General features: G+C 72.4%; 54 protein-coding genes and 1 pseudogene (2 of these 55 running past the window's edge). 28 read left to right on the top strand and 27 right to left on the bottom strand.

Annotation, left to right across the window (positions count from 1 at the left end; genetic code table 11):
* The 3 genes from D6270_RS21550 to D6270_RS21540 form a co-directional block, all read right to left on the bottom strand.
* On the bottom strand, nt 1-883 hold the 5' portion of the coding sequence (locus D6270_RS21550) for an N-acetylneuraminate synthase family protein (protein ID WP_109163979.1). Its footprint begins 50 nt before the window's first position; the window shows 883 of its 933 coding nt (coding positions 1-883); the start codon lies at nt 881-883; its stop codon lies beyond the left edge, outside the window.
* A gap of 12 nt (nt 884-895) precedes the next feature.
* Entirely contained in the window at nt 896-2,134 is a 1,239-nt protein-coding gene (locus tag D6270_RS21545) for an acylneuraminate cytidylyltransferase (RefSeq protein ID WP_109163980.1), read from the bottom strand.
* A 68-nt stretch (nt 2,135-2,202) separates the two neighbouring features.
* A complete protein-coding gene (locus tag D6270_RS21540) occupies nt 2,203-3,591 on the bottom strand; it encodes a DUF6716 putative glycosyltransferase (protein ID WP_109163981.1) in 1,389 nt (462 codons plus the stop codon).
* 300 nt (nt 3,592-3,891) lie between these two features.
* On the opposite strand from D6270_RS21540, the gene D6270_RS21535 reads away from it, so the two are divergent.
* Both D6270_RS21535 and D6270_RS21530 read left to right on the top strand, forming a co-directional pair.
* Nucleotides 3,892-4,875: a glycosyltransferase family 2 protein gene (locus D6270_RS21535; protein WP_109167323.1), complete on the top strand. Its 984-nt coding sequence runs from the start codon at nt 3,892-3,894 to the stop codon at nt 4,873-4,875.
* On the top strand, nt 4,872-6,257 hold the full coding sequence (locus D6270_RS21530) for a polysialyltransferase family glycosyltransferase (RefSeq protein WP_109163982.1): 1,386 nt from the start codon (nt 4,872-4,874) through the stop codon (nt 6,255-6,257). Before D6270_RS21535 ends, D6270_RS21530 begins: the two co-directional genes overlap by 4 nt.
* 65 nt (nt 6,258-6,322) lie before the next feature.
* On the opposite strand, the gene D6270_RS21525 is transcribed toward D6270_RS21530, so the two are convergent.
* The gene (locus tag D6270_RS21525; protein WP_109163983.1) at nt 6,323-8,650 is read right to left on the bottom strand and encodes a glycosyltransferase; all 2,328 of its coding nucleotides are present in this window, start codon (nt 8,648-8,650) and stop codon (nt 6,323-6,325) included.
* Complete coding sequence (locus D6270_RS21520; protein ID WP_109163984.1) at nt 8,647-10,206, bottom strand: glycosyltransferase family 29 protein; 1,560 nt, start codon at nt 10,204-10,206, stop codon at nt 8,647-8,649. Before D6270_RS21520 ends, D6270_RS21525 begins: the two co-directional genes overlap by 4 nt.
* Nucleotides 10,207-10,452: 246 nt before the next feature.
* On the opposite strand from D6270_RS21520, the gene D6270_RS21515 reads away from it, so the two are divergent.
* Together D6270_RS21515 and D6270_RS21510 are read left to right on the top strand one after the other, a co-directional pair.
* Nucleotides 10,453-11,640: an acyltransferase family protein gene (locus D6270_RS21515; protein WP_225976922.1), complete on the top strand. Its 1,188-nt coding sequence runs from the start codon at nt 10,453-10,455 to the stop codon at nt 11,638-11,640.
* A gap of 57 nt (nt 11,641-11,697) precedes the next feature.
* Nucleotides 11,698-12,129 (top strand): laminin G domain-containing protein, encoded by a 432-nt coding sequence (locus D6270_RS21510; RefSeq protein WP_109163985.1) that lies wholly within the window; start codon nt 11,698-11,700, stop codon nt 12,127-12,129.
* Nucleotides 12,130-12,177: 48 nt separating this feature from the next.
* On the opposite strand, the gene D6270_RS21505 is transcribed toward D6270_RS21510, so the two are convergent.
* A complete protein-coding gene (locus tag D6270_RS21505; RefSeq protein WP_109163986.1) occupies nt 12,178-12,825 on the bottom strand; it encodes a TetR/AcrR family transcriptional regulator C-terminal domain-containing protein in 648 nt (215 codons plus the stop codon).
* A 38-nt stretch (nt 12,826-12,863) separates the two neighbouring features.
* Between D6270_RS21505 and D6270_RS21500 the strand changes: the two genes are divergently transcribed.
* On the top strand, nt 12,864-14,321 hold the full coding sequence (locus D6270_RS21500; protein WP_109163987.1) for an FAD-dependent monooxygenase: 1,458 nt from the start codon (nt 12,864-12,866) through the stop codon (nt 14,319-14,321).
* Between the two features lie 48 nt (nt 14,322-14,369).
* On the opposite strand, the gene leuE is transcribed toward D6270_RS21500, so the two are convergent.
* The gene (gene leuE / locus D6270_RS21495) at nt 14,370-15,035 is read right to left on the bottom strand and encodes a leucine efflux protein LeuE (RefSeq protein ID WP_109163988.1); all 666 of its coding nucleotides are present in this window, start codon (nt 15,033-15,035) and stop codon (nt 14,370-14,372) included.
* 201 nt (nt 15,036-15,236) lie between these two features.
* Between leuE and D6270_RS21490 the strand changes: the two genes are divergently transcribed.
* Entirely contained in the window at nt 15,237-16,211 is a 975-nt protein-coding gene (locus D6270_RS21490) for a L,D-transpeptidase family protein (RefSeq protein ID WP_204117075.1), read from the top strand.
* Nucleotides 16,212-16,413: 202 nt separating this feature from the next.
* On the opposite strand, the gene D6270_RS21485 is transcribed toward D6270_RS21490, so the two are convergent.
* Together D6270_RS21485 and D6270_RS21480 are read right to left on the bottom strand one after the other, a co-directional pair.
* Entirely contained in the window at nt 16,414-17,532 is a 1,119-nt protein-coding gene (locus D6270_RS21485) for a hypothetical protein (RefSeq protein WP_109163989.1), read from the bottom strand.
* Nucleotides 17,532-18,311, bottom strand: a complete 780-nt coding sequence (locus D6270_RS21480; RefSeq protein WP_109163990.1) for an RNA polymerase sigma factor — start codon at nt 18,309-18,311, stop codon at nt 17,532-17,534. The genes D6270_RS21485 and D6270_RS21480 overlap by 1 nt, the downstream gene beginning before the upstream one ends.
* 423 nt (nt 18,312-18,734) lie before the next feature.
* On the opposite strand from D6270_RS21480, the pseudogene D6270_RS21475 reads away from it, so the two are divergent.
* From D6270_RS21475 to D6270_RS21460, 4 genes and pseudogenes are all read left to right on the top strand, one after another.
* A pseudogene (locus tag D6270_RS21475) lies at nt 18,735-19,787 on the top strand (UDP-N-acetylglucosamine--N-acetylmuramyl-(pentapeptide) pyrophosphoryl-undecaprenol N-acetylglucosamine transferase).
* A 331-nt stretch (nt 19,788-20,118) separates the two neighbouring features.
* The gene (locus D6270_RS21470) at nt 20,119-20,619 is read left to right on the top strand and encodes a TetR/AcrR family transcriptional regulator (RefSeq protein WP_109163991.1); all 501 of its coding nucleotides are present in this window, start codon (nt 20,119-20,121) and stop codon (nt 20,617-20,619) included.
* A gap of 13 nt (nt 20,620-20,632) precedes the next feature.
* Complete coding sequence (locus D6270_RS21465; protein ID WP_109163992.1) at nt 20,633-20,983, top strand: hypothetical protein; 351 nt, start codon at nt 20,633-20,635, stop codon at nt 20,981-20,983.
* Between the two features lie 13 nt (nt 20,984-20,996).
* Complete coding sequence (locus D6270_RS21460) at nt 20,997-22,025, top strand: alpha/beta hydrolase family protein (protein ID WP_109163993.1); 1,029 nt, start codon at nt 20,997-20,999, stop codon at nt 22,023-22,025.
* Between the two features lie 135 nt (nt 22,026-22,160).
* Here the strand turns inward: D6270_RS21460 and D6270_RS21455 are convergent, their stop codons facing one another.
* On the bottom strand, nt 22,161-22,568 hold the full coding sequence (locus tag D6270_RS21455) for a GPI anchored serine-threonine rich family protein (RefSeq protein ID WP_151414710.1): 408 nt from the start codon (nt 22,566-22,568) through the stop codon (nt 22,161-22,163).
* 180 nt (nt 22,569-22,748) lie between these two features.
* Nucleotides 22,749-22,946 carry an antitoxin gene (locus tag D6270_RS21450; RefSeq protein WP_109163995.1) on the bottom strand — a complete coding sequence of 66 codons (198 nt, stop codon included), beginning with the start codon at nt 22,944-22,946 and terminating at the stop codon, nt 22,749-22,751.
* Nucleotides 22,947-23,100: 154 nt separating this feature from the next.
* On the opposite strand from D6270_RS21450, the gene D6270_RS21445 reads away from it, so the two are divergent.
* Together D6270_RS21445 and D6270_RS21440 are read left to right on the top strand one after the other, a co-directional pair.
* Complete coding sequence (locus D6270_RS21445) at nt 23,101-23,823, top strand: HNH endonuclease family protein (protein WP_109167326.1); 723 nt, start codon at nt 23,101-23,103, stop codon at nt 23,821-23,823.
* Between the two features lie 13 nt (nt 23,824-23,836).
* Nucleotides 23,837-24,124: a hypothetical protein gene (locus D6270_RS21440; RefSeq protein ID WP_109163996.1), complete on the top strand. Its 288-nt coding sequence runs from the start codon at nt 23,837-23,839 to the stop codon at nt 24,122-24,124.
* A gap of 3 nt (nt 24,125-24,127) precedes the next feature.
* Here the strand turns inward: D6270_RS21440 and D6270_RS21435 are convergent, their stop codons facing one another.
* The 3 genes from D6270_RS21435 to D6270_RS21425 form a co-directional block, all read right to left on the bottom strand.
* Entirely contained in the window at nt 24,128-24,709 is a 582-nt protein-coding gene (locus D6270_RS21435) for a hypothetical protein (RefSeq protein WP_109163997.1), read from the bottom strand.
* Between the two features lie 60 nt (nt 24,710-24,769).
* Nucleotides 24,770-25,213, bottom strand: coding sequence for a DUF4328 domain-containing protein (locus tag D6270_RS21430; RefSeq protein ID WP_109163998.1), 444 nt, complete (start codon nt 25,211-25,213; stop codon nt 24,770-24,772).
* A gap of 128 nt (nt 25,214-25,341) precedes the next feature.
* On the bottom strand, nt 25,342-26,952 hold the full coding sequence (locus tag D6270_RS21425; protein ID WP_109163999.1) for a beta-N-acetylhexosaminidase: 1,611 nt from the start codon (nt 26,950-26,952) through the stop codon (nt 25,342-25,344).
* Between the two features lie 484 nt (nt 26,953-27,436).
* On the opposite strand from D6270_RS21425, the gene D6270_RS21420 reads away from it, so the two are divergent.
* The 10 genes from D6270_RS21420 to D6270_RS21375 all read left to right on the top strand — a co-directional run bounded on the left by D6270_RS21420 (nt 27,437) and on the right by D6270_RS21375 (nt 35,109).
* The gene (locus tag D6270_RS21420; RefSeq protein WP_225976921.1) at nt 27,437-27,961 is read left to right on the top strand and encodes a 2-oxo-4-hydroxy-4-carboxy-5-ureidoimidazoline decarboxylase; all 525 of its coding nucleotides are present in this window, start codon (nt 27,437-27,439) and stop codon (nt 27,959-27,961) included.
* A 227-nt stretch (nt 27,962-28,188) separates the two neighbouring features.
* A complete protein-coding gene (sdhC, locus tag D6270_RS21415; RefSeq protein WP_073740310.1) occupies nt 28,189-28,569 on the top strand; it encodes a succinate dehydrogenase, cytochrome b556 subunit in 381 nt (126 codons plus the stop codon).
* 5 nt (nt 28,570-28,574) lie between these two features.
* Nucleotides 28,575-29,057 (top strand): succinate dehydrogenase hydrophobic membrane anchor subunit, encoded by a 483-nt coding sequence (locus D6270_RS21410; RefSeq protein ID WP_109164000.1) that lies wholly within the window; start codon nt 28,575-28,577, stop codon nt 29,055-29,057.
* 29 nt (nt 29,058-29,086) lie between these two features.
* On the top strand, nt 29,087-30,841 hold the full coding sequence (gene sdhA, locus D6270_RS21405; RefSeq protein ID WP_109164001.1) for a succinate dehydrogenase flavoprotein subunit: 1,755 nt from the start codon (nt 29,087-29,089) through the stop codon (nt 30,839-30,841).
* The gene (locus tag D6270_RS21400) at nt 30,841-31,608 is read left to right on the top strand and encodes a succinate dehydrogenase iron-sulfur subunit (RefSeq protein WP_065490419.1); all 768 of its coding nucleotides are present in this window, start codon (nt 30,841-30,843) and stop codon (nt 31,606-31,608) included. The genes sdhA and D6270_RS21400 overlap by 1 nt, the downstream gene beginning before the upstream one ends.
* A 135-nt stretch (nt 31,609-31,743) precedes the next feature.
* Nucleotides 31,744-32,346 (top strand): hypothetical protein, encoded by a 603-nt coding sequence (locus tag D6270_RS21395; protein ID WP_109164002.1) that lies wholly within the window; start codon nt 31,744-31,746, stop codon nt 32,344-32,346.
* A gap of 16 nt (nt 32,347-32,362) precedes the next feature.
* A complete protein-coding gene (locus D6270_RS21390) occupies nt 32,363-33,196 on the top strand; it encodes a hypothetical protein (protein ID WP_109164003.1) in 834 nt (277 codons plus the stop codon).
* Between the two features lie 95 nt (nt 33,197-33,291).
* Nucleotides 33,292-33,732, top strand: a complete 441-nt coding sequence (locus D6270_RS21385; RefSeq protein WP_109164004.1) for a hypothetical protein — start codon at nt 33,292-33,294, stop codon at nt 33,730-33,732.
* Complete coding sequence (locus tag D6270_RS21380) at nt 33,729-34,166, top strand: thiol-disulfide oxidoreductase DCC family protein (protein WP_109167328.1); 438 nt, start codon at nt 33,729-33,731, stop codon at nt 34,164-34,166. Before D6270_RS21385 ends, D6270_RS21380 begins: the two co-directional genes overlap by 4 nt.
* A 172-nt stretch (nt 34,167-34,338) precedes the next feature.
* The gene (locus D6270_RS21375; protein WP_109164005.1) at nt 34,339-35,109 is read left to right on the top strand and encodes a TetR/AcrR family transcriptional regulator; all 771 of its coding nucleotides are present in this window, start codon (nt 34,339-34,341) and stop codon (nt 35,107-35,109) included.
* A gap of 28 nt (nt 35,110-35,137) precedes the next feature.
* On the opposite strand, the gene D6270_RS21370 is transcribed toward D6270_RS21375, so the two are convergent.
* From D6270_RS21370 to D6270_RS33290, 3 genes are all read right to left on the bottom strand, one after another.
* Nucleotides 35,138-36,691: an ABC transporter substrate-binding protein gene (locus D6270_RS21370; RefSeq protein ID WP_109164006.1), complete on the bottom strand. Its 1,554-nt coding sequence runs from the start codon at nt 36,689-36,691 to the stop codon at nt 35,138-35,140.
* A 320-nt stretch (nt 36,692-37,011) separates the two neighbouring features.
* Nucleotides 37,012-38,418, bottom strand: coding sequence for a metallophosphoesterase (locus tag D6270_RS21365; protein ID WP_109164007.1), 1,407 nt, complete (start codon nt 38,416-38,418; stop codon nt 37,012-37,014).
* Nucleotides 38,419-38,451: 33 nt separating this feature from the next.
* Nucleotides 38,452-38,697 (bottom strand): SCO4848 family membrane protein, encoded by a 246-nt coding sequence (locus D6270_RS33290; protein WP_015610857.1) that lies wholly within the window; start codon nt 38,695-38,697, stop codon nt 38,452-38,454.
* Nucleotides 38,698-38,830: 133 nt separating this feature from the next.
* Between D6270_RS33290 and D6270_RS21360 the strand changes: the two genes are divergently transcribed.
* The gene (locus D6270_RS21360) at nt 38,831-40,282 is read left to right on the top strand and encodes a D-alanyl-D-alanine carboxypeptidase family protein (protein ID WP_264081518.1); all 1,452 of its coding nucleotides are present in this window, start codon (nt 38,831-38,833) and stop codon (nt 40,280-40,282) included.
* Here D6270_RS21360 and D6270_RS21355 read toward each other — a convergent pair.
* Nucleotides 40,279-41,223, bottom strand: a complete 945-nt coding sequence (locus D6270_RS21355; protein ID WP_109164009.1) for a YihY/virulence factor BrkB family protein — start codon at nt 41,221-41,223, stop codon at nt 40,279-40,281. The two genes, D6270_RS21360 and D6270_RS21355, sit on opposite strands and share 4 nt — an antisense overlap.
* A 186-nt stretch (nt 41,224-41,409) precedes the next feature.
* On the opposite strand from D6270_RS21355, the gene D6270_RS21350 reads away from it, so the two are divergent.
* Together D6270_RS21350 and D6270_RS21345 are read left to right on the top strand one after the other, a co-directional pair.
* The gene (locus D6270_RS21350; protein WP_109164010.1) at nt 41,410-42,795 is read left to right on the top strand and encodes an FAD-binding oxidoreductase; all 1,386 of its coding nucleotides are present in this window, start codon (nt 41,410-41,412) and stop codon (nt 42,793-42,795) included.
* 48 nt (nt 42,796-42,843) lie between these two features.
* Nucleotides 42,844-43,599 (top strand): decaprenylphospho-beta-D-erythro-pentofuranosid-2-ulose 2-reductase, encoded by a 756-nt coding sequence (locus D6270_RS21345; protein ID WP_109164011.1) that lies wholly within the window; start codon nt 42,844-42,846, stop codon nt 43,597-43,599.
* Nucleotides 43,600-43,639: 40 nt separating this feature from the next.
* Here the strand turns inward: D6270_RS21345 and D6270_RS21340 are convergent, their stop codons facing one another.
* On the bottom strand, nt 43,640-44,230 hold the full coding sequence (locus D6270_RS21340; RefSeq protein WP_109167329.1) for a 2'-5' RNA ligase family protein: 591 nt from the start codon (nt 44,228-44,230) through the stop codon (nt 43,640-43,642).
* 102 nt (nt 44,231-44,332) lie between these two features.
* Nucleotides 44,333-45,325 (bottom strand): tryptophan--tRNA ligase, encoded by a 993-nt coding sequence (trpS, locus tag D6270_RS21335; protein WP_109167330.1) that lies wholly within the window; start codon nt 45,323-45,325, stop codon nt 44,333-44,335.
* 435 nt (nt 45,326-45,760) lie between these two features.
* On the opposite strand from trpS, the gene rocD reads away from it, so the two are divergent.
* Complete coding sequence (gene rocD, locus D6270_RS21330; protein WP_109164012.1) at nt 45,761-46,966, top strand: ornithine--oxo-acid transaminase; 1,206 nt, start codon at nt 45,761-45,763, stop codon at nt 46,964-46,966.
* 19 nt (nt 46,967-46,985) lie between these two features.
* On the opposite strand, the gene D6270_RS21325 is transcribed toward rocD, so the two are convergent.
* Complete coding sequence (locus D6270_RS21325) at nt 46,986-48,173, bottom strand: glutathionylspermidine synthase family protein (RefSeq protein ID WP_109164013.1); 1,188 nt, start codon at nt 48,171-48,173, stop codon at nt 46,986-46,988.
* 5 nt (nt 48,174-48,178) lie between these two features.
* The gene (locus D6270_RS21320; protein WP_109164014.1) at nt 48,179-48,481 is read right to left on the bottom strand and encodes a hypothetical protein; all 303 of its coding nucleotides are present in this window, start codon (nt 48,479-48,481) and stop codon (nt 48,179-48,181) included.
* A gap of 129 nt (nt 48,482-48,610) precedes the next feature.
* On the opposite strand from D6270_RS21320, the gene D6270_RS21315 reads away from it, so the two are divergent.
* Nucleotides 48,611-49,450: a DMT family protein gene (locus tag D6270_RS21315; RefSeq protein WP_109167331.1), complete on the top strand. Its 840-nt coding sequence runs from the start codon at nt 48,611-48,613 to the stop codon at nt 49,448-49,450.
* Nucleotides 49,451-49,574: 124 nt separating this feature from the next.
* Here the strand turns inward: D6270_RS21315 and D6270_RS21310 are convergent, their stop codons facing one another.
* Nucleotides 49,575-50,975, bottom strand: a complete 1,401-nt coding sequence (locus D6270_RS21310) for a MocR-like pyridoxine biosynthesis transcription factor PdxR (RefSeq protein ID WP_109164015.1) — start codon at nt 50,973-50,975, stop codon at nt 49,575-49,577.
* A 47-nt stretch (nt 50,976-51,022) separates the two neighbouring features.
* On the opposite strand from D6270_RS21310, the gene D6270_RS21305 reads away from it, so the two are divergent.
* On the top strand, nt 51,023-51,547 hold the full coding sequence (locus tag D6270_RS21305; RefSeq protein ID WP_109164016.1) for a carboxymuconolactone decarboxylase family protein: 525 nt from the start codon (nt 51,023-51,025) through the stop codon (nt 51,545-51,547).
* Between the two features lie 51 nt (nt 51,548-51,598).
* On the opposite strand, the gene D6270_RS21300 is transcribed toward D6270_RS21305, so the two are convergent.
* The 4 genes from D6270_RS21300 to D6270_RS21285 all read right to left on the bottom strand — a co-directional run.
* Complete coding sequence (locus tag D6270_RS21300) at nt 51,599-52,612, bottom strand: serine/threonine kinase C-terminal domain-containing protein (RefSeq protein ID WP_109164017.1); 1,014 nt, start codon at nt 52,610-52,612, stop codon at nt 51,599-51,601.
* A 3-nt stretch (nt 52,613-52,615) separates the two neighbouring features.
* The gene (locus D6270_RS21295) at nt 52,616-53,056 is read right to left on the bottom strand and encodes a hypothetical protein (protein WP_225976919.1); all 441 of its coding nucleotides are present in this window, start codon (nt 53,054-53,056) and stop codon (nt 52,616-52,618) included.
* Nucleotides 53,053-54,954 carry an AbeC-like domain-containing protein gene (locus tag D6270_RS21290; RefSeq protein WP_109164018.1) on the bottom strand — a complete coding sequence of 634 codons (1,902 nt, stop codon included), beginning with the start codon at nt 54,952-54,954 and terminating at the stop codon, nt 53,053-53,055. The genes D6270_RS21295 and D6270_RS21290 overlap by 4 nt, the downstream gene beginning before the upstream one ends.
* 278 nt (nt 54,955-55,232) lie before the next feature.
* Nucleotides 55,233-55,368 carry the 3' portion of a malate dehydrogenase gene (locus D6270_RS21285; RefSeq protein ID WP_109164019.1) on the bottom strand. It continues 854 nt past the right edge of the window, so 136 of the gene's 990 nt are visible here — the last part of the coding sequence; the start codon falls outside the window, past its right edge — the gene reads right to left on this strand; it ends in the stop codon at nt 55,233-55,235.

Below are 55,368 nucleotides of genomic sequence, written 5' to 3'. Positions count from 1 at the left end.
CGCCCGCGACGCGGCGGAGCTTCTTCATCGGGCCGAGCTCGGACTCGTACACCTTCTTGACGCCGTCACCGAGGGAGGCCTCGATGGTGCGGATGTCGCGGACCAGACGGGTCAGCCCCTGCGGCTCGACGGAGGCGGCCTGGTCGGAGCCCCACATGGCGCGGTCGAGGGTGATGTGGCGCTCCACGAAGGTGGCGCCGAGGGCGACGGCGGCCAGCGTGGTCTGCAGGCCGGTCTCGTGGCCGCTGTAGCCGATCGGGACGTTGGGGTACTCCTGCTGGAGGGTGTTGATGACCCGCAGGTTGAGCTCCTCGGCCTTCGCCGGGTACGTCGAGGTGGCGTGGCAGAGCAGGATGTTGTCCGACCCCAGGACCTCCACCGCGTGGCGGATCTGCTTCGGGGTGGACATGCCGGTCGAGAGGATCACCGTGCGGCCGGTGGCGCGCAGGGCACGGAGCAGCTCGTCGTCGGTGAGCGAGGCGGAGGCCACCTTGTGGGCCGGGACGTCGAACTTCTCCAGGAAGGCGACGGCCTCGGTGTCCCACGGGGAGGCGAACCAGTCGATGCCGCGCTCGGCGCAGTGCTCGGAGATGGCCTGGTACTCCTCCTCGCCGAACTCGACGCGGTGGCGGTAGTCGATGTACGTCATCCGGCCCCAGGGGGTGTCGCGCTCGATGTCCCACTGGTCGCGCGGGGTGCAGATCTCCGGGGTGCGCTTCTGGAACTTGACCGCGTCGCAGCCGGCTTCGGCGGCCGCGTCGATGAGGGCGAGGGCGTTGCCGAGGTCGCCGTTGTGGTTGATGCCGATCTCGCCGGTGATGTAGACGGGGTTGCCGGGTCCGGCGGTACGGGTGCCGAACGTGCGCAGGCGGGAGGTGCTCATGGTGGTGCTTCCTTACTTGGTGGGGACGGTGGGGGCAGGGGTGGTGGTCGTGGTGAGGGTGGGGCCCAGCAGCCAGGCCGCGATCTCGCGGATGGCGCCGTAGCCGCCGGGGGTGGTCGTGACGGCGCGCGCCGCGGCGCGTACCGAGTCGTGGGCGCTGCCGACCGCCACGGGCCAGCCCGCGAGCGCGAAGCAGCCCAGGTCGTTGACGTCGTTGCCGACGTAGAGCACGCGGTCCGGCGCGATGTTCTGCTCGTCGCACCACTGCTTGAGCGCCTCGTCCTTGCGGTCGATGCCGTGCAGGACGGGGACGCGCAGCTTGCGGGCGCGGGCGGCGACGACCGGGTTCTGTTCGGTGGAGAGGATCAGCAGGGGCACGCCCGCCTTGCGCAGGGCGGCGATGCCGAGCCCGTCGCCCCGGTGGACGGAGACGGTCTCGCGGCCGTCGGAGTCGACCATGACCCGGTCGTCGGTCTGGGTGCCGTCGAAGTCCAGGACGACCGCGTCCACGTCCGCGAGGGAGGGCAGCGGCGAGGGGTCCAGGAGCGGGGCGAGCGCGCGGGCGCGGGCCAGGTCGTGCGGGTCGTCGATCTCCAGCACCCGGGCCGGGTCGGTGGGCACGAGGGCGGTGTGGCCGAAGAAGCGGTGGCGGTGGGTACGGAAGCCCGCCGCGTCCATCGCGTAGGCGGCGCCGGTCTCCAGGTGGTCCTGGGGGCGGTCCTGGCGGCGGGGGCGTACGGACTTGTCGTGGTTGACGCCGTACGTGCCCTCCTCGACCGCGGCCCCGTCGCGCCAGAGGAACCCGTGGAACGGGGCGACGGTCACCGCCGTGTCGGCACCCTCGTGGACGACCGCCCGGGCCACCCCGTCGATGTCCTCGCGGGAGACGAACGGGCTGGTGCACTGGACGAGGAGGACCACGTCGACGATGCGGGCGCGCTCGGCCTCGTAGACGTCCAGGGCGTGCAGCACGGCGGCCTCGCTGGTGGCGGTGTCGCCCGCGATGGCGGCGGGGCGCTCCACGCAGTGCAGCCGGTGGGCGGCGCCGAGGTGGGCGGCGGCGGTGCGGGCGGCCTCGGCGATGGTCCCGTCGTCGGTGGTGACGACGACGTCGGTGACCTCGGGGGCGCCGAGTGCCGCACGGACCGCGCGGGCCACCAGCGGGATGCCGCCGACCTCGGCGAGGTTCTTGGCGGGGACGCCCTTGGATCCGCCGCGGGCGGGGATCACGGCGAGCACGGTCGGGGGCATGGTGGCTCCTGGTGGGGTGGTCGCGTCCGGCCCGGTGGGCGCGGTGTCTCGGGGGCTGCCGGGTGTGGTCACAGCTCTCCCATCCGGCGGATCACCGGGGCGACGCGCTGGACGCCGTGCCGGTAGGCGCCGCGCGCCGCGTTGCGTACGGTCTCCCGCACCGCGCCCCGCACCCGGCCGGTCTCCTGCGGCGCCGCGGCACCGGGCAGCGGCGTGCCGTCGGGGGCCAGGTGGTGGCGGGCGAGGATGCCGGGGAGGTAGCCGGGGGCGGTGGCCGGGGTGTAGTAGGGCGCCAGGGGCGGGAGTTGGCCCTCCGCCAGCAGGGCGGTGACCTTGGCCCGGGCGGTGTCGTAGGCGGCGGAGTACGAGCCGTCGGCGGCGACGCCCTGGCCGGCCAGCCACTCAGCGTCGGGGCGCGGGCGGAACCCGCCGTCCAGCCGGTCCCAGGAGGTGAGCAGCCCGGAGCCGACGAAGTGGTGGTTGCCGAGGGGTTCGCGTACGCCGAGGTCGGTGAGGATCGCGGTCGGGACGCGGCGGTGCAGGGACTCCAGGGCGGCGGTCGAGGAGACGGTGACCAAGAGGTCGGCGCGGTCCAGCACCTCGCCCATGTGCCCGTACACCAGGCGGAAGTTGGGCGGCAGCCCGCCGGGCACCTTCTGCGCGAGCTTCTGGTACGGGAGTTCCTCGATGTGCGTGGTGTGCTCGCCGGGCTTGGAGCGCAGCTTGAGCAGCACCTCGCGGCGCGGGTGGAGCCGGGCGTGCTCCACGAGCCGGCGGAGGAGGTACGCACGGTCGGCGCGGGAGGCCGGTACGGAGGGCTGGGCGGCGAACACGACGGTGTCGCGGCCCTCTTCGGGGGTGTACGGGGCTCCGCCGAGGAAGGGCAGCGCGGCCTCGGTGACGGCCGAGGCGTCGGCGCCCACTCCCTCGTACACCGCGCGGAACCGCTCCGCGTCATGGGCCGAGTTGGCGAGGACGACGTCGGCGCCGTGGCGCAGCAGGAGGCCGTCGGCCAGCTTCTCGTAGACGACACCGACGTATCCGGTGACGACGACGGGCCGGCGGGTGAGGTTCAGTGCGGCCAGTCCGTGCAGCATCGCCTGGACGCCGCCGCCGACGAGGGCGAGGACGACGACGTCGTACCCCTCGTCGCGCACGGTGTGCAGGAACTCGACCGCGGTGACCTCACGGACCTGGTCCGCGTCGATCCCGACCTCGCCGACCTCCGCGAGCTGGCGGGGTGTCGGGGTGGCCCGGCCGCGCAGCAGCAGCCCGCTGACCTCGACGGGGCGCGCGCCCCGTCCGCCTCCGTCGGCCTCGGCGGTCAGGCGGCGCGCGGTGAGCGCGCCCCATTTCCACCGGGTGTCGGAGTCGGCGAGGACGGCGACCCGCAGCGCCGGGCGGGGCTCGGCGGGGGTCGGGGCCGGATCGGCCGCATTGCTGGTACGTGGGGGCACGTCCTAGAAGTTAGGAAGGCATTCCGATCCGCGGCCCAACGCGACGGCAACAGATGGTTAACAGCGAGCCGACTATTGGCGATAGGGCGGCCCGGAACCGCGAAAAGGAATTCCGCCGGGGGCGGTTCACCTCTATTCCACTCACCCTTCACCTGCCGTGGGGCGGAGAGGAATCCCCCCTGCTCCGATCGGGCCCCCGGGGCGCCCGGAGAGCCGGTTCACCGCCTCGACCGCCGCCGTTCACCTTCCCTACCCATCGGGGACAAGATCCGTGCCGTGATCTGCCCTAACGTCATGCGCGTGGTTAAGCTCTCCGTCATCGTGCCGTTCTTCAACGTGCAGACATATGCGCCAGACACCCTCAGGAGTCTTCGGGCCAATATCCGTGAGGACTTCGAGTTCATCCTTGTCGACGACTGCTCGACCGACGGGACGGCGGACGTCCTGCGCCGTGCCCAGGCCGAGATCCCGGGGGCGGTCGTGCACAGACATGAGCGGAACGGGGGGCTGGCGACGGCCCGGAACACCGGGCTGGACGTGGCGCGCGGGCAGTACATCGCCTTCCTGGACGGCGACGACTGGGTCGCCCCCGGCCACTTCGCCGAGGTGCTCGCCCGGACCGAGGCCCTGGGCTGCGACTTCGTCCGTACCGACCATGTCCAGGTCGAGCGCGCCAACCGTACGGTCCACCGCGTCCCGCACGGCCGGCGCGACACCGTGACCGACCCGCGCACCGCCATCCTGCCCGCCGACCGGACCACCTCGGTGGACTACCCGTACGCCTGGGCCGGCCTCTACCACCGCAGGCTGCTGGACCGGGGGCTGCTGCACTTCACCGACGGGCTGCGCACGGCGGAGGACCGGCCGTGGATCTGGCGGCTGCACCGCAGCGCCGAGTCCTTCGCGGTGCTCGGCACGCTGGGCATCTTCTACCGGCGGGGCGTGGCCTCCTCGCTGACCCAGATCGGCGACGTCCGCCAACTCGACTTCATCCGCTCCTTCGACCAGGTCATAGGCGAGACGGCCGAGGACCCCGAGGCGGACGCGCTGCTGCCCAAGGCGGTACGCACGTACTGCGCCATCATCTTCCATCACATGAACTCGATCGCGAGGTTCGAACCGGCGGTGGCCCGCATGCTGAAGGTACGGAGTTCGCAGGCGCTCGGCCGGCTGCCGCAGCCCGTGCTGGACGAGGTCCTCGACTCGATGGACGTGGAGCGCGCCACGGTCCTGCGCCGGCTGCGCCGCAGGCCCGCCACCGCGAAGGAGGTGGCGACGGCATGAGCACCTTCCCCGCCCGCCGCACCACCCAGCTCTTCGCCGCCTCCACCCTCTACGGCGCGGCCACCCTGGCCGCCGCCCTGGACACCGGCTGTTTCGGCCCGGCCGACCGCCGGGTGCTGGTGGTCTGCAACAACGCGGCCGTCCCGGAGACGGCCCCGGCCCTCGACGCGATGCCCGGCTTCGAGCTGCTGCGCGGCCGGTTCGACGACGTCATCTCCTGGAACGAGACCATCGCCCCCTTCCACCCGAGCGGCTGGTCCCCGCGCCCGGACGACGTACCCCTGTGGGAGCGGCATCTGCGGCTGGCCTGGGAGCTGGGCGACGACGACGTCGAGCTGGCCGTCGAGTCGATCCAGGTCAACCCGGCGATGGCGATCACCGGGATCTTCACCGGCGCCCCGATCGATGTGTACGCCGACGGGCTGATGAGCTACGGGCCCACCCGCAGCAAACTCGATCCGCTGACCGGGACGCGGATCCGGCGGCTGCTGCACCTGGATCTGGTGCCCGGGCTGAAGCCGCTGCTGCTGACCGAGTTCGGGGTGGAGCCGCTGGTCGTGGAGACCGAGGGCTTCCTGAAGGTGCTCGGTGAACTGGCTTCAGCACCGGCCGAGTTGCCGTCCGTCGAGGCTCCGGCCCTGCTGCTGGGGCAGTACCTGTCCGCGCTGGGGCTGATCACCGCCGCGGAGGAGGAGGAGCTGCACCTGCGGATGATGCGGGGTGCGGTCGCCCTCGGCCACACCCGGCTGGTGTTCAAGCCGCATCCGACGGCTCCGGCCCAGTGGTCGCGGTCGATGGAGGCGGAGGCGGAGCGGCTCGGGGCCGAGCTGACCGTGCTGGACACCGGGATACTCCGGGCTCCCGTGCTCGCCGAGGTCATCTACGAGCGGATGCGGCCGGCCCTGGTGGTGGGCTGCTTCTCGACGGCGCTGCTCACCGCGTCGGCGTTCTACGGGCTGCCGGTCGCCCGGGTCGGCACGGAGCTGCTGCTGGACCGGCTCACCCCGTACGAGAACAGCAACCGGGTGCCGGTCACCCTGGTCGACGCCCTGCTGCCGGAGCTGGACGACCGGGCCGCGGTGGCGGAGCGGCGGCCCTCGGACGGTGCCGAGCGGGAGGTCGCCGCGCTGGTGGAGGCGGTCGGGTTCGCGATGCAGCCGAAGATCAACCCGGGGCTGCGGCCGGCGGCCCAGCGGTATCTCTCCACCCGTCTCACGCCGGTGACCTGGCGGTACTTCAAGCGGCGCCGGCTGACCTCGCTGGGGCTGCCGGGCGGGGTGCCCGCGCAGTTCTCGTTCCTGCCGCGCAACGCGGCGGTGCGCAGGGCGGTGCGGCGGGCCCGGTCGCTGCGGCGGGCGGTGGGGCGGCAGAAGCGCCCCTGAGGGGGTACGGCGGTGGGGCGGGTCCGGTTCTCGGACCCGCCCCACCGCCGTACCGCCGTGTCGGACTACCGGCCCACGATCACCCGGAGGTCGGCGGCGTTGGCCTCGGTGACCTTCCACAGCTCCTGCTGGCGGCCGTGCACATCGGCGACGGTCGCCGCGTGGTCGGCCAGCAGCTCGGTCGCCCGTTCCGTGAGGCGGGCGCCCAGGTGGCGGTCGTGGACGGAGATGCCCCACTCGGGCCGCTCGATGTCGGCCAGGAAATAGGCCATCTTGGGGTGCGAGATCAGGCTGATGATCGGCGTACCGCAGCCGAACGGGATCATGCCCGCGTGCCCTCGCGCGCCGATGACCAGCTTCGTCCGGGCGTAGACGTCACGGATGGCGTCGTTGCCGAAGTCGTACATCGGGATGACCGGCAGCGAGATGCCGTGCTCGCGCCGCAGGTCGAACGCGATCCGCTCGTCGTCCAGCGAGTGGGCCACACACCGCACCTCGGCCTGTTCGCCCAGCGCGGTGACCGCGGTGGCCATCTCGCCGAGGAAATGCCCGTAGTCGTGACCGAAGCGCAGACCGGCCCGGTCGTAGGCGGCGTTGACCAGGATGGTGTTCTCGCGCTCGGCCGGGTCCCGCCAGCCGTCGACCAGCCGGCGGGTGACCGTGGTCGGGCAGGGCTGGAAGCGGACCTTGTCCTGGAGCTCCGGCGGCAGCAGGTCGCGGACCTTCTCGATCGATCCGTGGTTGCGCAGCCCGAAGAAGGCGGAGGTCTCCACCAGCTTGCGCAGGCTGGACAGGAACCGCTTGCGGCCGTGCCCGTAGGCCTGGCCGTCGAAGGCGTTGAAGCCGACCGCGTAGACCATGACGGGTACGTCGATCCGGCCGAGCAGCTCGTCGGGGACGTTCCACTGCCAGCCGCTGTTGCCGTTCGGCGCGGTGTCGGGGATGAAGAGCCCGCCGCCGCCGATGACCAGGCCCCGCCGGGCGTTGACCCGCTCCAGAGCCGCCTCGTCGAAGAGCCGGTGGGCGTGGACCGAGTGCCAGCGGTCGGGCCCGGTGTCCTGGCCGAAGGCCAGCCGTACGCTCTCGGGGAGCAGCTTGTCGCCCGCGTTTCCCTGGCGCTCCATGTAGAAGGCGACATGGGCCAGTTGGCCGGAGGCGGGTCCCTCGGCGGGCCGGGTGAGGCCGGTGGTGCGCAGGTGCATCAGCCGGTTCGCCCGGTGGGTGGGGTCGACGCCGAGCCCCTGGAGCGCGAGGCGGGAGGCGCCCTCGTCGTCGCCGTGGATCCAGGCGATCTGGGCGAGCCGCCCGTAGGCGGTGGCGGCCCGGTTGGGGGCGGCCGCGGCCAGCTGGAGCTGGGTGCGGGCCTCCTCGTACCGGGACACGCTCATCAGGGCGTGGCCGAGCACCTCGTGCGGCCAGGACTCCTCGACCGGGATGCGCAGCGGGCCGAGCAGGTCGACCGCCTCCTGGTACTCGCCGGCCAGGATGTGCGCGGCGGCCACCTTGCGGGCGCTCTCCACGTCGCCGGTGCGCCGCACGTGCGGGGTGCCGTAGTGGACCAGCAGGTCGTGGTGTCTGGTGCCGCCCGCCGCGAGGTAGGCGGCGTGGAACTCGGCGTCGGGCAGGTCGTACTCGTGCCAGCGGGCCTCGGCCTCGCCGTAGCCCGCCTCGCCGCCCTGCCAGGGCTTGTGCCGCCCGGTGAAGTGCAGGATCGCCGTGCCCTCGGGGACCGGGAGGTCGCCGGAGAGGCGCCGCTTGACGAAGTTGTAGCGGGCGTCGAGGTGGACGAAGTCGCCGTCCAGCACGGCGTTCAGGATGCCCTGGTCGTGCTTGTCCAGCTCGTACGAGCCGGCCCGGCCGACCCGGTCCAGCTCGGCGCAGAAGGTGTCGGTCAGATACTCGCGCTGGATGACCAGCAGCCCGCTGTTCAGCTTGTGCCGGCCGTAGAAGAACTGCGGGACGGCGGCCAGGCCCTCGCGCAGCCGCAGCAGCTCACTCAGGTCGTCCAGGACGACCATGTCGGTGTCCAGGGTGATCACGGTGTCGTAGTCGCGGACCCGGAACACATCGAGGATGAAGTAGGCCTTGCGCACCAGGTAGTTGTCCTGGTCGCCCTTGGCGTACGCGTCGTAGTGGCCGGCGTCCACCCGGCGGAAGTCGGTGCGCGGGTGCAGGGCGCGGATCTTCGCCACGGAGTCGGGGCGCAGGCCGTCGTGCAGGACGAGGAAGTCCTCGCAGACGTTCGGGTTGGACAGGGCGAGGCTGCGCAGCAGGGTGAGGAAGCCGGGCAGGTAGTTCTCGTCCACGAAGCTGGCGAAGGCGATGCGGCGCTTCCCGGTCAGCGCGTTCGCGGGCGCCACGGGGGCCGCGGTGGAGGTGGTGGGCATCGTCATCGCAGTCGGATCCTCGTGTCGGTGACGCTCCGGGCCCGTTCCATGACCCACGCCTTCTCGCTGGTGTACTCGTGCACGGACGTGATGGGCATCCGCATGGCGGCGGGCAGCCGGTAGGCGCCGCTCTCGTAGAAGTCGAAGCCGATCAGGTCGAGGCGGGGGCTCACGTCCAGGAAGTCCAGCAGCCAGAGCATGTTGAAGCCGCTGGTGGGGATCGAGGGCCACACGTCCCGGCCCAGGCGGCCGATGTCGCGCACCGGCCAGCGCAGCGACTCGTCCCCCAGGTAGGTCTGCGCGCCCGGCACCAGCCGGTTGCGCAGCGAGTGCTTCCAGTCGCCGGAGATGCCGCCGAAGATCAGCCGGGTGTCGACCTGCTGGTCCCAGTTGAAGCCGTGCTTGTGGATGCTGACGTGGATGTCGGTACGCCGGCCGGTGGCGGCCGGGTCGATCCGGTACGAGTTGAAGCGGACGACCAGGTCGTAGTCGTCGATCTCCTTGCCGAGCGAACTGTCGCCCACCCGCTGGGAGTTGGCGATCAGGCAGAGGGACTTCCCGGCGATCCGGTTGCGGAACTCGCCCAGGGTGAGCCACTGCACGCCGCCGAAGGTGGGGTCGTCGACCGGGCCGCGCATCCGGGCCCTGCGCTGCTCCGCGTAGAGCGTGGTGAGGGCGGTGAGTTCGGCGAGCGCGGCGGGGTCGCCGGGGCCTGCCGTGGGCGCGCTCCCGCCGCCCGCGACACCGGCCTCCTCGCGGAGGAGGCCGAGGTAGTGCGTGACCGTCTGCTGGATCTCGTGCACCGGGGCGTCGGCTCCGATCTGGCCGAGCAGCGCGCCGAGCAGCAGCGGCCGGGCCTCGTCCAGGGCGCCCCGGGCGTGCAGCTCCAGGCCCCGCGCCCAGGAGTCGGTGACCGACCGGCCGGCGTACTCCCGGGCCTCGGGACAGCCGTCGGCGAGCCGCTGCACCAGCGCCGCCTGGAGCCGGGCGCCCTCGCGGAGCCCGGCCACCTTGGAGGCCACCCCGAAGCCGTCCTCCTCGGTGAATTCGAGGTAGCGCTCGAACGCGGCGACGGCGGCGCTCTCGGCGCCCATGGCCTCCAGCACACGGGCGCGTAGCCGCCAGCCGGCCCGGGAGCGCTTGCGCTGGGTGAGCACGGTGTCGGCGACCATCAGGGCGAGCTTCGTCTCGTCCTCGTAACCGCAGTCCAGGGCCTTGTTGCCGACGGCGAGCAGCGGGTCGATGAGCGCCTCGCCGAGCGGCAGGGCGGAGCCGGACGAGGCCTTGGCCGGGCGTCGCAGCAGCGGCAGCGGCAGCGGGCTCATGCCCGATGTGGCCGGGGCGGTCGCGGCACGGGTGGCGAGGAGATTGCGGAGCGCCTCGGCCAGGGCGATGCGCCGCCGGTCCAGACTCGCGACGAGTTTGGTGCTGTGCGCGGCACAGGCGCTCAGGCAGGTCTCCAGATCCACGGCGTCGACCCGGTCGGCTGCCACCGTCTCTCCGGAGGCCGTCGGGGCCTCCGCGTCGCGTTGCCGTGGCCAGCGGGTGCGGGCTTTCGTCATGGCGCTCCAAGCGTCTGGTGCCCGTGGGAGGAGGGGGCTTCGGTTCGCGCGGGGTCCGGGCCTCCTGCCGGGGTGACCCGGCGTGAGGTTCCGCGCAGCGATTCGGTTGCGCGTCACCGTAGGAAACCTGGACGACCGAAGGATGAACTTCCCCTGTCAGGCCGGGAAACGGCGCACTTCCCGGGCGTTCCGGGCCCTTCGGCCGCTCTACGCTGGCGCGGCGCGACGGCCGAGGAGGGGGCGGGTTTGACCACCACACCGCAGGATGTGACCAGCACACCGCAGGATCTGACCAGCACACCGCGAGGGCCGGCGGCGCGGTCCGCACCGCCCGAGGGCGGTCTCCAGGGGCGGGCGCCCGCGTCGGCCGCCCGGCCGAAGGTGCGGCTGCGCGCCCTGGACGGGCTGCGGCTTCTGGCCGCGCTGATGGTGGCCGGGTACCACTACGGGGGCCGGGGCGGCGAGATCACCACGGCCTGGGGCAGCTCGCCCGCCACCCAGTTCCCCACCGCCCACACCTGGCTGGCGTACGGCTGTCTCGGGGTACAGGTCTTCTTCGTGATCAGCGGGTTCGTGATCTGCATGAGCGGCTGGGGGCGCACCCCGTCGGCGTTCTTCGCCTCGCGCGCCTCCCGGCTGATGCCGGCGTACTGGGCGGCGGTCGTCCTGGTCACCGTGGTGTTCGCGCTGCCGATGGTCGCCTACGAGGCGGTCTCCCCCAGTGACGCGCTGCTGAACCTGACGCTGTTGCAGCAGCCGTTGGGGGCCGACCGGGTGCTGGGGGTGTGCTGGACACTGTGGGCCGAGGTCCGGTTCTACGCGCTGTTCGCCCTGTGCGTGGTGCTGCCGGGGGTGAACCGGCGCCGGGTGGTGCTGTTCTGCGCCGGGTGGACGCTGGCGGCGGCGCTCGCGCAGGCTTCGGGCGAGCCGTTCCTCGATGTGCTGCTGATGCCGCAGTACGCCCCGTACTTCATCGGCGGCATGGGCCTCTACCTGGTGCACCGGGACCGCCGTGACGCGCTGGCCTGGGGCATCGTCGCGGTCAGCTGGCTGCTGGGCCAGCACTACGCGGTGGCGGAGCTGTGGCGGCCGGACGGCCCGGACGCGTTCTCCTACCGTTCGTCGGCGGTCATCATCCTGATCGTGACGGCCGGTTTCGCCGCCGTCGCGGCCGTCGCGCTGGGCGCCCTGAACCGGATCGACCGGCCGTGGCTGACGGTCGCCGGGGCGCTCACGTACGCGTTCTACCTGGTCCACGAGCACCTGGGCTGGGTGGTGGTGGGCGGCCTGCACCGGGGGCTCGGAGTGCCGTCGTGGGCGACGTTCGCGCTGACCCTGGCGGTGATGCTGGGGCTGGCGTGGCTGCTGCACCGGTACGTGGAACGCCGCTTCACGCCGCTGCTGCGGAAAGCCCTGGCGGGGAGGAGCCGCTGACGGGCCGGCGCGCCGGCCCTCCGCACTCCCGCGCACACCACCCGACGGAGGATCACCATGCCCCTGTTCGGACACCGGTCGCGCTCCCGGCGCACCGGAGCCCGGCCGGGTACGGCCGCCCTCACCCTGCCGCCGGCCGCCACGGCCCTCGGCTCCGCCGCGACCGGGGCGCGGCCCATCATCTGGCGTTACGGCATGGGCTCGGGCGTCAGGCAGTTCTGGCTGCGGGCGGAGTCGGCCAGTGGCACTCCGCGCGCCGCGATCGACACGGGCGGCGCCTTCGCCGGCGTACGGACCACCTCGGCGTACAACGACGGGCAGTGGCACCACGCGGTCGTCAAGCGGCAGGCGGGCCGGCTCCTGCTCTCCGTGGACGTCGGGCCGGAGTTCAGCGCCCCGGCTCCGGCGGGCGACACCACCCCGGCACTCGACGTCGCCCAGGAGCAGGAGCGGGTGCGGGTGCGGCCGGGCTTCTCCAGCATCCGGTAGGCCGGAGGGAGGGAGTCCCGGGGGGCCTGCGGTTCGGGGACCGCCCCCTCACCCCACCCCGTACCGCGCCTCGATGCCCGCGACGATCAGCAGCAGTCCGTCCTCGAAGCGCTCGTCGTAACCGTTGAAGATCTCGCTCCCGGCCGCCGCCGCGAGCGGGAACCCGGCCATGCGCGCGGCCCGTTCACCGACCTCGAACCCGTCGCGCCGCTCGCCGGGCATGGGCAGGACGCCCTGCTCCTCGGTGACGAACCCCATCGTGTACGAGAACGCGGTGGTGCCCGCGCGGACCGCCTGGCGCAGGGTGAAGCCCGCGCCGGTCATGGTCCGCAGATGCGCTTCGAGGCCGGGGGCGTGGTCGGTGCCGGTGAAGCGGGCGCCGCTGTAGACCTTCGCGCCGTCGCGGTAGCGCAGCAGCGCGGTGCGCAGGGCGGTGTTGTACGCGACGAGCTGGGCCTGCCAGGTGGTGACGGCGGCCGGGTCGGGGAGGTCGTCGGCCAGCATCCGGCGGTACATCAGCGTGGCCATCTCGTCCAGGAGGGCCTGCTTGTCCTTGAAGTGCCAGTAGAGGGCGGGCGCCTTGACGCCCAGCTCCCCGGCGATGGCCCGCAGGCTCAGCCCGTCGAGCCCCACCTCGTTCAGCAGCCGCAGGGCGGTGTCGGCCACCCGTGCCCGGTCGATCTTCGTCGTACCCACCTTGACAAGTTAACAGCGTTAAGCACAGACTCCGAATCATGGAACTTAACAGCGTTAAGGAAAGGGCCGGAGGCCCCGGCCCGCTCCCCTCCCGGGTCGAGGTGCTGATCGTCGGCGCCGGCCCCAGCGGCCTCGCGCTCGCCGTCGACCTGGCCCGCCGGGGCGTCCCCGCCCTGGTCGTGGAGCGGGCCGCCGCCCTCTTCCCCGGCTCCCGGGGCAAGGGCGTCCAGCCCCGCACCCGCGAGGTGTTCGACGACCTCGGGGTGGGCGAGGCGGTGCGCTCGTACGGCGGGACCGCGCCGGTCGGGATGGTGTGGGCGGACGGCACACGGCAGGGCCCCTACGACATGTTCCGCCGGGCGGCGCCCACCGAGGCGGAGCCGTACGGGGAGCCCTGGCTGCTCCCCCAGTGGCGGACCCAGGAGATCCTGCTCGCCCGGCTGCGCGAACTCGGCGGCGACGTCGCCTTCTCCACCGCCCTGACCTCGCTGACCCAGGACGCCGACGGTGTCACCGCCGAGCTGACGACCGGGTCGGTCCGGGCGTCGTGGCTGGTGGCGGCGGACGGCGGGCGCTCCACCGTGCGGCGGGCGCTCGGGGTCGGCATGACGGGCGGGAGCGTGGACCCGGCGCCGATGCTGGTCGCCGACGTGCGGATCGCCGCGAGCGCCCTCGACCGGGACAACTGGCACATCTTCACCGGCGACGTGGGCCACACCACCCTGTGCCCGCTGCCGGGCACGGCGGACTTCCAGCTGGTCGCCCAGTTCCAGCAGGGCGCGCCCGACCTCGCGCCGGAGGCCGTACGCGCCCTGGTCGCCGACCGCACCCACCTGGCCGCCGGGGACGTCACCGAGGTCCGGTGGTCCTCCGACTTCCGCCCGCGCGCGGCCCTCGCCGACCGCTTCCGGGCGGGCCGGGTACTGCTCATGGGGGACGCGGCGCACATCCACTCCCCGGCGGGCGGCCAGGGCCTCAACACCAGCGTCCAGGACGCGTACAACCTCGGCTGGAAGCTCGGCCAGGTGCTGCTGCACGGTGCGCCCGAGGCCCTGATCGACAGTTACGAGCAGGAGCGCCGCCCGGTCGCCGAGGCGATGCTGGGCCTGTCCACCCGCATCCACCAGGGCCGCCAGGAGCGCGGCCGGGACACCCAGCAACTGGGGCTCGGCTACCGGGGCGGCCCCCTCTCCGCCGGCCGGGCGGGCGCACTGGAGGCGGGTGACCGGGCGCCGGACGGGCCGGCCGGTGCGCGTGGGCGGCTGTTCGACGTGTTCCGGGGCCCGCACTTCACGCTGCTGGCGCTGGGCACGGACGCGGCGCTCCCCTCGGCGGCGGACGCGTCGGTGCGTACGTACCGGGGTACGGCTCAGGAGTCGTACGGGAGCGGGCTGTTCCTGGTCCGGCCGGACGGCTACATCGGCTGGGCCGGACAGGAGCCGTCCGGGCTCACCGCGTACGGCGGACGCGTGGGCCTTGGCCTCACATCGGCCTGAGGGCCACCACAGGGGGCCCGGCACGAGTGAGGACGCGGGCCGGGACGGCTATACGCTGCTGAGCGAGAGCTTCGCCGCGAACCCGAGGAACAGCACGCCCGCCGCCGAAGTCGCCCCCGCCGAGAGCCTCTTGCGGCGGCGGAAGGCGGCCGCCAGGCGGGTGCCGCCGAAGATCAGGGTCGAGAGGTAGAGGAAGCTGGCGAGCTGGAGCAGCGTCCCCAGCACCAGGAACGACAGAGCCGGGTAGGCGTAGGCGGGGTCGACGAACTGCACGAAGAACGAGATCAGGAACAGGATGGCCTTCGGGTTGACCAGGCTCACCACCAGCGCCCGCCGGTAGGGGTTCTCCGCCGTCGCCCCGGCCCCGGACTCCTCGGCCGCCTCCGCCAGTTCGGCGGTACGCCGGTGCCGTTCGCGCCACAGGGAGACCGCGGCCCGCAGCATGCCGATCGCCAGCCAGGTCAGATAGCCGGCGCCCGCGTACTTGACGATCGCGAAGAGCAGGGGCGTGGTGCGGAGCAGCGAGGCCGCGCCGAGGGCGGCCAGCGTCATCAGGACGGCGTCCCCGGTCCATACGCCCGCGGCGGCTTTGTAGCCGGTGCGTACGCCGCGCCGGGCGGCGACGGAGAGCACGTACAGAGAGTTCGGGCCCGGCAGCAGAACGATCAGCAGCAGGCCCGCGAGGTAGGTCGGAAGGTCGGTGACACCCAGCATGGACGGAGTTTCGCACATCTGTCCGTCTCCTCGTCCAGCTGTCTCGCCGTGACCTTTCGGCCGTCCTGCCGTGACCTGAGGGCACTAGCGTCGTGCGCAGGATTCGACCATGGGGCAGGACGGGCATCCCGTCAGGGAACACCGGTGACGCACCGGATCGAACGGACGGAGGGCCGGAGACGGCCCGGGGGGACGGCGGGGATGGCGGACAGCGACATGGGCTCGGCGAGCGGTGCGTACGGGAAGGGGGGCGGCAAACGCTCCGGGCGGGCGGCCGCCGTGACCGCCGCCGGGGTGCTCGCGACGGCCCTCCTGGCAACGGGGTGCGGGCCGCAGGACCCGGAGGCGGACGCGCTGCGGCAGCCGTCGGCCCGGGCCACCACCGCACCGCCCGCGCCCTCCCCCACCGACGACGGCAAGGGCACGGCCGAACCGGCCGCCACCACCCCGCCCGCAAGCCCGTCGACCCCGCCTCCGCCCACCGAACCGGCGACCACGCCCTCCTCCGCCGCCCCCGGCCCGAGCACCGCCCCCACACCACCGCCCCAGATCCTGATGCGGACCGGGTCCGAAGGCGCCCAGGTGCGGGAGTTGCAGGCCCGGCTGCGGCAGATCGGGCACTTCGGACGCAACCCCACCGGCTACTACGGCACGGTCACCGCCGACGCCGTCCGCTCCTTCCAGGCCAAGCGGGATACGGAGGCCACCGGCTCCACCGACGCGGTCACCTGGCGGAAGCTGCTGGCCATGACCCGTACACCCACGGCCGACGAGCTGGACCCGCCGACCGAGCGGCCGGTGGCCGCGCCGGACAAGCGGTGTCTGACCGGCCGCGTCCTCTGCATCAGCAAGAAGAGCCGGACCCTGGCGTGGATGATCGACGGCCGGGTCGTCTCCGCGATGGACGTGCGCTTCGGCTCGGAGTACACGCCCACCCGGGAGGGCGAGTTCCCGGTGTACTGGAAGTCCCGGGACCATGTCTCGACGCTGTACGACACCCCGATGCCGTACGCCCTGTTCTTCAGCGGCGGCCAGGCCGTGCACTACTCGGCCGACTTCGCGGCCAACGGCTACGGCGGCGCCTCGCACGGCTGTGTGAACGTCCGGGACAAGAAGAAGGTCGCGGCCCTGTTCGACCAGGTGAAGAACGGCGACAAGGTCGTCATCTACTGGTGAGGGCTCCGCGGGGCTGAGAGGGCGCGGGCGGGACCGGGGGAACGTGTCCCGCCCGCGCCGATGCGCTGAGCCGAAGGTACGGGGGGAACCCCGGCTCGTCGCGCGGCCGATGACCAGTCGGCTCACTCTGTACTGCGCCCGGCGCCCGAAAAACGTCACACTTGTTGGCGGCGCACCTCAAGGCGGAGGGAGAAGGTGCGGGTCAGCGGGCGAATACGGCGGCCGGTGCGGTCAGGGCAGGGGTCGCCGGGCGCAGCGGAACGGCCTCCGCCCGTATGCCGGCATCGGCCCTGCGGTCGCTCTCCGCGACGGACGGGGCGGGCTCGAAGGAGACGGGCGGCAGCGAGCCGCCGTCACCGTCACCAGGTCCGTCATGGCCCCCGCCGCCGGGGCCTCCGGAACCGGGGCCTCCGGAGCCGCCGCCCCCGAGGAGCCGGTCGCAGAAGCGCTCCAGGTTCTCCTCGCCCTTGGCCAACTCGATCAGCTGGCGCCGGCTCCGCTCGTCGAGGGTGCCGGCGCGGAACGCCTTGCAGGCCTTGACGGACTTCGCGTACCAGGCACCGCCCTCGTCCGTGCCGCCGGAACCGCCGGGGTGGTCGTCACGGCCGCCCGCCGGGTCCTCGGAGGCGTCCGGGCGGCCCGACCCGTCCGGACGGGTCCCCCCGCCCCTTCGGTCGCCGTCCGGCTCCGGGACGGTTCCGCCGGGCGTCGCTCCCGTGGGCTCCCGCGTCGCGGGGGGCTGCCGGCTCTCGGGCGAGGAGAGCGGTTCGGGGTCCTCGGGCGGGGTTGGTTCGGCCGGGGCGGACGGGTCGTCGGCGGGCAGCCGGGAGACCAGCGGTTCGGGGGTCGCCGCCGATACGGAGGAGGCGGGCGCGGGTGAGTCCGGACCGCCGAAGGGGCCCGCGAGCATCCCCGTACCGGCCGCGACCGCCACCCCGCCGAGCGCGCAGCCCGCGAGCGAGACGGCCAGGCCGAAGCGGACCGGGCGGCTCCAGCGCGGGCGGCGGGGCGGGACGGCGGGGGCGGCGCCGATGCGGACGGAGTGCAGCGTTCCGGGCTGCCCGGGGAGTGCGGCGCCCGCGTCACGCCCGGCGAGCCGGTCGCCGCCGGTGCGGGTGGCCTGCCGGAACGCGGTGAGCACGGCGTCCTCGCCGGGGAGTTCACCGGCCGGGGCGCGGCGGGTGGCGCGGGCCGCGCCGAGTGCTTCGGCGAGCCGGAAGGCGTCGTCGCGGGCCTGGTCGCCGAGGGGTACGACCGGCTCGCCGCGGAGCAGTCTCTCCGCCGCGTCCTTGTCGAGCCACTCGTCCTGCTCGTCGGCCATCACATGTCCCTCTGCGTCCACGGTCGCGAATGCGTCACACCGGGAGTGACCCCGGCCGGCGCCGCCGGACCGCCCCTACCTGGCCGCTGAGCGGGTACGGCACCGAGCTCCGCGCCGCCGACCGCGCCCTGAGCTGCGTCGCTCCCGGACCCCTGGCCCGGTGCCAGGTCGGGCCCTTCGGAGCCGCCGCCGGGGGCGGGCGCACCGGCGGGGCGGGGCACGTCGGGGTGCTCGGCGCCGAGGAGTTCGGCGAGGCGCTTGAGGCCGCGGTGGGCGGCGGTCCGTACGGCGCCGGGGCGCTTGCCGAGAGTCCGGGCGGCGCTCTTGGCGTCCAGGCCGACGACGACGCGCAGCACGACGGCCTCGGCCTGGTCCTGCGGGAGTTGGGCTATGAGGGACAGGGTGCGGTCGGTGTCCAGCGCCTCCATGGCGTCACCGGCGGTGTCGGACTCGGCGGGCCGGCCGGTCAGCTCGGTCTCGTCGCCGCCGATGGCGGGACGGCGGCTGCGCATCCGCAGATGGTCCAGCGCCCGGTTGCGGGCGATGCGGGCCGCCCAGCCACGGAAGCGGTCGGCGTCACCGCTGAACCGGTCGAGGTCGCGCGCTATCTGCAGCCAGGCCTCGGACGCCACGTCCTCGGCGTCCGGCTCGCCCACCAGCGTCCGTATGTAGCCCAACAGCCGTGGCTGCACTGCGCGGTACACAGCACGGAAGGCGTCCTCGTCCCCGTCCTGTGCCGCGAGCACCGCGGCGGTCAGCTCCGCGTCGTCCCCCAGCACTCCCTCAACCCGCCCTGCTGTCCTCAATCGCAGCTGGTCACACTGCTGCGCCACTCTGCGCGACTCAGCACGCTACGTGGTCGGCAGGGGTCGCGTCCATGACTTGTACAACTCGCAACAATTCGCGGTCCGCGGTGCGGTGTGACAGAAAACGCGGGCGCGGCGCTGAGATGAGTACGGGGTCGTGCTGCGACCCCGTGGAAGACGGCCGGGGCCTCTCCTGTGGGGGGTGGCGGCCCCGGTCGTCGCTCCAACACGTGCTCGCTCGACCAGGCGCTTTGTGGATCAGCCAGCCTGTCCATGACCAACGGCGTGACCAACGCGTCAGAAAATCCCTCCGGGTGCACACGTTCTTGAACGCTGGATACCTCAGTGCCCAGGGTGAACACCGCGCCTCAGCGGACGTCTGTCTTCCGCCTGATCGTGACAGGAGGCGGCACCGGCGGCCACACCCTCGACGTCCTGTGGATCGGCACGGCGGAGGGCCTGGAGGCCCGGGTCACGAGCGCAGAAGGCATTCCGTTCACGACCGTGGCCACGGGCAGGATCCGGCGTCACGCGAACCCGCTGAAGATGGTGTCGCCCGCCAACGTCCGGGACATGGCGCGCGTGCCGCTCGGGGTCGCCCAACCACGCAGCCCTGTCTCCGCCTTCCGGCCGGACGTCGTGCTCGCCACGGGCGGTTACGTAGCCGTGCCGGGCGGGCTCGCCGCCAAGATGTGCCGGGTCCCGCTGGTCCTGCACGAGCAGACCCCCCACCTCTGCCCCGCCAACCGGAAGCTCGCCGGTTCGGCCGCGCGGATCGCCGTGTCCTCGGAGTCCCCCTGCCGCTCCTGCCGGAGAGCGTGCGCCCGGCGGCGGTGGTCACCGGCAACCCCGTACGGCCGGAGGTCCTGACCCGCCACCCGGACAAGGCCGTGACGGCACTGGGTCTGCACGCGTTCGACCGGCGTCTTCCCACGGTGTACGTCACCGGCGGGGCGCAGGGATCGCAGCAGATCAACGACGAGGTCGGCGGCGAACTGCCGTGGCTGCCGGAGCGCGCCAACGTGGTGCACCAGTGCAGTCCGGCCCATGTCGCGGCACCGTCCGCCCGCGCCGCGGGACTTCCCGCCGGCCTCGCCGCCCGCCACCACCTCACCCCGTTCGTCGGGGCGGAGCTGCCGGACGTGCCGGCTGGCCGATCTGGTGGTCTCCCGGCACCCTGGCCGAGCTGACCGCCCTGGGCGCCGTCTTCATGCCGCCCGCCACGGCGGCCGGAAGCGAACAGGCTTACAACGCCCGCCACTTGGAGGTGGCCGGGGCGGCGGTCGCACTGCTCGGCGAAGTCACCGGCGGACAGCTGCGTGAGGCGGTCGGGCCGCTCCTCGACGATCCGGAGCACCGGGAGGCGATGACCTCCGCCGCAGGGCGCACGGCAGTCCGGACGGGGCGGAAAGGCTCGTGGACGTGATCCTGTCCGCAGCGTCCCGGTGACGGCTTGGCCAGCAGGGGGCTACGTGATCCGTCCACCGGCAGGGAGTGCGGTGCCGACGTCCATCAGCACAGCGCACTCAGGGAACGCAGCGTCGTCCTGACCCATCGGGTCGGCCAGGCACCTGACACAGGTGCGGCACCGTGTGGCCGAGGTCGGCGTCGTACCCCACCGCGCTCAAGGCATGGCTGTAGCCGCGCCACGCATGCCGCCGGGAGCCCTCGGTGGCGTCGAAAAGGCCGAACCACCACCACGGCCCGGCCAGAAGCAGGCTCACGATTAAGGAACGGTCGTTCTTGACCGATCGTTCCTCAACTGCGTACCGTACGGGTCATGGGCAGGCCGAGAGCATTCGACGAGGACGAGGCGGTACGAGCCGCCGCGGGCCTGTTCGGCGGGCGCGCGTATGACGGCGTGTCCGTCGACGACCTCGTCACCCACCTGGGCGTGCACCGCAACAGCCTCTACAAGACGTTCGGCAGCAAGCGCGGCCTCTACCTGGCCGCCCTGCGCCGCCACATCGCCGATGACGTACGCCCCTTGCTCGAAGCCCTCGCCGAAGCGCCGGATGCCGCCACCGCGCTGCGGCTGGTCACGTCGGCCGACCTCGGCCTGCTTCTCCTGGCGGCGGTCGAGCGCTCACCGGCCGACGAGGAGGTCGCCTTCGAGGTGACGTCCGCCCTGGACTCCGTCGACCGGGCGATCGCCGACGCGCTCGGCCTTCCCCCCGACCTGGCCACCGCCCTCACCTCCGCCGCGCTGGGCATCCTCCTGCGCGGCAACCCCGACAAGGTCGCCACCGCTCTGACCCAGCACCTCGGCCCCCTCACCTGAATAGGGACCTGACATGGCATTGATACGGATCGCCGGCGACAACCTGGTCGTCGTGATGGAGGGTCTCGACAAGCTCTGGGCCTTCAAGAGCCGTCTCACCATCCCCCTGGCCAACGTCCGGGGCGCGACCGTCGACCCCGGTATCGCCACCGACTTCAAGGGAATCCGCGCGCCGGGCTCCCACATACCCGGCGTGATCATCGCGGGCACCTTCCACCACGACGGCGACAAGGTCTTCTGGGACGTCAAGGACGCGTCGAAAGCCATCGTGGTCGAACTCGCCGACGAGGAGTACACCCGCCTGGTCCTCCAGGTCGACGACCCCCGTGCGGCCGTGGCCCTGGTCGAGAACGCCCTCGTCTGAAGGAGGTACGCCCATGATCCGCCACTTGGCAACGACTCTGCTGGCACTGGCCGTCGGGACCGCCACCCCGGCCGGAGCGACGCCGGCACGCGTTCCCGCCGCCGATCGCGAGATCGTCTTCACGGCTGACGGGACGACCGTGTACGGCACCCTGCGCGTCCCCGAGCATCGCAGGGGGCAGCACCTGCGCGCGGCGCTGCTGCTCCCCGGCAGCGGCCCCACCGACCGCGACGGCAACCAGCCGCCCAGGTCGGCCCCCGACACCCTGGCCAAGTTGGCAGAGGCGCTCGAAGCGGACGGCGTCGCCTCGCTCCGGTTCGACAAGTACGGAACCGGCCGCACCGGGCTCGGCGCCTACCAGGACCGCCCGGAAGAACTCGACTACCCGGCCTTCGTCCGCCAGGCCCAGGCCGCCTACAGGGTGTTGCGCGATCAGCCGGAGACCGATCCGCGTGCCCTGCTGGTCGTCGGGCACAGCGAGGGCGCGATGACGGGACTGCTGCTGGGCGGCACCGTCCGCCCGCGCCCGACCGGCCTGGCGCTTCTGCAACCGCAGGCGATCCGTCTGCTGGACCTGGTCGCGCTCCAGCTCAAGGCCCAGGTAGCCGAAGCGGTCCGGCAGGGTCAGCTCACGCCGGAGGAGCAACGCACCATCGACGCGGCCATCGACGCGGCCGTCACCTCGCTGCGCGCACAGCGACCGGTCGACACCACCGGTCTGCCACCCGCGGTCGCCCAGCTCTTCGAGGCGTTCCAGGGGCCCAACGCCCGGTTCGTGGCCAGTGACGACGCCGTCCACCCACCGGACACCGCGGCCGCGCTCGCGCCGGGAACCAAGGTGCTGCTGACGTGCGGCACGAACGACCCTCAGGTCCCCTGTTCCACGACGGACGCCCTGACGACCGCCCTGCGCCAGGCGCATGCCGGGAGGCCGGGCCGCGTGAAGCTGCCCGGAGTGGACCATCTGCTGCACAGTGCCGGTCACCCGGACACGCTCGCGCCCCCCGTACTCGATGCCCTGCGACGGTTCACCCGACGCTGAGGCCCGAGGACGGGCAGGCCGGGGAGCCGTTTGCGGGGCCATGGGGATGGATGCCGCGCCCGTGTTGCCCAGCGTGTCCGCCGTGACGGCCAGTTGGTCGGCGGGGCGGGGCGGAAGTAAGGGTGTGGGGGCCGGTCAGGCGGCCGTGACGTGGAACGGCCGGCTGTAGGCGTCCAGCAGTCCCTGGCTGGTGACCAGGAGGAGGTAGTCGCCCGCCGGGGTGCCGGCGGGGACCGTGACACGTACCGACGTCCCATGGGCGGGCAGCCCGGTCGCGAGGACGGCGCGGGTGGTGGTGGAGGCGCCTTCGCGCTGTACGAGGTGGATGTCGACCGGGTCGACGGGGCCGGTGAGGTGCCAGCGGACCAGGTGCTCCTGCCCCGCCCGCCACACCTCCCCCTCGCCGGGGACCTCCACGATCAGGCTGTCGGCGCCGAGCTGGACGGCGGCCGGCGCTCTGCTGAGCAGGGAGTTGACGCGCCCGGCGACGCGGCGTACCACGCCGCGGGCGCCCTCACCTGCTCCGGGGGTGGGGGTGGTCACTGGAGGTGCTCCCGGTCTCGGAGGGGAAGGTGGTGCCCGCCGAGCCCGCGGGAGGGAGCACCCGGCGCCCGGAACAGACCCGGACGCCCCTTTCCTGGCCATCCTAGGGACAGCCTCCGCCACCCGCGCCCTGACCGCCCGCCACCTGGAGGAGCCCGGGGCGGCGGAGACGCCCCGGGCTCAGTCCTTGTTCTCGCCGAGGCCCTGGACGTACTCCTGGGCCTTGTCGACGGCGGTGTCGATCTTGTCGCTGTGCTTGCCGTCGGTCTTGTCGTCGATGAAGTCGCCGACCTTCTCCAGCCCGTCGGAAATCTTGTCCCCGTGGGCCTCGGCGAGGTCTTCGGCCTTTTCCTTGAGGCCCTTCAAGGCGTCGAACATCAGGGATTCTTCTCCTCCACTCGAAACTGCCTGGCGGAGCGGATTGTCCCACGGTGGGCCCGGCACACGAGAGTGCGCCGGGAGACGGGGTGAGGGCCGATAAGCTGCGCGGACCGAGGGATTCAGCGGCGAACTGCGTGGGGTGGGCCAGGTCATGACGAGTCGGCAGAACTGGTGGCGGCGGGGGCTGGCGATCGGCGCCGTCCTCCTGGTGGCCGGATGTGCGGCGATCGAGGACGCGACGACGCCCGAGCCGGGGGACGGGAAGCCGTCCGCATCGGCCCCCGCCGGGGCGGGCGGCGGTGCGGCGGCCGACGACTCGACCCTGCCGGGCATACCCACCACGGGGCAGGCCGAGGAGGAGCTGGCCGGGCTGAAGGTGGCCCCGCACGGTTCGATGTCCGGCTACAGCCGGGCGAAGTTCCCCCACTGGGCCGCGCAGGGCGAGTCCTGCGACACCCGGGAGACCGTGCTGGAGCGCGACGGCACCGATGTGGAACGGGACAAGGAGTGCCGGGCGGTCGCCGGGAAGTGGACCAGCGTCTACGACGACGAGGCCTTCACCGAGGCCCGCGACCTGGACATCGACCACATGGTCCCGCTCGCCAACGCCTGGCGCTCCGGGGCCCGGGCGTGGACGCAGGAGAAGCGCAAGGAGTTCGCCAACGACCTGACCCGCCCCCAGCTGCTGGCGGTGTCGGCGTCGTCGAACCGTTCCAAGGGCGACCAGGGGCCGGACGAGTGGCAGCCGCCGTCCAAGACGTACTGGTGCACCTACTCCCGTGCTTGGGTGTCGGTGAAGGCGTCGTACGAGCTCTCGGTCACGGAGGCCGAGAAGGGCATGCTGACAGAGATGCTGGACACCTGTACCCCATGAACGGAAGCACCTCATGAGCGGATCCGACCCGGCACAGCCGCAGCAGTGCGTGGACGACGTCAAGGCGGGCCCCGGCGGGGCGATGACCGACGAGGTGGGCGTCGTCACCGGTGAGCTGACGGTGTCCACCACGCTGCGGCCCGACGGTCGCGCCGAGGTCGCCGTCCAGTACACCGGCGCCGAGGAGTGGTACGTCCTCACCGGCAGCCCCGTCCCGCTGCCGCCGGCCGGACTGGAGTCCCTGCACCACGAGATCCTCGACCGGATCGGCCGGGGAGGCGGAGCGCAGGCCGGGGGCTGACCGTCAGCCCCTGATGCGGGCCCGCCGCGACATCACCGCGCGCAGGACCCGGCGGCCCTCCGTGGAGAGGTCCAGGGCCTCACGCACCCCGGCTCCGCCGCCCGTCGTGCCGCTGGTCTCCGCCAGGATCTCCAGGACGCGGACCTGGCGCTCCAACTCCCCCGCCACCAGCGGGCCCACGCCGCCCGGCTCGCCCGCGCGCGCCGCCTTCAGCAGGTCGGCCGCGTCCTGCGGAGGCTCCCCGTCCGGGGTGTCGAACCAGCCGTGGACCTCCAGCGCCACCAGCGAGCAGGCGTCCGCCCACTCCCGCAGCGGGGCGGGGGCGAAGTCGGAGGGGGCGGCCCCCAGCATCGCGCGCACCCGTGCGGCCGGTCCGTCGGTGACGGGTTCGTGGTCCATCTCCGTACGGACGGCCGCGAGGCGGATGGCCCATTCCCGCCCGTCCGCACAGCTCGCCCAGAGCGGACGCAGAGGTTCGGGCCCGTCCGGTCCGGCCAGCAGCGGCAGGCAGCGGTCCAGGCAGGCCACAGCGCTGGCGGCGAGCGCTCGCTCGTCGGCGCGTTCGATCAGTTCCAGCAGACTCATCGACGTCTCCCTCGGTCTACCGCGTACTGCGCCGAATGGCTGAAAATCGTCACTACGGCGTCAGCTACGGCATCCCGGAGCGGCGTCGGCCGGTCCCGGCCGCACGGCGGCGGGCTGCGGTGCGCGGAGTGCGGCGCGCTCCACCTGCATCCAGGTCAGGGCACGGACGAAGAGGAGGGCGGGCACCGCGGCGACGATCTCCAGCACGTCGGCGGACGCCACCGGTGCGAGGCCCTGCGCGGTCTGTCCCGGCGTCTCGGAGCTCCCCGTCATCCGCGCGGTGAACTGGCCGAAGACGGTCGACGCGAGCCACAGGCCCCACCGGACGTCGAGCAGCACCTCCGACACCGCGCCCCGGCCGCCCTCGCGGCCGGTGGGGGCGCTGCCCCTGCAGATCCCGTCGGCCACCCGGCCGTCGGGCAGCGGGGGCCGGGTGCCCGGGCAGAAGGTGCGGAGGCCGTCGTCGGTGACGGCCGTTCTGATACGGCAGCGGGTGCAGAGCATGAGGCGTTCCCCGCGGGGCGTGGCCGGTGGCCTCTCACGTCCCTCCCCAGGAGCGCGGTCGGCGGACCGTAGCCCGCGGACGGCGCCGATGTCCACGGGCTACGGTCCGCCGGCCGGCCCGGGTGCGGTCAGCCCGCGCTGCCCGTCCGGCCCGCCAGCTCCTGGAACTGTGCCCAGGTCAGCTCGGGCTTCCGCGGGTCCCACAGCTTCTGCGAGGTCGCCACGAGCGGCATCCGGATGCCGTCCGCGACCTGCTGGGTGGTCTGGGCGTTCGGCAGGTCGCCCCAGACGGCGAACCGGCCGCCGAGAATCTGCGGCGAGTAGCGCTCCGCCACCGGCTCGGTGCCGCGCAGCACCATCGGGGTCCACTGCTCGTAGATCCGCTTGCCGGTCGGGTAGACGAAGTCGTTCGGCTCGCCGAGCACGTAGTAGAGGAACTCGTCGTTGAGGTTGAGCATCTTGTAGCCCTCGGCGAGGTACTCCTGCGGGGGCCGGGCGCCGATCTCCTTGCCGGTCCAGTATTCGATCTCGATGTTCTTGGCGGCCTTGACCTTCGAGTCGCGGAAGAGGCCGTCGTTCCACGCCTTGGCGGTGCGGCCCTTGGGCTCCACCACCTCGGCCCGGTCGTTCAGCCAGCCCGTGGCGAGGTCCTCGATGGTGGCGCCGGAGCCGTACTTCCGCTCGGCGGCCCGCTGGAGCTGCGGGTAGGAGGCGGCCGGGTCGCGGACCATCAGCGCCTGGTACTCGTCGGCGCCCAGATGCCAGAACCTGCCGGGGAAGAGCTCGGTGTACTCGTCCAGCAGCTCGTCGACCAGCTTCGCCGCGCCCGGCTTCGAGATGTCGATGGACCCCCGCGACTCCCGGCCCTGGGTGTTGCGGAGCTGGAGGTCGGGGTGGGCCCGCAGCACCGCGCCGAGGTGTCCGGGCGAGTCGATCTCGGGGACGACCTCGATGTGCAGGCTGCCGGCGAGGCCGACGATGCGGCGGACCTCGTCCTGGGTGAGGGCCTCGTCCGAGACGACCTCGGGGTGGGTCTTGGACTCGATGCGGAACGCCTGGTCGTCGGAGAAGTGCAGGCCGAGCTGGTTGAGCTTGAGGTCGCCCATCTCGCGTATGCGGTCCTCGATCCACCCCGCGCTGTAGTGCTTGCGCGCGATGTCGAGGTTGAGCCCGCGCTGCGGCCGGTCGGGCCGGTCGTTGACGACACCCTCCGGCACGGTCCTGTCGGCCTTGAGCGACTGCTTGAGGGTGCGGGTGCCGTAGAACACGCCCGACTCGTCGGGACCGGTGATCTTCACCTTACGGTCCCGGACGGTGAGCGTGTACGACTCCGCGGGCCCCTGGTCCTTCGCGCCGAGCGCCAGCTCCACGTCCCCCGCGCGGGGCGCCTGGGCCCCCCGGTACGGCAGCTTCAGCTCTTTGGCGAGCAGCTGGGCCTCGTCGGCGAGGACCTGGCTGCCCTTGGCTATGACGATGGAGCTGCCCTTCCCCGGCTGCCAGCCCGGACCGCGCGCGGCGGTGTGCTCGCGGACCGCCGGGATGGTGCTGGGCGTGCTGGAGAGCGGGTAGCTGCGGGAGGGCGACGGGGCGGCCGCCGTGGCGGAGGTCCCGGACGGTGACGCCGCGTCGCGGGAGGGGTGGCTCCCGGAGCCTTCCGGCCAGACGACGACGGTGAGGACGACGGCGGCCGCGGCGGTGACGGCCGCGCCGGTGACGAGGGCACCTCGCGTGGGCGACATCGGTCAGATCCCTCCGGAGTAGGGGCCAGGGTCAGCTAGGGGTCAGAGTCGGGTGAATAGGCTGAAAGATTGACATTTTTGCCGTCAATCCGCCCACCGAGAACGGGCACGGAGCGTAGAGAACCCCGGACCTCGCAGGTCAGGCGGCCGTCAAACGTTCCGAAACTCTCCCGTTCGGGTGATTTTTGGCCGTTCCCCCGGACGGCCGCCGACCGATCTCGCTAGCGTTGCGGCACATTCGTCCCTCTCTTCACTTCCACCCCGAGAACCCCTTCACCTCCGCCCGGGAACGCCGCACTCCCACCCCCGCGCGTCTCGGTTTCCTCCCGTACACGCCCCCGTCGGGCAACCTTGTCGCCCTCCTGCCCGTCTCCGGGGGCATAGATGTCGTTGATTCGAGGAGTCCACGCTGTCCAGGTCCAGCGAGTCCCCCGCCGGCCTGCCCAAGCAGTCCACGCCCACGGCCGGGCCCTGCGCCATACCCGTGCAGCACCGCCGTCCGCCGCAGGCCGGCGGGGTCTTCGGCGTACCCCCGGCCGGCCTGGCCGCCGGTCTCGCCCGGTTCAACGAGGCGCCCTTCACCACCGCCGAGGCCGCGCTCCTGGAGTGCTGCGGCAGCCGCCGCTGGGCCCACCGGATGGCCGCCCACCGCCCCTTCCCGGACCTGGCGTCCCTGCTGGCCGCCTCCGACGAGGCGGGGTACGACCTGGCCGCCCGCGACATCGCCGAGGCGCTCGCCGCCGAGCCCGCCCCCTGCCTGCACCACGACGCGCCCCGCGCCGCCCACCTCGCGCTGCGGGCGGCGCACGCGGCGTACGAGAGCAGATTCGGCCATTCCTTCGTGATCTGCCTGGACGTCTGCCCGCCCTCGCAGGAGGTGGACCAGGTCCTGGCCTCCATCCGGGTCCGGCTGACGCACGAGGTGGACGAGGAGCGGGCGGTGACCGCCGAGGAGCTGCGACGACTCGCCCGGAGCAGGCTGACCGAGCTGGTGGCCGAGGGCTGGTGACCCGGGCGGCGCCCGGCCGGAGAAGGGTCCGGGGACAGCGCCCGGGGCAGGGCCGCTCTAGCCCGTACGTGCCTGTTTGATTGCCACTTTGATCACACCAGAGGCCCCGGCGCGAACGAACCGACAAAGCGTCGCTACGATGGCCGGGGCCGGTGGACCGTACCCGGCCGGGTCAGACCGACAGTCAAGCCGGCCGACCCCAATCCCCGCTCCCGGAGGGTTCTTCCGTGCCGGCTGGAACGCTGTACCGCGGCCGGGAAGGCATGTGGTCCTGGGTGGCTCATCGAGTCACCGGTGTCCTCATTTTCTTCTTCCTGTTCGTACATGTCCTGGACACCGCTCTTGTCCGCGTCTCCCCCGAGGCCTACGACGACGTCGTGGCCACGTACAAGACGCCGATCGTCGCGCTCCTCGAATACGGCCTGGTGGCCGCGATTCTCTTCCACGCGCTGAACGGTCTCCGGATCATCGCCGTGGACTTCTGGGCCAAGGGCCCGCGACTCCAGAAGCAGATGCTCTGGACCGTGGTGGGCATCTGGATCGTGCTGATGGTCGGGGCCCTGTACCCCGTCCTCGGTCACGCCGTACGCGACGTCTTCGGGAGCTGAGGCCCATGTCCAGCGAGACTTCTTCCGCAGCCGCGATCGGCGACGTCGAGGGCGTGAGCCTGTACGACGTCGACCACCCGGCCCCGGTGATCGAGCCCCCGCGCAAGCGGACCGCCAAGACGCCCAAGGGATCGCGCACCAACTTCGAGATGTACGCCTGGCTCTTCATGCGCCTGTCGGGCATCGTCCTGGTCGTCCTCGTCCTCGGCCACCTGCTGATCCAGCTGGTGCTCGACGGCGGTGTCTCCAAGATCGGCTTCGCCTTCGTGGCGGGCCGCTGGGCCTCGCCGTTCTGGCAGGTCTGGGACCTGACGATGCTCTGGCTCGCCATGCTCCACGGCGCCAACGGCCTCCGTACGGTCATCAACGACTACGCCGAACGGGACAAGACCCGCTTCTGGCTGAAGATGCTCCTGTACACCGCCACGGTGTTCACCGTCCTGCTGGGCACGCTGGTGATCTTCACCTTCGACCCGAACATCCGCTAGGCGCCGGGACAGAGGGACCAGAGGAAACCATGCAGATCCACAAGTACGACACCGTCATCGTCGGAGCCGGCGGCGCCGGTATGCGCGCGGCCATCGAGGCCACCAAGCGCAGCCGTACCGCCGTGCTGACGAAGCTCTACCCCACCCGCTCCCACACGGGCGCCGCGCAGGGCGGTATGGCCGCCGCGCTCGCCAACGTGGAGGAGGACAACTGGGAGTGGCACACCTTCGACACGATCAAGGGCGGCGACTACCTGGTCGACCAGGACGCCGCCGAGATCCTGGCGAAGGAGGCCATCGACGCCGTCCTCGACCTGGAGAAGATGGGCCTGCCGTTCGGCCGCACGCCCGAGGGCAGGATCGACCAGCGCCGCTTCGGTGGTCACACCCGCAGCCATGGCGAGGCCCCGGTCCGTCGCGCCTGCTACTCGGGCGACCGCACCGGCCACATGATCCTCCAGACGCTGTACCAGAACTGCGTCAAGGAAGGCGTGGAGTTCTTCAACGAGTTCTACGTCCTGGACCAGCTGATCACCGAGGTCGACGGGGTCAAGAAGTCCGCCGGCGTCGTCGCGTTCGAGCTGGCGACCGGCGAGATCCACGTCTTCCAGGCGAAGTCGGTCATCTACGCCTCCGGCGGCACCGGCAAGTTCTTCAAGGTGACGTCCAACGCCCACACCCTGACCGGCGACGGCCAGGCCGCCTGCTACCGGCGCGGCCTGCCGCTGGAGGACATGGAGTTCTTCCAGTTCCACCCGACGGGCATCTGGCGCATGGGCATCCTGCTGACGGAGGGCGCCCGCGGTGAGGGCGGCATCCTCCGCAACAAGGACGGCGAGCGCTTCATGGAGAAGTACGCGCCGGTCATGAAGGACCTCGCCTCGCGTGACGTCGTCTCGCGCTCCATCTACACGGAGATCCGCGAGGGCCGCGGCTGCGGTCCGGCCGGGGACCACGTGTACCTGGACCTGACGCACCTGCCGCCGGAGCAGCTGGACGCCAAGCTCCCGGACATCACCGAGTTCGCCCGGACCTACCTCGGCATCGAGCCCTACACGGACCCGATCCCGATCCAGCCGACCGCGCACTACGCCATGGGCGGCATCCCGACCAACGTCGAGGGCGAGGTGCTGGCCGACAACACCACCGTCGTGCCCGGCCTGTACGCCGCCGGCGAGGTCGCCTGTGTCTCCGTGCACGGCGCCAACCGCCTGGGCACCAACTCACTCCTCGACATCAACGTCTTCGGCAAGCGCTCGGGCATCGCCGCCGCCGAGTACGCGGCGAAGAGCGATTTCGTCGAGTTGCCCGAGAACCCGGCCCGGCTCGTCGCCGACCAGGTGGAGCGGCTGCGCAACTCGACGGGCACCGAGCGGGTCGCCGAACTGCGCACGGAGCTCCAGGAGTGCATGGACGCCAACGTGATGGTGTTCCGCACCGAGCAGACGATCAAGACGGCGGTCGACAAGATCGCCGAGCTGCGCGAGCGGTACCTCAACGTGTCCATCCAGGACAAGGGCAAGCGGTTCAACACCGACCTGCTGGAGGCCATCGAGCTGGGCAACCTCCTCGACCTGGCCGAGGTCATGGCGGTCTCCGCGCTCGCCCGCAAGGAGTCCCGAGGCGGTCACTACCGCGAGGACTACCCCAACCGCGACGACGTCAACTTCATGCGCCACACCATGGCGTACCGCGAGGTGGCCGCCGACGGCGTCGAGTCGATCCGACTCGACTACAAGCCGGTCGTGACGACCCGCTACCAGCCGATGGAGCGTAAGTACTGATGGCTACCCCGACCCTGGACAAGACCGACAACGCCGAGGCCGGCTTCGCCGACTCGCCGTTCATCACGGCCACGTTCCGGATCCGCCGCTTCAACCCCGAGGTGTCGGACGAGGTCCAGTGGCAGGACTTCCAGATCGAGATCGACCCGAAGGAGCGTGTCCTCGACGCCCTTCACAAGATCAAGTGGGAGCTGGACGGGACCCTGACGTTCCGCCGTTCCTGCGCGCACGGCATCTGCGGTTCCGACGCGATGCGGATCAACGGCAAGAACAGGCTCGCCTGCAAGACGCTGATCAAGGACATCAACCCGGAGAAGCCGATCATGGTGGAGGCCATCAAGGGCCTCACGGTCCTCAAGGACCTCGTGGTCGACATGGACCCGTTCTTCCAGGCGTACCACGACGTCATGCCCTTCCTCATCACCAAGGGGAACGAGCCGACCCGCGAGCGCCTGCAGTCCCCCGAGGACCGCGAGCGCTTCGACGACACCACCAAGTGCATCCTGTGCGCCGCGTGCACGTCCTCGTGCCCGGTGTTCTGGAACGACGGCCAGTACTTCGGCCCGGCGGCGATCGTCAACGCGCACCGCTTCATCTTCGACTCGCGTGACGAGGCCGGCGAGCAGCGGCTGGAGATCCTCAACGACCGTGACGGCGTGTGGCGTTGCCGTACGACGTTCAACTGCACGGACGCCTGCCCGCGTGGCATCGAGGTCACCAAGGCGATCCAGGAGGTGAAGCGCGCGCTCATCACGCGTCGCTTCTGACCTCTTCGAGGACCCTCACGGGCCCCGGCAGCCGCGGTCGTCATGACCGGGGCGGCCGGGGCCCGTTGCTGCGTCCGGGCGACACGGGCGGTACGGTCGTGCGGAGCTCACGACGCGCAGAGAACGGGGATCCCCATGAGCGAGCCGAACCCTTCACCTGGCGACGCGTACAAGTGGGGTCCTCCCCAGCAGCAGCCGGGCCACCCGCCGACGATGGCCGACGGTCAGGCGTACGGGTACCCGCCGCCGGGCGGCACGCCCGCGTACGGCTATCCGCAGCCGCTGCCCGAGTCGGCGACCCAGCCGGGCCCGGGGTACGGCTATCCGTACCCGGGGCAGCCGACGATGCCGGGTCAGTACCTCCCCGTTCCGCAGGGAGGGCCCTTCCAGGGCGGGGTCCCGGTGCTGTCGATCGGTGACATCACCGTCATGAGCGATGCGATCGTCACGCCTTCGGGGACGATGCCGCTCAAGGGCGCGGTCTGGACGGCGACCGACATGTCGCGCACCGAGGAGAAGATCCCGGCGCACGCGATCGTGCTGGCGATCGTCTTCGCCCTGTTCTGCCTGATCGGGCTGCTCTTCCTGCTGATGAAGGAGAAGCGGACCGTCGGCTTCGTGCAGGTGACCGTCACCAGCGGCGGGCGCCACCACGGCACGATGATCCCGGCGATGGGCCCGCACACCTTCCCCGCCGTGATGGGACAGCTCAACCAGGCCCGCTCGATGAGCGCCTGAGCACCGGGCCCCCACCATGGCACGTTTCGAGCACACGGTCACCGTCGCCGCCCTGGACCGGCACTGGTTCGAGGAGGCCGCCGGGCATGTGGTGGACCTCTTCGACGCCTCCCGCGAGCAGGGCGGCGAGATCCTGCTGCCCGACGGTCGCCCGGTGCACGGTCTCCGGCTGCTGAAGGGGCGTCATCTGCAGTCGGGGGCGCAGTACGGGGAGGAGCCCGGGCAGAAGGACGGGGAGGGCGCCCCGGAGGCCGCCGTTCTCCGGGAGTGGCGGCCCTCGCGCACCGTCGAGGTGGAGAGCCGGGTCGCGGAGGAGGGCATGTCCATGCGGGTGGGGGTACGGCTGCGCGAGCCCCGTACGCCCAGGGCGCTGGAGGTCTCCCTCGACGGGCACAATCCGCAGGGCGGTTCGCTGTACCGGTTCTCGGGGCGCGGCAAGGCCGACCTGCACGCCTGGTGGGCGGCGCTGGAGCAGCCCTCCTCGGCGCCCCCGGCCGCCCGGGCGCCCGTCATCGGCAAGGCCGTGCACCGGCTGGGCAAGGCCCGGCTGACGGTGACCCCGCGCCCGGCCGAGGACGGCACCTGGCGGGTCACCGTCGTGCTGGGCGTGCGCGGGCGGTGGCTGCTGCGGCCGGTCGCGGCGGTGGGGCTGTTCTTCGCCCGGCGCCCGATCGAGAAGGGCTTCCGGGAGGGCGTGGACGGCGCGGCCGAGGAGTGGGCGAAGGCGCTGGCGGAGCTGGCCCCGCTGCGCGGTGAGGCGCTGCGCGCGGAGATCGCGGACGCGCTGACCGAGCCGCCGGAGCCGGTGGATCCGCCGCCATCACCCGGGCCCCTGCCCAAGGTTCTCTGACACACCTCCCGCAGACCCCTTCTTGAACATGTTCAAGAAGGGGTCTACAGTCATGCCCAAGAGCAGTTTTGAACACGTTCAAAGGAGCGTGGGGCATGGACCTCACCGTGGTCGCGTACGTCCTCTACCTGCTGATCAGCGTGGCACTCACCGTCTGGGTCGCCCGCACCCTCAGCCGTAACGGGCGGGTCTTCCTCGCCGATGTGCTGCACGGGAACGAGAAGCTCGCCGAAGCCGTCAACCACCTGCTGGTGGTGGGCTTCTACCTGGTCAACCTGGGATTCGTCACGCTCTACCTGAAGAACGCCGACGGGGTCGCCAGCGCCCGCGAGCTGTTCGAGGCGCTCTCGGTGAAGGTCGGCGTGGTGCTGCTGGTGCTCGGCGTCATGCACCTGGGCAATGTGTACGTGCTCAGCCGCATCCGCCGCCGCAGCGCGCTGGAGCGCGAGCAGACCCCGCCCGTACCGCCGCAGGGCTGGACCACGCCGGGGACGCCCGGCCCGTGGGCCGCGCCCGCCCCCACGGCGGGGCAGTGAGCCCGGTGACCGCCGCCGCTCCCGTAAGCCGGCTCACCGTCCTCTACGACGCGCAGTGCCCGCTCTGCACCCACCTGCGCCACTGGCTCGGCCGCCAGCGCCAGCTCGTCCCCCTGGACCTCGTACCGGCCGGATCGGCCGAGGCACGGCGGCGGTTCCCGGAGCTGGACCCCGCCGCCACCTACGCGGAGATCACGGTGGTGGGCGACCTGGGCCAGGTCTACCAGGGGACGTCGGCCTGGATCGTCTGCCTGTGGGCGCTGGCGAAGTACCGCTCGAAGGCCCACTGGCTGACCACCCCGGCGGGGGCGCCCTTCGCCCGGGGGACCGTGCTCGCCGCGGCGAAGTACCGCTCGGTCACGGCTCCGCGGTGCGGGCCGCAGCAGGCGTGCGCCGTACCGCCGGGCGGACCGTGGGCTCCCCGTCAGGGCTAGGGTCTTCCGTCCGGATCAGGCCCGATCGGGGAGCGGGGTCCGGTGCGTGCGGCTGCGAGGCGGAGGATCGAGGCATGGCGGAGCCAGGGTGATTGACGACAACGCGGCAGACGCGCGTTCCGGACCCCGCGAGCCCGGCCTGATCCGAACGAGAGGCCCTAACCTTGGGCCTGTGGTGAAGGAAGAGAAGAACGTGCAGGAGAACGGGGCCGTGAAGCCCGCCAAGGCAACGAAGGCCGTCGCGTCCGGCAAGGCCGCGAAGAGCGAGCAGACCCGCACGCTGATTCTCGAAACGGCGCTCCGGCTCTTCGCCGAGCGCGGCTACGACAAGACGACGATGCGCGCCATCGCGCAGGAGGCGGGCGTCTCCACCGGGAACGCCTACTACTACTTCTCCTCCAAGGAGCACCTGGTCCAGGGCTTCTACGACCGCATCTCCGGGCAACACGCCGCGGCGGTGCGGCCGGTGCTCGCCGACGAGGCGGAGCTGGCCGGCCGGATCCGCGGTGTGCTGCTGACCTGGCTGGACGTGGCGGAGCCGTACCACCGGTTCGCCGCCCAGTTCTTCAAGAACGCGGCCGACCCGGAGAGTCCGCTCTCGCCGTTCTCCGACGAGTCGGTGGCGGCCCGGGAGGCGGCGATCTCCATCCACCGCCAGGCCCTCGCCGGCTCCGACACCAAGAGCGATCCCGAACTGGCGCCGCTGCTGCCGGAGTTGCTCTGGCTGATGCAGATGGGGCTGGTGCTGTTCTGGGTGTACGACCGCTCCCCGGGCGCGGAGCGCAGCCGGCGGCTCGTGGAGCGCACCGCGCCGATCGCCGCACGGGCGATCGGCCTCTCCCGCTTCCGGGTGCTGCGACCGCTCGTACGGCAGGTGCACGCGCTGCTGGTGGAGTTCATGCCGGGCACTCCGGCCGGGGACGGGCCACGGCCGGCGGGCTGACCGGCCGGGACCCGGCCGGTACGACCCGTCAGATCCAGCTGAGTTCCCACAGGCGCCAGAAGCCGGTGCCGTCGGAGAGGTACTGGGAGCCGGCGACGTCCGCCTTGGCGACGACGTAGTCCTTCTTCTGCCAGAGCGGCAGCAGCGGGACGTCCTCGCCGACCAGCTTCTGCATCTCCTTGAAGTCGTTGGAGGTGCGGCCGCGATCGCTGAACTGCTGCGTGGCGGTGATCAGCCGGTCCATCTTCTTGCTGGAGTAGCCGCTGTGCAGGACGTTGTCGGTGCCGACGAGCGGCTGGCTGAAGGTGTCGGGGTCCGGGAAGTCGGGGAACCAGCCGACGGTGTACATGTCGTACTCACCGGCCGCGTAGCCCTTCTGGTACCGCGTCCACTCCACGGCCTTGACCGAGACCTTGAACAGCCCGTCCTTCTCCAGCTGGCGCCGCAGCTCGGCGGTCTCCTTGGTGTACATGTCGCCCTCGCGGTAGGCGAAGTTGACCGCGACCGGCGTCTGGACCCCGGCCTCCTGGAGCAGCTGCTTGGCGCGCTTGGAGTCAGCGCTGGGGTAGGCGTCGAAGAAGGGGGTGCTGTGCCCGATGAAGCCGGTGGGAATCAGCGAGTACAGCGGGTCGACGGTGCCCTGGTAGACCTTGCTGACCAGCGGCCCCCGGTCCAGGAGCGTGGCGACGGCCTGACGGACCTTCTTCTCGCCGAACGGGGAGTCCTTCCGGCTGTTGAAGATGATGTTGCGGATCTCGGCCGTGGCCGCCTCGGTCACCCGCGTCTCCGCGTCCCCCGCGTCCAGTTCGGCGAGCTTCGAGGCCGGCAGCTGACGGTGGGCCACATCGACCTCACCCTTGGTCCAGGCGGTCAGCAGGTCCTCGGACGCCTTGAAGTAGCGGATGTCGACCGCTTCGCCGATCTTCTTGAGCGCACCCTTGTACTTCAGGTTCGGCACCAGCTCCGCACGGCTGTTGGGCTCGTACGACTTGAGGACGTACGGGCCGGAGCCGTCGACCTGGTTGCCCTTGCGGAGCTCGTCCCTGGGGTACTTGGTCGAGTCGACGATCGCCGCGGCGCCGGTGGCGAGCTTCTGCGGGAAGGTGGCGTCCTTGCCCGACAGGTTGAACGTGATCGTCCGGCCCTCGGTCGAGACCGTGTCGAGGGTCGGGAAGAGCCCCGCGGGACCGACGTCCGACTTGATCGCGAAGATCCGGTCGAAGGAGTGCTTGACGTCCTCGGCGGTGATCTTCCGGCCGTTGGAGAAGACCAGGTCGTCGCGGAGCTTGCACTGGTACGTCTGGAGCTTCTGCCCGACGAACGCGCAGCTCTCGGCGGCGTCCGGCTCCGGCACGATGGCCCCGGGCTTGAACGTCATCAGCGACTGGTAGATGTTGCTGTAGATCGCCCAGGAGCCCGCGTCGTACGCCCCGGCCGGGTCCAGGGAGGTGACGATGTCCGATGTCCCGACGGTGATCGCGTCGGCCTTCGCCTCCCCCGTCGGGAGCAGTTGCCAGGCGCCGACGCCTGCGATGACCAAAACCGCGAGAATCGCGAGAATCCGTACCCGGACCGACCGCATTGCCGTGCTCTCCCTTACCAGCCCCACCACGGCAGTTGCGCTCAGACACGCACATCGCCGTATGTTCGCGCTTACCCAATCACACGATTTTCACATGTGGAAGAGTAAATGGGGCGCTCACAGCCTTTTGTTGGACACGTTCGACGGAGCGTGTCCGAAAAGGCCGTTTCCCATCTCCCACCTGCGGATTCCCGTAGCTCAGCGTGACGCTACGGTGCGATTTTGTTGAAGATCGCATGATCGCAACCGCAACGCCCGCAGGGGTGGGAGGGCCGGGTTCCGGATCGGTGTCCCGTACCCGGCCTCCCGGACCCCACGTCTCAGGCCTGGCGTGAGGCGAGTTCGACGACGGTGATGTCGGCCGGGGCGCCGACGCGGACCGGCGGGCCCCAGGCGCCCGCCCCGCGCGAGACGAACAGCTGCGTGTCGCCGTACCGTTCGAGCCCGGCGACGGTCGGGTTGGCCAGCTCGGCGAGGTAGTTCCCCGGCCAGAGCTGTCCGCCGTGGGTGTGGCCGGAGAGCTGGAGGTCGACCCCGTGCTCCACGGCGTCGTGGATGACGACCGGCTGGTGCGCGAGGAGGACGGCGGCCCGCGAGCGGTCGCGGTCGCCGAGCGCGCGGACGAAGTCGGGACCCTGGCCCTCGGTCTCCCCCGCGATGTCGTTGACCCCGGCGAGGTCGAAACCGCCCATCTCCACCCGGGCGTTCTCCAGCGGGACCAGCCCCAGTTCGCGGACGTGGTTCACCCACTGCTCCGCGCCGGAGAAGTATTCGTGGTTGCCGGTGACGAAGAAGCTGCCGTGCGGTGCGCGGAGCCCGGCCAGCGGTTCGGCGGCGGAACCGAGGTCGGCCACGGAGCCGTCGACGAGGTCACCGACGACGGCGACCAGGTCGGGCGAGGTGGAGTTGATCGTGTCGACGATCCGCCGGGTGTGGGCGCGGCCGAGGATCGGGCCGATGTGGATGTCGCTGACGACGGCGATCCGGAAGCCGTGGGCGGCACGGGGCAGTTTGGCGAGCGGCACGGTGACGCGCTTGACGCTCGGCCCGCGCAGCACGTCGGCGGTCCCGTAGCCGACGGTGGCGAGCCCGGCGGCGGCAGCGGCCCCGCCGACGACCCGGGAGACGAAGAGGCGGCGGGAGGGGTGGATCGTCGTGGTCGGTTCCGTGGCGACCGGTTCCGTCTCTGCCGGTGCGGCCGATTCCGTATCGCGTACCACTTCCGGTTCCGGTTCGGTGGCCGGTGCGGTCACGGGGGTCGGGTCGGCCGAGTTGGTGGGGCCGGTGCGGACCGCCGGGACGAGTTCCTCCGTACGGGGACGGGTTCCGCTCGCCGTCGCGGCCACGGTTCCGTCCGCAGCCGCAGCGGAGGTTCCGGTTCCGGCCGTGGACCGGGTTGCGGCCGCCGCGTCGCGTCGCGCGAGCAGCCGGTTCAGCAGCGGGCGGACGACCTCGCCCACCAGCAGCGCCATCGTCAGGTACATCAGGGCGGCCAGCCAGAGGAACCCCGGCCAGGCGAGCACCTGCTGGAGCCAGAAGGGCGCACCGATCCGGCCGGAGGTCATGGCGCCGACACTCAGCAGGGGCAGCACGAAGGCGGCGACGGTACCCACCTTGCGCCACGTGCTGCCCGGTGCCGTCGTGTCACCGACGAACCGCCGCCACACATAGCGGTGCACACTCGCGAGCAGCGCCAGCACCACGAGCGCCACCAGGACGAAGACCACTGCTGCCATCCGCGCTTCCCTACGTTTCTGTCGTCATGCGCGCTCGTCGCGCAAAGCCCGGACGCCACGCAACCCGATCGCGCCGACCACCGTCCCCAGAAGAAAGGACGTGATGGCGAGCAGCAGGTGTACCCAGAAGTACCCGGTCGGCTCACCCGCGTCGTCGAACGCGAGCCCGCTGCCGTCCTGCCACAGGTTCTTGACGAAAGTGATCCAGATGAACCAGCTCCACACCCCGAAGACGAGCAGGAACCAGGAGACGGGGCGGCTGAGCTTCATGGGTCCAGTATCGCCGCCGCCCTCCGGGCGCCTCGCCCGGGGTGGCGTCCGAAAGGGGCAGTCCCGGCCGTCCCTCCGGCGGGTCAGCCGGTCGGGGTCCGTATCCACATCTTTGCCCTGTACTTTTTCGACCGTGCCAGCTCTGAAAAAGATCGCTTCGACGGTCATCTCCGCCGCCCTGCTGTCGAGTCTTGCCCTCACTCCCGCGCACGCGGCCGACAAGGACAAGAAGGACGACAAGCAGCCCAAGCCGCCGAGCACGATGTCGAGCCTGGGCGGGGAGCAGCTCGCCAAGACGGGTGCCCAGGTCAACCTGGGTCCCGGCGCACCGGTACTGCCGAAGAAGCTGTCCGGCCGCTCATGGGTCGTCGCGGACGCGGAGAGCGGCGACATCCTGGCCGCGCACAACGCGCACTGGCGGCTGCCTCCGGCCTCCACCCTGAAGATGCTGTTCGCGGACACGGTCCTGCCCAAGCTCCAGCCGCCCTCCCTGACGCACAAGGTCGAGGAGAAGGACCTCGCGGGGGTCGGCGAGGGCAGCAGTCTGGTGGGCATCAAGGAGGATCAGACGTACACGGTGCACGACCTGTGGCTCGGCGTCTTCCTGCGGTCGGGCAACGACGCGGTGCACGTGCTGTCGGAGATGTACGGGGGGATCCCCGCGACCGTCGCGGCGATGCAGGAGCACGCCGAGGAGCTCCAGGCACTGGACACGACGGTGGTCTCGCCGGACGGGTACGACGCGCCGGGGCAGGTCTCCAGCGCCTACGACCTGACACTGATCGCCCGCAGCGGTATGCAGAAGAAGGACTTCCGCGAGTACGCGGCGACCGCGTCCGCCGACTTCCCCGGGGAGAAGAAGGGGAAGAAGCGCGAGAGCTTCGAGATCCAGAACACCAACCGGCTGATCACCGGGGACATCGGCGTGGACCCGTACAAGGGCATCGCGGGCGTCAAGAACGGCTACACCACCCACGCCGGCAACACCTTCACCGGCGTCGCCGAGCGCAACGGCCGGGTGCTGCTGGTCACGGTCATGAACCCGTCGGCGGAGGAGAGCCACGCCGTCTACAAGGAGGCCGCCCACCTCCTGGACTGGGGCTTCGCCGCGAGCGGGAAGGTGACGCCGGTCGGCCAGTTGGTGCCGCCGAAGTCGCTGGACACCGGGGCCGTGATCGGCGGCAAGGGCGCGGAGCCCGCCGGCGGGGCGGGCCAGGGCTCCGGCGGCCGGCCGAAGGCCGCGCACGCGGCGGCGGCCGGGCAGAGCTCCGGCGGGGTCGGGATCGCGCTGGCGATCATCGGCGGCCTGCTGGTGTTCCTGGCGGCCGGGGTGTTCCTGGTGAACCGCCGCTGGCCGGTGCCGGGGCTGAGCCGCCACAGTCCGGCCACGGCGGATGGGGCTGGGCCCACCACGCCGGCCGGTACCGCCGAGCCCGCCGGTGCCGCCGGGTCGGCCGATGCGGCCGGGCCCGCGGAGCCGGCCGGTGCCGCCGCCCCGAACGCTTCGGCCGAGACGAAGGCTTCCGTGGAGACGGAGGCTTCTGCCGAGGCGACCGAAGCCACCGGCCCGGCCGAGAAGTCCTAGGCGCGGGTGGAGCCGCCCGGCGCCACGGCGTCGGCGGCATCCCCCGTCCCGGTCTCCGGCGCGTCCTCGGTCCGGCGCACGCCCTCCTCCTCCTTGGACCCGGTCGCGGTCCAGGCGGCGCAGAACAGCAGCAGCTTCGCGGAGAAGTTGATCCACAGCAGCAGCGCGATCGGCACGCCGAACGCGCCGTACATGCTCTTGCCCGCGACCCCCTTCATGTAGCTGCCGAGCAGCAGCTTGAGCAGTTCGAAGCCGACCGCGCCGATCAGGGCCGCGACCACCAGCCGGCGGCGGGGCGGCTCCACCCCCGGCAGCAGCGTCAGCAGGTAGAGGATCAGCAGGAAGTCGGCGATGACCGCGACCACCAGGGCCGCCAGCCGGAGCAGGATGCCGCCCGCGCCGCCCTCGGGGATGCCGAGCTGGTCGGCGGTCCAGCCGACGGCCGTCGTCCCGACCGTGGAGACCGCCAGGGTGGCGAGCGCCGCTCCTCCGAGGCCGACCAGCAGTACGGCGTCCTTGAGCTTGGCGACGACCGGGTTGGCCTCCTGGACGTCGTCCAGCTCCCAGACCGCGCGCAGGCACTCCCGCATCGATCCGATCCAGCCGACACCCGTGAACAGCAGCAGCGCACCGGCCACCAGACCGACCGTGCCCGCGTTGGCCACCAGGCCGTCGATGCCGAGCTGGTCGGAGATGCCGGGGACCTGCTCGGCGAGCTTGTCCTTGATGGTGTCCAGCTGCTTGTCGCTCAGCAGCGCGGCCGCGATCGCCGCGCCGACCGCGATCAGCGGGAAGAGCGCCAGGAAGCTGATGAAGGTGACCGCGGCGGCGAGCCTGGCCCAGTGGACCTTCTCCAGCCGCTCGTAGGAGCGCCAGGCGTGCGTCTCCATCAGCCGGGAGACGAGGGGCCCGACGACGGGGAGTTTCTTGAGCCAGTCCATGAACGTACGCGTACCCTCCCGGGCCCGGAAAACCTGCGGGCCGCACCGAGGACTCTTCCGGACGCGTCCGGAAGGCCCACTCTCCGTCCTGGTGACACGCTCCGCATCACCCGTTCCGGTGAGCGGTGTAACAAAGTGGACGAATAGGTTTTCCCGGACGATACGCCCGGGGCTACGGTCACGGGCATGTCCGTCGACACGGTGTCCTTGACCGGCTGGGGCCGCACCGCCCCGACCACCGCCGTACGGTTTCGCCCCCGTACGTACGAGGAGGCGGCTGCCGTGGTCCGGGGCCGAGGTCCCCGGGGCGCACTCGCCCGGGGGCTCGGGCGGGCGCCCGGTGACGCGGCGCAGAACGCGGGCGGCTCGGTCCTCGACATGACGGGGCTGGACCGCGTCCGCGCCCTGGACGAGGCGGCGGGGACGGTCCGCTGCGACGCGGGGGTGAGCCTGGGCCGGCTGCTGCGGACGCTGCTGGCGCGCGGCTGGTTCCTGCCGGTCGTCCCGGGTACGGGCCGCATCACCGTGGGTGGTGCGATCGGCTCCGATGTGGACGGCCGCGACCATCCGGGCGCCGGTTCGCTGGCCCGGCACGTCGACGCGCTGGAGCTCCTCACCGCCGACGGCGAGGTGCGTACGGTGGCGCCCGGTACCGCCCTCTTCGACGCGACCACCGGCGGGCTGGGGCTGACCGGGGTGATCCTCTCCGCCACCCTCCGCCTGAAGCGCGTGCCGTCCCCGCTGGTCTCCGTCTCCACCGAGCGGGCGAAGGACCTGGACGATCTGCTGGCCCGTTTCGGCGCGGGCAGCGGCGGCTCCCTGCCGTACGCCTCCGCCTGGGTCGATCTGCTCGCCCGGGGCCGGGCGGCCGGGCGCGGTGTCCTCACCCTCGGGGAGCACGCACCCCTCTCCGTGCTACCGGCGCACGCCCGGCGCACAATGCGTGCCCCGCGCACAGCTGCGCACGGCCGGCGCGAGCCGTGGCCCGCCCTGCCCGCCCTCCCCGGCGGCCTTCCCCTCGGAAGCCTCCTGGGCCCGGCCGCCGCCGCCCTCCTCAACGAGGTCCGCCACCGGAGTGCGCCCCGCTCCCGGACCGGCGAACTCCGCACCACCGCCGCCTTCTTCCACCCCCTGGACGCCCTCCCCGACGGGAACCGGCTGCACGGTGGCCGGGCCGGGCTCGTGCGCTACCGGTTCACGGTCGGGTACGGGCAGGAGGAGGCGCTGCACCGCATCGTGCGGCGGATCTCGGCGCGCCGCTGCCCCGCCCTGCGGGCCGAGCTCCAGCGGTTCGGCGCCCCTTCGCCGGGGTGGCTGTCGTTCCCCGTGGCCGGCTGGACGCTCGCCGTCGACCTGCCCGCCGCCCTGCCCGGCCTCGGCCGCCTCCTGGACGGGCTGGACGAGGAGGTGGCGGCGGCCGGCGGCCGGGTCTGCCTGGCGGCCGACTCCCGGGTGCGGCCGGAGACCGCGGCCGCGATGTACCCGCGGCTCGGGGAGTTCCGGGAGCTGCGGGCGGAGCTGGACCCGACGGGGGCGTTCCGCTCGGACCTGGCCCGCCGGCTCTCCCTGTGACCGGCCCCTGTCCACGTGACGACGTATCCCCCTGAACAGGAGAGTTCCGTGAAGGACGCCTTCGGTGCCCCGCAGTCCCTGCTCGTCCTCGGCGGCACCTCCGAGATCGCCCTGGCCACCGCGCGCCGCCTGGTCGCCCTGCGCACCCGCCGGGTCTGGCTGGCCGGGCGCCCCTCCCCCGCCCTGGACGCGGCGGCCGTCGAGTTGCGCGACCGGGGCGCCGACGTGCGGACGGTCGCCTTCGACGCGCTGGACTCGGCCACGCACGAGGAGGTGCTGGGGAAGGTCTTCGCGGAGGGCGACATCGATGTGGTGCTGATGGCGTTCGGGATCGCCGGGGACCAGGCGCGCGACGAGGAGGAGCCGATGGCCGCCGTCCGGGTCGCCCAGACCAACTACACCGGGGCGGTCTCGGCGGGGCTGGTGTGCGCCGGCGCACTCCAGGCGCAGGGGCACGGATCGCTGGTGGTGCTGTCCTCGGTGGCCGGGGAGCGCGCCCGGCGGGCCGACTTCATCTACGGCTCCAGCAAGGCCGGGCTCGACGCCTTCGCCCAGGGGCTCGGGGACGCGCTCCAGGGCACCGGCGTACAGGTGATGGTCGTGCGCCCCGGTGCCGTACGCACCCGGGCTTCGGCCGGACGGCCAAAGGAGCCGTTCGCCACCACCCCGGAGGCGGTGGCGGGGGCGATCGTGACGGGGCTGCGGCGCCGCTCGGAGACGGTGTGGGTGCCCGGTTCGCTGCGGGTGGTGATGTCGGCGCTACGGCATCTGCCGCGCCCGCTGTTCCGGCGGCTGCCGGTGTGACCACCGGGGCCCTGGAGCCCCGGACCAGCGGGCCGGAGGGTCAGGGGCGCAGCGAGGGCGCGTCGACCGAGTAGCCGCCCTGGGCCGGGACGGCGGGCGTGCAGCCGCCGGTCTCGAACGGGAAGTCGCGGAGCTTGCGCCAGACGGCGTCCGCGCCCTGCTCGTACAGGGCGAAGGAGCCGCAGGTCCAGGCCGCCTCGTAGTCGGCGAGCTCCGCGTACGCCCGGTCCATCGCCTCTTCGGAGATGCCGTGTGCCACGGTGACGTGCGGGTGGTACGGGAACTGGAGCTCGCGCACCAGCGGCCCCGAGGCGTCCCGGACCCGCTTCTGGAGCCAGGAGCAGGCCGAGGCGCCCTCCACGACCTGGACGAAGACCACCGGGGAGAGCGGCCGGAACGTGCCGGTGCCGGAGAGCCGCATCGGGAAGGGGCGGCCGGCCATGGCGATCCGGTCGAGGTGCGCCTCGATCGCCGGCAGGTCGGCCGCCTCCGCCTCGGTCGGCGGCATGAGGGTCACATGGGTGGGAATGCCGTAGGCGGCAGGGTCCCCGAAGCTCGCGCGCCGCTCCTGGAGCAGGCTGCCGTAGGGCTCCGGGACCGCGATCGAAACGCCGAGCGTTACGGTCCCCACGTCGTTCTCCTCCATCGTCGATGGTCGATTTCCGGCCTTGCGCCGCGACCCGCCGCCGCAAGTGTGGCCCCTGGGGCAGTGATCTCGCCAGGGTCCTTGGACTCAGTGCTTGGCGGGCAGGAAGCCCATCCGGTCGTACGTCTGCGCCAGGGTCTCGGCGGCGACCGCCCTCGCCTTCTCCGCTCCCTTGGCCAGGATGGAGTCCAGCGTCTCCGGGTCGTCCAGATATTCCTGGGTGCGGAGCTGGAAGGGGGTGACGAATTCCACCATGGCCTCGGCCAGGTCGGTCTTCAGCGCACCGTAACCCTTGCCCGCGTACCTCCGCTCCAGCTCCTCGATCGTGCTGCCGGAGAGGGTGGAGAGGATCGTGAGCAGGTTGCTGACGCCCGGCTTCTTCTCCTCGTCGAAGCGGATCACCGTGTCGGTGTCGGTGACCGCGCTCTTGACCTTCTTGGCCGTGGCCTTGGGGTCGTCGAGGAGGTTGATGAGGCCCTTCGGCGTGGAGGCCGACTTGCTCATCTTGACCGCCGGGTCCTGGAGGTCGTAGATCTTCGCCGTCTCCTTGAGGATGTACGGCGCCGGGATGGTGAACGTCGGCCCGAACCGGCCGTTGAACCGCTCCGCCAGGTCCCGGGTCAGCTCGATGTGCTGGCGCTGGTCCTCGCCCACCGGGACCTGATTGGCCTGGTAGAGCAGGATGTCGGCGACCTGGAGGACCGGGTAGGTGAAGAGGCCCACGGTGGCGCGGTCGGCGCCCTGCTTGGCGGACTTGTCCTTGAACTGCGTCATCCGGGAGGCCTCGCCGAAGCCGGTGAGGCAGTTCATCACCCAGCCGAGCTGGGCGTGCTCGGGCACATGGCTCTGGACGAAGAGCGTGCACCGGTCCGGGTCCAGACCGGCCGCGAGCAGCTGCGCCACGGCGAGCCGGGTGTTGGCCCGCAGCTCGGCGGGGTCCTGCGGCACCGTGATCGCGTGCAGGTCCACGACCATGTAGAAGGCGTCGTGGGTCTCCTGCAACGCCACCCACTGGCGCACCGCGCCCAGGTAGTTGCCGAGGTGGAACGAGCCTGCGGTGGGCTGGATCCCGGAGAGCACACGGGGGCGGGCGGGCGCGCCGGTGCGGCCCGTCTGCGGCTGGTCGGTGGAGAGCGCGGGGCGATCAGAGGCCATGGGCCCATTGTCTCAGGTGCGGGGGCGATCTCCGGCAGCCGGTGCGGGGCGCAGCGGGGGCGCACCCGCTCGGGCGCGGGTTCGCTCACGCCCCGGGAGCGCGCGCCTGAGACGAAGCACACATTCCGCCCGCCGGAGCACGCGCGGGCCGACACGCGGAGCACGGGAAGCGCGCCGGTCGGGACAGGGAGCACGGCGGGGAGCGCGGGGAAGCACGCGCGGGCGGGCACGGGGAGTCACCAGGGAAGGAGGGAGCGCGCGCGGGCGCGCCGGGGAGTGAAGGTTTCCCCGCGCCGGATGCGACCGACGATACAAAGTGGGCACCACCCCCGCCCACGCCGCACGACGAACGGAGACCCCGTGTCGATCACGGAAACCGCCATCGCCTCCGCCGAGGCGCACAGCGCGCACAACTACCACCCGTTGCCGGTCGTCGTGGCCTCGGCCGAGGGTGCCTGGATGACCGATGTCGAGGGGCGCCGCTACCTCGATCTGCTCGCCGGGTACTCGGCGCTCAACTTCGGCCACGGCAACCGCCGGCTGATCGACGCGGCCAAGGCCCAGCTGGACCGGGTGACGCTGACCTCACGGGCCTTCCACCACGACCGGTTCGCCGAGTTCTGCACGCGGCTGGCCGAGCTCTGCTCCATGGAGATGGTGCTGCCCATGAACACCGGGGCGGAGGCCGTGGAGACGGCGGTGAAGACCGCCCGGAAGTGGGGCTACCGGGTCAAGGGCGTCCCGGACGGGATGGCGAAGATCATCGTGGCCTCGGACAACTTCCACGGCCGCACGACGACGGTCATCAGCTTCTCCACCGACCCGGAGGCGAGGGCCGACTACGGCCCGTACACCCCGGGGTTCGAGATCGTGCCGTACGGGGATCTCACCGCGCTCCGGGAGGCGATGACCGAGAACACCGTGGCCGTGCTGCTGGAGCCGATCCAGGGTGAGGCGGGCGTGCTGGTGCCGCCGGCCGGCTATCTGCCCGGGGTGCGGGAGCTGACCCGGGAGCGGAACGTGCTCTTCATCGCGGACGAGATCCAGTCGGGGCTGGGGCGTACGGGCAGGACGTTCGCGCTGGAGCACGAGGGCGTGGAGCCGGACATGTACCTGCTGGGCAAGGCGCTGGGCGGCGGGGTGGTGCCGGTGTCGGCCGTCGTCTCCTCCGCGGACGTCCTCGGTGTGTTCAGGCCGGGCGAGCACGGCTCCACCTTCGGCGGGAACCCGCTGGCGTGCGCGGTGGCGCTGGAGGTGATCGCGATGCTGCGGACCGGCGAGTACCAGGAGCGCGCCGCCGAGCTGGGCGACCACCTCCACCGGGAGCTGGGGCTGCTGACCGGGGGCGGTGCGGTGGAGGCCGTGCGGGGCCGGGGGCTGTGGGCGGGTGTCGACATCGCGCCCGCCCTGGGCACCGGCCGGGGGATCTCCGAGCGGCTGATGGTGGAGCGGGTGCTGGTCAAGGACACCCATGGCTCCACGATCCGGATCGCGCCGCCGCTGGTGATCGGCAAGGAGGACCTGGACTGGGGACTCGACCGGCTGCGGGCGGTGCTCAGCGCCTGAGAGCGTGTCAAGAAGGGGGTCAGAGGATGACGTGGGGCAGGAAGCGGGCGTACTCGTCCGTGACCGGCCCCGCCGACTCCCGGATGCCGAGCCCGGCCGCCTCGTCCTCGACCACCCACGCCCCGAGCACCACCCGGTTGCCGTCGATGTCGGGCAGCGGCGCCAGCTCCTGGTAGCAGCACGGCTCCTCGCGCAGGATCGCCGGGGAGCCGGGCCCGTGCAGGTCGACCCCGGCGCCCTCGCGCCCCAGCAGCGGCTTGGAGACGTACCCCGTCCCGCCGGGTCCGGCCAGCTCGCGGGGGCCGTCGAGGTAGGCGGGGAGCAGGTTCGGGTGGCCCGGGTACAGCTCCCACAGGACCGCCAGCAGCGCCTTGTTGGAGAGCAGCATCTTCCAGGCGGGCTCTATCCAGCAGGTGGTGCCGGAGCCGCCGCCGTTGTCGAGGGTGTCCAGCACCTGCGGCCCGAAGCGGTCGGTGGTCAGCCACTCCCAGGGGTAGAGCTTGAAGCAGCTGCGCAGGAAGCGGAGCCGCTGGTCCACGAACCGCCCGCTCAGCCGGTCCCAGCCGATGTCCTCCACGGAGAGGGCTTCGGTGTCGAGTCCGGCCTGTTGGGCGGTCTCACGCAGATACGCGACCGTCATCAGGTCCTCGCCGGCCTCGTCGCCCTCCGAGTGCGCGAAGTGCAGCGGTCCCGGCGGCAGCAGGTGGGCCTGGCGCCTCCAGGCGTCCACGAGCCGCTCGTGCAGCGAGTTCCACTGGTCGGCGCCGGGGAACCGCTCCTCCATCCAGAACCACTGCGCGCTCGCGGCCTCCACCAGCGAGGTCGGGGTGTCGGCGTTGTACTCCAGCATCGTGGCCGGGCCGCTCCCGTCGTAGCGCAGGTCGAACCGCCCGTACACGGAGGGCAGTTCGTCCCGGCGGTGCCAGGACTCGGCGACCAGGGAGGCCAGGCGCGGGTCGGTGATGCCGAGGTCGGCGAAGCGGTCCCGCTCCACGATGTGCGCGGCGGCCGCCAGGCACATCGTGTGCAGCTCCTCGACGGTCTCCTCCAGCGTCTCCACCTCTGGCAGGGAGAAGACGTAGTAGGCGCTCTCGTCCCAGTAGGGGCGCAGCGAACCGTCCGGGTAGCGGGTGAGCGGGTAGACGAGCCCCTGGGACTCGACGGTCTCCTGCCAGCCGGGGCGCGGCGCGATGGTGCGGCGCTCCACCGGGCTCAGCCTCCGCCCGACCTGGTGCAGCCGAAGCCGCCCCGGTCGACCGCCGACTTGTCGAAGCTGCCGCCCTGGACCTTGCCGTCGTTGCTGCTGGTGGAGCCGCCGTAGTAGTACGAGCCCCGGCCGCCGCTTCCGCCGGAGCCGCCGCCGGAGCCCCGGCACTCGTAACTGGGCAGGGTTTCGCGGGTCGTCCGGTCGGCGCACCGCCGGTCCGGTTCGGATCCGCAGGATGTGATCGTCAGGGCGAGCAGCCCCATGCCGCCGAGCACGACCGTGCTCGACCTCAGCCTCCGCTTGGCCATGTGTTCAGTTCTCCCCCGTGCGTCGTGCACCGAACTGCTTGTCAGAGTAGTTGTACGGTACGCCGGTTCGGAAGCCGGAGGGGCGGGGCGTCGGCCTTCGCCCGGTACATTCCCCTTGTGCTTCTGGGGATGATCTGTGCGCTCGGTGCCGCTCTCTGCTACGGCACGGCCTCCGTCCTCCAGGCGATCGCCGCGCGGGCCGCGAGCCGGCCGGATTCCGGGGCGGGCGTGGACCCCGCGCTGCTGCTGCGGGCGGTGCGGCAGTGGCGTTATGCCGCCGGACTCGCCCTGGACGGCCTGGGTTTCGTGCTCCAGATCGTCGCCCTGCGCGCGCTGCCGATCTACGCGGTGGGGGCGGCGCTCGCCGCGTCGCTCGCGGTCACGGCGGTGGTCGCGGCCCGGCTGCTGGCGGTCCGGCTCAGCGCCACGGAGTGGGCGGCGGTGGCGGTGGTCTGCGCGGGGCTCGGGATGCTGGGGCTCGCCTCGGGCGCGGAAGGCGACCGGCCGGGCCCGGAGTGGCTGCCGTGGGCGACGATCGCCGCCGCGCTGGGGGTGCTGGTGCTCGGTGCGGTGGGCGGGCGGCTGCCGACGCGGCCGCGGGCGCTGGCGCTGGGCCTGGGGGCCGGGTTCGGGTTCGGTGTGGTGGAGGTGGCGGTGCGGCTGGTCGACGACGTGTCGCCGGGGACGCTGGTGCGGAATCCGGCGGCGTACGGGCTGCTGCTGGGCGGTGCGGCGGCGTTCCTGCTGCTGACGTCGGCGCTGCAGAAGGGGTCGGTGACGACGGCGACGGCCGGGATGGTGGTCGGCGAGACGATCGGCCCGGCGCTGGTCGGCGTGGTGTGGCTGGGCGACGGGACCCGGGCGGGGCTGGGGTGGCTGGCGGTGACGGGTTTCGCGGTGGCGGTGGCGGGGTCGCTGGCCTTGGCCCGGTTCGGGGAGGCGCCGGAACCGGAGCCGGAGAGCGCGTAGCCGCGGTGCGGCGAGGCGCGGAGTGCGATCGCCCGTGGGCGCGGTGCGGCGAGGCGCTGGGACCGGACCGCTCCCGTAGGCCCGCTGCGGCGAGGCACCGGAACCCGATCACCCGTGAGCCCCGCTACGGCAGCACCCTGCACAGGGCGTCCAGTGCGCCCGCCCAGGCGCTCTCCGACGGTGAGCCGTAGCCGATCACCAGCGCGTCGCGGCCGGCCGGGGCGTCGGGGTGCCGGTAGGTGGCGAGGCCGTCCAGCCGCAGGCCCTGGAAGGCCGCCGCCTGGATCACCGAACGCTCGGTGCCCGGCGGGAGTTCGAGCACCGCGTGCAGCCCGGCCGCGATGCCGCTGACCTGGATGCCCGGCGCGCGGGCGGCGAGCGCCGCGACGAGCTGGTCGCGGCGGCGCCGGTAGCGCAGCCGCATGGAGCGCACATGCCGGTCGTACGCCCCCGAGGCGATGAACTCCGCGAGCGTCAGCTGGTCGAACGCGCCGGACATCCAGTCGTACGCCCCCTTCGCCGCCACCACGTCCGCCACCAGGCCCCGGGGCAGCACCATCCACCCCAGGCGCAGGCCGGGGGCGAGCGACTTGGAGGCGGTGCCGAGGTAGACCACCCGTTCGGGGTCCAGGCCCTGAAGGGCACCCACGGGCTGGCGGTCGAACCTGAACTCCCCGTCGTAGTCGTCCTCCAGGATCAGCCCGCCGGTGGAGCGGGCCCAGTCGACGGCGGCGGCCCGCCGGTCCGGGTGGAGCGGTACGCCGGTGGGGAACTGGTGCGCCGGGGTCAGCAGGACCGCCCCCGTACCGCGCATCGAGGCCAGCGCCCCGGTCCGCGAGCCGAGCTGGTCCAGCTCCAGGCAGGGGGTGGCGAGACCGGTGCCGGTGAGGAGGTCGCGGTGCAGGTCGAGGCCGTACGACTCGACGGCGATCTCCCGCACCCGGCGCCCGCGCAGGGCCGTGCCCAGCAGCCTCAGCCCGTGGACGAAGCCGGAGCAGATCACGATGCGCTCCGGGTCGGCGTACACCCCGCGCGAGCGGGCCAGGTATTCGGCCAGCACCGTGCGCAGTTCGCCGCGCCCGCGCGGGTCGCCGTAGTCGAACGCCTCGTCGGGCGCGGCGGTGAGCGCCTTGCGGGCGGCCCGGAGCCAGGCGGTGCGCGGGAACGACGACACGTCCGGGGAGCCCGCCTTCAGGCTGTGGCCGGTACGCGGCCGGGCCGGGCGGGTGCGGGCCGCCACCGGGTCCGCCCGGCGCGGCGCGGACCGCTGGGCGACCCGGGTCCCCGAGCCCTGGCGGGCGGTGAGCCAGCCCTCGGCGACGAGTTCGGCGTAGGCGTCGGCGACCGTGTTGCGGGCGATGCCCAGGTCGGCGGCGAGCGCCCGGGAGGACGGCAGCCGGGTGCCGGGGGTCAGCCGCCCGCTGCGCACCGCCTCCCGCAGGGCCTCCATCAGACCGCTGCGCAGCCCCGTACCGACCGGCTCCAGATGCAGGTCGGCACCGAAAGTGGCCCAGGAATCCGTCATGGGAATGGACCATACCGGGGTGCCACCGGCCCCGTAGCGTCGATGCCATGACGTCGACACACGCACACCACACCCCCAACGGCACCGACACCCCGTACGCCCCCGAGCACCCGGCCCGGATGCCCTGGGCCCAGCTGGCCCCCGAGGTCTACAAGGCGATGGTCCGCCTGGACGCCGCCTCCCGGAAGGGCCTGGACCCGCTGCTCCTGGAGCTGGTGAAGGTCCGCGCCTCGCAGCTCAACCGGTGCGCGCTCTGCCTGGACATGCACTCCAAGGACGCCCTCGCGGCGGGCGAGAGCGTGGAGCGGATCATCCAGCTGAGCGCCTGGGACGAGTCGCGCCACTTCTACACGGAGAAGGAGATCGCGGCGATCGAACTGACGGACGCCATCACCGTCCTGACCGACGGGTTCGTCCCGGACGACGTGTACGCGCGCGCCGCCGACCACTTCGAGGAGACCGAACTGGCCCAGCTGATCGCCGCGATCACGGTGATCAACGCCTGGAACCGCTTCGGGGTCGCCACCCGCCAGGTCCCCGGCCACTACACGCCCGGCGACCTCAAGCACTGACCGTCGCGGAGGAAGCAGCCGCTCCGCGTCGGAAGGGGCTGCCGTACGGGATCAGAAGGGGCTGTCGTACGGGTCGAAGTGGGTCACTGCGGTGGAGAGGATCTCCTCGTGGCGCGGCCACTGCTCGTCGGGGGCGGCGACCAGCACCGCGTAGAGGCGGCCGTCCGAGGCGGTGAAGACCCGCTCCAGGACCCGGCGGCGGTTGCCGTGGTCCTCGCTGTCGTACGCGTACACCAGCTCGGCCGTCTCACCGCCGAGCGGGTCGTCGACAGCGCCGATGCGGACCTCCTCGAAGCCGGGGCTCACGCTGCGGTCCTTCGAGGCCGCGCGCACCGCCTCCAGCGCGGTCATGCCGGGCTCGGACACCCGGAAGACCTGGAGGAGTTCGCCGGAGCCGAAGGGCTCGTAGAACACCCCGCCGGTCTTCTTCGTGCGCTCGCTCCACTCCTCGGGCACCGCGATCCGGAAGCCCTCCTCGTCGTCCCGCGTGACGAATCCGGGCGGCGGATCGCCGGTGTCCGGGGACTCGATGTCGGTGGCCGTGGCGTCGGTGGGTTCGGACGCGGCGTCCTCGGTGCCGTCGGGGAAACCGGCGTCCGGGCCGGTGGCCTCCTCGGCCGGGGCGCTCGCCGTCCGCCCCCGGGCGTCGTCCCGGTCGTCACCCCCACCGCCGCCGACCGTGAACCAGAGCGCCGCCGCACCGGCCGCGAGCACCGCCACGGCAAGCCCGGCGGTCAGCGGGGTGATCCGCTCCCGCACCGTCCGGGCGGCGGTCGCGGGCCCCTGGGCCCCGGTGATGTTGTCGTACGAGCCCGTCGGCGGCCCCTGGACGACATAGGGCCCGGTCTCCGCGTATGGGTCGGGGACCGTGGGCAGCACCGTGGTCACCACCGGCGAAGCGGCGGAGTCCTCCGGCGAAGCCGCCGGTGACCCCGGCGGCATGGGCGGCACCACCGGAGCCGCCGAGGGCGGTGGAGGCGGGGGCGGGGTGTAGGCGCGCCGCGGCTCGGTCTCCCAGCTCTGGGTCTCGTCGTTCCAGCGCACCGCGCCGTCTCCCCCGGTCATCGGTCAGCCTCCCAGCAGGGCGCGCAGCGCCTCGGCCACGGCGACACCGGACGCCAGGGTCCCGGTGACGGTCCCGGCGGCGGTCAGCGCCTGCTGGAGACGGGCCAGGCGGCCCGGCGCCGCCGCGCCCGACGTCTCGATCTCGTCCACCACGGAGACCAGTTCGGCGTCCAGCACCTCCGTGTCGTCGGAGGTGACGAACCGGGCGAGGTCGGCACGGAGCTCCCGCACCGCCCGCAGCAGTTCGGCCTGGGCCTCGTCGGCGGGGCCGGTGTGCTGGTGCTGGGTGACGGTGTTGTGGTCGCCGACGGCGAAGGCGCTGCCGGTCACCGAGCCGATGTGCACGGTGCGCTGGGGCTGCGACTGCTGCGGCGGCTGTGACTGCCGCGCCTGCTGCGGCGGTTGCTCGTCAGGGGTCGATCCCGAGGTCGGGGCGGGGCTCATTTCTCTCCTGCTTTCCGCTGGGGGCCGGGGGGCGCGGCGGGGCCCTTGCCCACGCCGGGGCTCTTCCCCGTGCCGGAGGCCTTCGAGGCCCCGCTGCCGGGGGTCTTCCCGCCGCCGGGGGCCTTCTTCGCGCCGGGGCCGGACGGGGCCGACGAGGCGGTGCGCCTGATGTCGTTGTGGTCGCCGATGCCGATCGCGCTGTCCTTCGCGGACCCGATGAACACACCGCCCGCACCGATGTTGATGATCTTCTGCTCGAACTCGTCGGTCTCCCAGCCCGCTTCCCGCAGCGCGAGCCGGACACCGCCGGTCACCCGGTCCTCGATGCTCTTCACGTACCGGTTGATGTCCATGTCCTGGAAGAGCGAGGCCTCCTCGTCGGCGCCCAGCTCCCGCACGGAGAACGCGGGACCCTCGGCCAGCGCGCCGCTGTTCCCGGCCGTGAGGAGCTTCCAGCCGCTCGCCACGCCCCGCCCCAGGGTGACGATGGAGCGCGCCAGCGAGGCCGGGGTGCGGGTGAGCGCCCAGACCGCCTTGCCGAACCAGTTGTTGTTGCGGTGCCGGTGGGCGGCCCGGTCGGCGTCGCGGAACAGCGGATGCACCGGCATCAGGGCGTGCGGGGCGACCTCCAGCATCAGCATCCCGCCCTGGGTGTGGACCCGGACGAAGACGGTGACGACGACCTCCTCGCCCCAGCCGCCGACCCGGATGCGCAGGAAGTGCCGCCGCCCCTCGCCGCCCTCCTCGACGGCGCGGCCCCGGTGCTCCTCGAAGCCTCCGGGGCCGTACGGGGCGCTCTCGCGCCGGGGCAGGCCGGCCGCCGGCAGGAAGACGCACTCGTCGATCACCATCTCGCGCAGCCGGTCCCGGACGGCGGCCGCGCCCTCGGGCGAACCGTGCGGAGAGGGCACCCGCAGCGCCTCCAGCAGCGGCACGATCCGGCGCAGGATCCGGGCGTTGTCCAGCGGCTCGGTGGGGCCCTCCTCGCTCGGCCGGAGCTCGACGGCGAGGTTCCAGGTGCCGTAGGGCGTGCCCATCCCGCAGAACGGGTTCTGCTCGTCGTACAGGATGACGGGTGCGTGCTGCTCCAGCCGGATGCGCTGCTGGAGCCGCCGGAAGCGGTCACCCGCCGCGTGCTCGGCCTGGTCGGCCGCGAGGTCGGGGAAGTTCTTCCGGGACAGCTCCTGCGTCATCACCCGGGCGAACTGGCCGCGCTGGAGGCCGACGAGGCCCGCGATGACGCCGAGGAAGAAGAGGGCCGACCAGGCGACGCCGGTGCCGGGCCCTTCGGAGTAGCCGCCGGTGATGAGGGCGAGGCCCAGGTCGGAGGCGTCCGGCAGGGCGTCGGAGAAGCTGTCGGAGCCGGCGGCCCCGGGGCCGTACGCCCGGGAGAACCCGTCCGGGTCGGAGTCCCCGTCGAACCCGCCGAGGGCCGAGATCAGCACCCAGGCCCCGACGACGAACAGGACGAGCCGCCCGTACCAGCGCATGAGGAACGCCGCCGCCCGCCGGTAGACCGGCGGGTCGGCCGCGGAGCCCCGGATCCAGGGGGCGAGGGCCAGCAGGATGCACGGGACGAACAGCACGCCGATGACGCCCCCGGTGAGGACGGCGCCGAGCAGCCAGGCCGCCAGGATGCCTCCGGCCCAGCCGAGTTCGGTGCGGCGGGCGCGCAGCGCGTGGGCGAGGACGCGGGCGGCGTCGAACCCGGTCGACGGGGCGACGAAGCACTGCTCCCGGACGTACAGCTGGTCGATGACCGCGTCCCGGTAGCCGTCGTGCAGATGGACCCCGGCGCACAGCAGTCTGCTCGCCTCGCTCGTCGCGGGGTGCGCGGGCGGCTTCCCGAGCAGATCGTCCTGGCCCTGCGACGGCCGCGGCACGGCACTCCCGGTCACCGGCTCCTCTTTCCCCTGTTGCCTCGCTGGCCACGGCCCTGCGGGGACCGAAGATCGAAAGGGGCAAATATAGGCGAGGCCGGGGCTGCCCCGGGAGTCGATTGTCGGCCATCCCGACCTGGGCGGGAGGCCCGGCGGATACGACCAAGAACCGAGCAGAAACGGGCTGATCCCGAGCGGAACCCGGGCTGATCCCGAGCGGAACCTGGGCGGAAAACGCCGGAGCGCCCCCACCGGCGTGGCCGGTGGGGGCGCTCCGTCCGCCGCGGGTGCGGATATCAGATCAGGCCGAGCTCGCGGACCGCGTCGCGCTCCTCGGTGAGCTCCTTGACCGACGCGTCGATGCGCGTACGGGAGAACTCGTTGATGTCCAGGCCCTGGACGATCTCGTACTTGCCGTCCTTCGTGGTGACC

The sequence above is a fragment of the Streptomyces griseus subsp. griseus genome, from assembly GCF_003610995.1.
Lineage (GTDB): Bacteria > Actinomycetota > Actinomycetes > Streptomycetales > Streptomycetaceae > Streptomyces.
The sequence above is the reverse complement of the archived record's forward strand: the minus strand, read 5'-3'. Positions and strand labels throughout refer to the sequence as shown.

What these genes read in the sequence shown, in the direction of transcription:
- D6270_RS21465 (WP_109163992.1), top strand. Translation starts at nt 20,633, where the DNA reads ATGGCATTGATACGGATCGCCGGCGACAACCTGGTCGTCGTGATGGAG.
- D6270_RS21460 (WP_109163993.1), top strand. Translation starts at nt 20,997, where the DNA reads ATGATCCGCCACTTGGCAACGACTCTGCTGGCACTGGCCGTCGGGACC.
- D6270_RS21430 (WP_109163998.1), bottom strand. Translation starts at nt 25,213, where the DNA reads ATGCTCTGCACCCGCTGCCGTATCAGAACGGCCGTCACCGACGACGGC.
- D6270_RS21520 (WP_109163984.1), bottom strand. Translation starts at nt 10,206, where the DNA reads ATGACGAAAGCCCGCACCCGCTGGCCACGGCAACGCGACGCGGAGGCC.
- D6270_RS21440 (WP_109163996.1), top strand. Translation starts at nt 23,837, where the DNA reads ATGAGCGGATCCGACCCGGCACAGCCGCAGCAGTGCGTGGACGACGTC.
- D6270_RS21525 (WP_109163983.1), bottom strand. Translation starts at nt 8,650, where the DNA reads ATGACGATGCCCACCACCTCCACCGCGGCCCCCGTGGCGCCCGCGAAC.
- D6270_RS21490 (WP_204117075.1), top strand. Translation starts at nt 15,237, where the DNA reads ATGGCGGACAGCGACATGGGCTCGGCGAGCGGTGCGTACGGGAAGGGG.
- D6270_RS21510 (WP_109163985.1), top strand. Translation starts at nt 11,698, where the DNA reads ATGCCCCTGTTCGGACACCGGTCGCGCTCCCGGCGCACCGGAGCCCGG.
- D6270_RS21355 (WP_109164009.1), bottom strand. Translation starts at nt 41,223, where the DNA reads ATGGACTGGCTCAAGAAACTCCCCGTCGTCGGGCCCCTCGTCTCCCGG.
- leuE (WP_109163988.1), bottom strand. Translation starts at nt 15,035, where the DNA reads ATGCTGGGTGTCACCGACCTTCCGACCTACCTCGCGGGCCTGCTGCTG.
- D6270_RS21300 (WP_109164017.1), bottom strand. Translation starts at nt 52,612, where the DNA reads ATGACCGGGGGAGACGGCGCGGTGCGCTGGAACGACGAGACCCAGAGC.
- D6270_RS21545 (WP_109163980.1), bottom strand. Translation starts at nt 2,134, where the DNA reads ATGCCCCCGACCGTGCTCGCCGTGATCCCCGCCCGCGGCGGATCCAAG.
- D6270_RS21410 (WP_109164000.1), top strand. Translation starts at nt 28,575, where the DNA reads ATGTCCAGCGAGACTTCTTCCGCAGCCGCGATCGGCGACGTCGAGGGC.
- D6270_RS21295 (WP_225976919.1), bottom strand. Translation starts at nt 53,056, where the DNA reads ATGAGCCCCGCCCCGACCTCGGGATCGACCCCTGACGAGCAACCGCCG.
- D6270_RS33290 (WP_015610857.1), bottom strand. Translation starts at nt 38,697, where the DNA reads ATGAAGCTCAGCCGCCCCGTCTCCTGGTTCCTGCTCGTCTTCGGGGTG.
- D6270_RS21320 (WP_109164014.1), bottom strand. Translation starts at nt 48,481, where the DNA reads ATGGCCAAGCGGAGGCTGAGGTCGAGCACGGTCGTGCTCGGCGGCATG.
- D6270_RS21350 (WP_109164010.1), top strand. Translation starts at nt 41,410, where the DNA reads ATGTCCGTCGACACGGTGTCCTTGACCGGCTGGGGCCGCACCGCCCCG.
- D6270_RS21305 (WP_109164016.1), top strand. Translation starts at nt 51,023, where the DNA reads ATGACGTCGACACACGCACACCACACCCCCAACGGCACCGACACCCCG.
- D6270_RS21370 (WP_109164006.1), bottom strand. Translation starts at nt 36,691, where the DNA reads ATGCGGTCGGTCCGGGTACGGATTCTCGCGATTCTCGCGGTTTTGGTC.
- sdhA (WP_109164001.1), top strand. Translation starts at nt 29,087, where the DNA reads ATGCAGATCCACAAGTACGACACCGTCATCGTCGGAGCCGGCGGCGCC.
- D6270_RS21485 (WP_109163989.1), bottom strand. Translation starts at nt 17,532, where the DNA reads ATGGCCGACGAGCAGGACGAGTGGCTCGACAAGGACGCGGCGGAGAGA.
- D6270_RS21310 (WP_109164015.1), bottom strand. Translation starts at nt 50,975, where the DNA reads ATGACGGATTCCTGGGCCACTTTCGGTGCCGACCTGCATCTGGAGCCG.
- D6270_RS21315 (WP_109167331.1), top strand. Translation starts at nt 48,611, where the DNA reads ATGATCTGTGCGCTCGGTGCCGCTCTCTGCTACGGCACGGCCTCCGTC.
- D6270_RS21400 (WP_065490419.1), top strand. Translation starts at nt 30,841, where the DNA reads ATGGCTACCCCGACCCTGGACAAGACCGACAACGCCGAGGCCGGCTTC.
- D6270_RS21450 (WP_109163995.1), bottom strand. Translation starts at nt 22,946, where the DNA reads ATGTTCGACGCCTTGAAGGGCCTCAAGGAAAAGGCCGAAGACCTCGCC.
- D6270_RS21530 (WP_109163982.1), top strand. Translation starts at nt 4,872, where the DNA reads ATGAGCACCTTCCCCGCCCGCCGCACCACCCAGCTCTTCGCCGCCTCC.
- D6270_RS21425 (WP_109163999.1), bottom strand. Translation starts at nt 26,952, where the DNA reads ATGTCGCCCACGCGAGGTGCCCTCGTCACCGGCGCGGCCGTCACCGCC.
- D6270_RS21395 (WP_109164002.1), top strand. Translation starts at nt 31,744, where the DNA reads ATGAGCGAGCCGAACCCTTCACCTGGCGACGCGTACAAGTGGGGTCCT.
- D6270_RS21470 (WP_109163991.1), top strand. Translation starts at nt 20,119, where the DNA reads ATGGGCAGGCCGAGAGCATTCGACGAGGACGAGGCGGTACGAGCCGCC.
- D6270_RS21445 (WP_109167326.1), top strand. Translation starts at nt 23,101, where the DNA reads ATGACGAGTCGGCAGAACTGGTGGCGGCGGGGGCTGGCGATCGGCGCC.
- D6270_RS21435 (WP_109163997.1), bottom strand. Translation starts at nt 24,709, where the DNA reads ATGAGTCTGCTGGAACTGATCGAACGCGCCGACGAGCGAGCGCTCGCC.
- D6270_RS21385 (WP_109164004.1), top strand. Translation starts at nt 33,292, where the DNA reads ATGGACCTCACCGTGGTCGCGTACGTCCTCTACCTGCTGATCAGCGTG.
- D6270_RS21500 (WP_109163987.1), top strand. Translation starts at nt 12,864, where the DNA reads ATGGAACTTAACAGCGTTAAGGAAAGGGCCGGAGGCCCCGGCCCGCTC.
- D6270_RS21390 (WP_109164003.1), top strand. Translation starts at nt 32,363, where the DNA reads ATGGCACGTTTCGAGCACACGGTCACCGTCGCCGCCCTGGACCGGCAC.